The organism is Methylobacterium sp. WL19, from assembly GCF_008040005.1.
Lineage (GTDB): Bacteria > Pseudomonadota > Alphaproteobacteria > Rhizobiales > Beijerinckiaceae > Methylobacterium > Methylobacterium bullatum.
Map to the genome: position 1 here is coordinate 1 of NZ_VRVC01000012.1, position 56162 is coordinate 56162.

Here is a 56162-nt window from a genome sequence, read left to right on the forward strand (position 1 = left end):
CCCATGCATCTCGCCCCCTCCCTCCCGACGAACGGGGCTTCCTCGTGAGCGGTCCCGATCTGCGTCGCGCCGCCGCCGCCCGCGCCCTTGATCTCGTCGAGGACGGAATGCGGCTCGGCATCGGAACGGGCAGCACCGCCAACGTGTTCGTGGAGTTGCTCGGCGCGCGGGTGCGTGACGGGCTCAAGGTCACGGGCGTCCCGACTTCGGAGGCGACGCGCATCGCCGCCGAGCGCGTCGGCATCCCCCTGGCCACGCTCGAAGACCTGCCCGAACTCGACCTCACCATCGACGGTGCCGACGAGATCGATGCACGGATGCGCTTGGTGAAAGGCGGCGGCGGTGCGCTCCTGCGCGAGAAGATCGTGGCTTTCGCCAGCCGCCGCATGGTGGTGATCGCCGACGCGGCGAAATCGGTGACGACCCTCGGCGCGTTTCCGCTGCCGGTGGAGGTCAATCCGTTCGGGCTCGGCGCCACCCGCATCGCCGTGGCCCAGGCCATCGAGAGCGCCGGTTGCACGGGCGACCTCGTCCTGCGTGCCGGCCCCGGCGGCACGCCCTTCGTGACCGATGGCGGCCATCTCATCCTCGACGCCCATCTGAAGGCCATCGCCGATCCCGAACGCCTGTCCGCCGCGCTCTGGGCGGTGCCCGGCGTGGTCGAGCACGGTCTGTTCCTCGGCCTCGCCACCGGCGCTGTCCTGGCGGAGGCCCGTGACGGGCAGGCGCACGTCACCTGTCTCGGCGCGGTCTGACGCGCCTCCACCTTCCTTCGATATCCTGATCGACACGCCTTTCCGGAGCGTTCGCCATGTCCCGCCGCCTCTCTTCCGTCCTGACCGGCTCCATTCTCGCCGCACTGCTCGCCGCCTCGGTTCCGACGATCGTGCACGCCCAGGCGCAGAAGCCTACCGCGCCGGCCAAGCCCGGCGCCAAGCCCGCCGCGCCGTCGACGCCCGCCGCCCAGCAGCCGACCTACACGCCGAACCATCTGGCGCTGGCGCGTGAGGTCACCCTCAGCTCCGGTATCGCCCGATCGTTCGATTCGATTCTTCCGGCCTTCGGCCAGCAGATCAAGCAGGCGGCCATCACCCGTCCGGACTTGACCAAGGACCTCGATGAGGTTCTCACCTCTCTGGCGCCGGAGATGGAACTGCAGAAGCAGATGATGATCGAGACGGCCGCCAAGATCTACGCGAGCCGCCTGTCCGAGGCCGAGCTCACCGAGATCGTCGCCTTCTTCCATTCGGCAGCGGGCAAGCGCTACGTCGAGACCCAGCCGCAGGTGCTCGACGAGATCGTCCAGGCCATGCAGAACTGGACCCAGGGCGTGTCCGAATACATGATGGTCCGCGTGCGTGCCGAGATGGGTAAGCGCGGCCACGAACTCCAGTAATCGCCCGGTCCGCCCGTCTCCGATGTTCGCTCTCCCACCTCGATCGGAGACGGTCGCGCTTCTGCGCACCGCCGGTGCCGTCACGCTCGCCATCCTTCCGGTGGCGATGGCGCTCGCCAACCGGTCGAGCCCGACCGTCGTCGGCCTCGCCGCGTTGTTCTTCCTCGTCGCGGGGCTGATCGAGGATGCGCGCGCTACGACGCGGTTCGTGGCGAGGCCCCTCGCCACGCCGATCGGTCTTGCCGCCCTCGGCTTCGTCGTCTGGTCGCTGGCCAGCATCGCCTGGAGTCCGGCGCAGGATCTGTCCTGGCGCAACATCCAGGAATTCCTGCCGACAATCGCGGGGGCCTATCTCCTCGCCCGCCTCGCGCCCGGGAACATGCCGGCCTTCACGCCCCGGCTCGCCGCCTGGTCCATCGCGCTCGCCGGCCTGTACATCGTCGTGGCCCTGGCCGCCCACCTTCCTCTCCATCGGGCGATGGGCTCGCGGGTGGCGCTGTTCGTCTTCAACCGTCCCGCCCTGACGATCCTGCCCGTGATGGGTCCCCTGGCCTATCTCCTCCACCGGCGCGGGCAGGGAATCGCGGCACTCCTCGTGCTCGTGATCGGTACCGGCGCGATCCTGCGATCGATCAGCGGCGCCGCCGCCCTGGGGCTCGCAGCCGGCGCCGTCACGGCCCTCATCGCCGTCCTGACCCCGCGGCGGGTCGGGCTCGCCATTGTGGGGGCCATGCTGGGCCTCGCCCTCGTCCTTGCACCGGTGGAGGGGGATATCCTCCAGAAAGTGATGCCCGATGCGGTCCACGAACGGCTCGTGCAGAGCAGTTCGCGGGCACGGGTGGCCATCGCCCGCAGCTTCGGCGCGGCCGTGGCCCTCGATCCCTGGAGGGGTGCGGGTTTCGGGACCTCCGCGCGGTTCATCGAGACGCCTGTCGCCGCACGGATCGAGCCGGGACTGCGGCCGATGCTCGCGGTGGGCCACCCGCACAACATCTTCCTGCAGATCTGGGCCGAGCTCGGCATCGTCGGCGCCGGCCTTGCCAGCGCGATCCTGATGATGATGCTGGCGCTCATCGCCCGCATGCCCCGCGGCGAAGGCGTGGTGGCGCTCGGCCTCGTGGGCTCCTGCACGGCGGTGGCCTTCGTGGAGCACGGCGCCTGGCAGGGCTGGTGGATCGCGGCCCTCGGCGCCGCCGTCGCCTGGACACGCGAGGCCGGGATGGAACCCTACCGCTGCGACCGCTCGGATCGATCTCAGGCCGCTTCGGCTTCCACCCGGTTGCGGCCGGAGGATTTGGCGCGGTAGAGGGCGAGATCGGCACGTTTAAGCATATCCGCCGGGCCCTTGTCGTCGACATGGCGGCACGCCACCCCGATGGAGACGGTGACGTGGATCTCCCGCGTCTCCTGGTCGATCAGGAACGGGACGGCTTCGATGCGCTCGCGGATACGCTCGGCGATGACATGGGCGGCCTCCGGTTCCGCGTCGGGCAGGATGATGACGACCTCTTCGCCGCCATAGCGGGCGACGATGTCGACGACGCGGGTATGAAGGCGGATACGGTCGGCGAAGGCGCGGAGCACCTCGTCGCCCGCCTCGTGACCGTAGGTGTCGTTGATGGACTTGAACCGATCGATATCGAGCATCAGCATCGATACGGCACGGTGGCGCAAGGCGGCGTCGTCGAACAGCACCGCGAGATGGCTGTCGAGGTAGCGTCTATTGTGGAGCCCTGTGAGCCCGTCGGTGACGGCCATCTCCATCGAGGCCTGGACGGCGCCGCGCAGGGTGTCCGAGAAACGGCTGCGCCGCACTTGGGTGCGCACGCGGGCCACGAGTTCGTTCCGGTCCACCGGGCGCATGAGATAGTCGTGCACGCCGAATTCGAGGCCGCGGATCACCCGTGCTTTGTCGTTCTCCTCCGCGATCATCATCACCGGCATGGTGCGGGTACGGTCGAGGGACAGGACCTGGCTGCAGAGGCGCAGGCCGTCGAACCCCTGGAGGTCGAGGCTGACGAGAGTCAGTTCGAAATCCCCCTCGGTGGCGAGGACCATCGCGTCGTGCGGGTCCGCCACGACCGTGACCCGATGGTGCTGGTTCAAGGCCGCCGAAAGCCTTTCCGCCGAGTTCTTCCGGTCCTCGACCAGCAGGATCGACGCGTTCTGGCCGTCCCCGGCGGCGGCGAGGGCCAAGGGATCGCCGATGCCGAACTCCCGCGAGGCCAGCGCCCTGTCGCGAAGCTCATCGGTGACCGCCTTCAGCCGGACGAGGTTCCGCACCCGCGCGAACAGGGCGGTGTCGTCGATCGGTTTCGTCAGGAAGTCGTCGGCCCCCGCGTCGAGGCCGCGCAGCCGGTCCGACGGCTGATCGAGGGCCGTCACCATCACGACGGGGAGATGGGCGGTGGTCGGGTTGCGCTTGAGGCGCCGGCACACCTCGAAACCGTCCATGCCGGGCATCATCACGTCGAGCAGAACGAGGTCGCACAGGCCCTTCTCGCAGATCGAGATGGCATCCGGCCCGTTCATGGCCGCCAGAACGTCGAAATACTCGAGGGACAGCTTCGTCTCGAGCAGCTTCACGTTCGGAAAGAGATCATCGACGATCAAGATGCGGGCCGACATCGTTCCTCGCGGATTCTAACGGGTTCGACGGGGCGACCCTGTGGACGGTGGCCCTCATCAACGGGCTCCGTCGCCGAGGTAGAGGCGGACGGTGGCGAGAAACTTCGCCACGGAGATCGGTTTCGAGAGATAGGCCTCGCAGCCGCCTTCACGGATGCGCTCCTCGTCGCCCTTCATGGCGAAGGCCGTGATGGCGATGACGGGGATATGCTTGAGGTCGTCGTCTTCCTTCAGCCATTTGGTGACTTCGAGGCCGGAGACCTCGGGAAGCTGGATGTCCATCAGGATCAAGTCGGGCCTGTGGGCGCGGGCGAGTTCGATCGCCTCGATCCCGTTGGCCGTCTTGAGCGTCGCATAGCCGTGCCCCTCCAACAAATCGTTGAAGAGCTTCATGTTGAGTTCGTTGTCCTCGACGATGAGCACGGTCTTCGGCATGGCTCATTGTTCCCGGCAGGCTGGCGGCGCATTCTGGAAGGACCGACGTCCCGCTCGATGAGAACCTAAGGGATACATGTTGACGAAACGCAAATCCGACCGTCCCGAAGAATCCGCCGAGCACCTCGCCATCTCGGTGCTCGGATGGCTCGCGGAGGACGGCGACAGGCTGCTGCCCTTCATGGCCTCCTCCGGTCTGACACCCGACACGTTACGGGAAAGCGCCACCGATCCGGCCTTCCTCTCTGCGGTCCTCGACCATCTCATGGGCGACGAGGCGGTTCTGATCGCCTGCGCCACGGCCCTCGACGTGAAGCCCGAACAAATCGCCGCGGCGTGGCGCCGTCTCGGGCCGGCCGATCCGGATGCCGAGTTCGGGTGAGGACGAAGCTCGGCAACGTAAGGGTGTCCTCCGGGCCCTGCGAGCCGCCCCCGGCGACCGCCCTTCACGGGCTTTGAAAGGCGCCGGGTCTCACGGCTTGCACTCGGCCTCAGTTTTTGCGTCGGCCTTGTGGAGGTCGAGACGGCTGAGGTCGCCGGCGATGGTGAAGTCGCCGTAATTGAGGCTGAGCCCGCCGCTGACGCCGTTCTCGTAGAGGAGGAAGGTGAGGGTGTAGACCGGGGTGCGCTCACCCTGTCCGGGGGTGAAGTAGCTCAGGGTCACCGGCCAGCGCCGCATCGCCGCCATTTCCCCGTCCCGCAAGGGCTTGTCCCTGTCGGCACCGCCATCCTTAGCAGGCTCTTCGGCGGTGATCGGTTTGCCGATCACCGCGAGCGTGTCGAAGATCTTGCGGCCGTCGTCCGACCCGTCGAACACCCTGGCCGACATCGTCGTCTCGCCGGCCTGTGCCGCCTCGATCATGCGGCGCATGTGGAGAGTCGGGAACAGCACGGAGCCGTTCTCGGTGTACTGGTCGCGCTTGGGCTCCTTCAGCTTCACCTTCAGGGCGTCCGCGCCGCTCTCTGCCGTGCCATCCACCGAGGTCGATGCGCTGCCGTTGAGCACCGTGTTGGTCTTGAAGCGGAAACTGTGCCCGTCGCCGCCCTCGAAGGTGGTGTTGCGCAGATCGGAGAGGCGCTTGCCGGTCTCGCCGCTATCGAGTTCCGTCACCTGCCGGGTCTGCATCGTGTAGCCCTTGCAGGCATCTCCGCTGAAATCGAGGACGATGCGTCCCCGTGCGCTCTCGACCGCCCGTGCCCCCCGGCTTTCGGCCAGAGACAGATCGTAGACCGCGCGGTGGCCGGCCAATCGCATCGGCGCCGCCTCGGCGATGGCCGTAGAGGCGGCGATGGCGCCGAAGGCGATGGCGAGGGTGGAGCTTGGCAACCGCATGAGGTCTCCCGATGGACGCGCCGGTCGAAGCGAGAGGCGTGCCGATGCGCCGTCACAGATAGGGGGGCGATGCCGAAGCGGCAACGGCGGCGGTTTGCGTCGCCTCCTCGATGCCGGGAGCGTCTCGGAACCGCCCGTGCCGGATGAAGCGTAGCGAAGCGGTGATCGCGGCGCGGTTCAGGATCATCAGGTCGTGGGTGGTGTGGAGGGTGAGGTGATCGCTCATGCCGGAGACCCGCGTCCGCGCCACGCTCACGCGCCCGTCATTGGGGCGGGGCAGGATCAGGAAGGATTCGATCAGCCAGACCGAGCGGTCCGCCGCGATGACCCCAAGGGGAAAATCGACTTCGCCGAGGAGCGTGGTGAGGGCCTCCGAGCGGTGGGTGGTGAGTTGTGCGCCCGCCGGTCCGAAGAACAGCCGGTATGGCCTCATCCGATGCAGAAAGTCAGCCACTTCGCTGCCGCCGTTCGGCGGTCCCAGCATCACCACGCGGCCGAGATTGGCCGGGCGATACCGGGTGATGATCCCCCGCGCCACGAGCCCGCCCATGGAATGGGTGACGAAATGAAGGCGGCGGAGGCCGGACGCGAACGCCGTCACCTGGGGTGCCGCACCCTCGACGATCGTCTGGATCGTGGCCTTTCGCCCGGGGTAATCGAGATTGAGAGTGCGGTATCCCTCGGCGCGAAAGGCGCGCTCCATCCTCCCGAGGGAGGCCGAGCGCCGCGCGATGCCGTGAAGCAGTACGATGCCCTCGGCACCGTCCGTCTTCCTCGCGTCCGCGCTCCTGCCTTTGAGGTCGACTGGCGAAGCCGTCATCGGGTTGCTCCCCGCAGCACTGCGCCCGACACTCTCCGGGGCGGCGGTCGAGGTAGTGCCGGCGGTCGCCATGACGCAAGCGAGGAAACGCACGATGCCGGCCACACTCGCGTGAGCGACCGTACCGACGACCGTCGGCCGCTGGCCCGCCATCTCGCCCTCTTCGTTGCGCTCTATGCTGGATACGGAGCGCTCTCGCCATTCCTGCCGCTATTCCTCGAGCGGCGTGGGCTGCCGGCGCACGAGATCGCCTGGCTCATCGCCCTCGCGATCCTGGTGCGGATGGTGGCGGGACCGCTCGCCGGGTGGATCGCCGACCGGTGGGGCATCGTCCGCCCGGTCCTGGCCGGTGCGGCCGCGCTCGCGGGACTTGCCGCTTTCGGGCACCTCGCGGTGACGGGATTCGCGAACCTGCTCGCCGTCGGCCTTGCCTATGCCGTCCTCACCGCCCCCCTGGCGCCGTTCAGCGACGCCCTCGCCCTGGCCGCCTCGCAAAACGGTCGGCGCTTCGTCTACGGCTGGGTGAGGGGCGTTGGCTCGGCCGCCTTCATCCTCGCGACGAGCGTGGTCGGCTGGCTGGTGCCTGGGCTCGGGATTGAGGCCGCGATCCTGATCGGGGGCGGTCTCTTTGTCGCCGCCGGTCTCGCTGCGAATGGACTTGGGACGGGCAGACCGCCGGAGGTGGCGGCCAGACCAAGGCCGCGGCGGGGCGTCTCGGAGGTGCTGGCGAACCGGCGCTTCCGTCGCGTCGTGCTGGCGGCCTCCCTGGTCATGGGCGCGCATGCCATGCACGATGCCTTCGCGATGATCCTGTGGAGCCGGAATTCCATCCCGGCCGGGATCGCTGGCCTGCTCTGGTCGGAGGCGGTGGCGGCGGAGATCCTCGTCTTCCTCCTTGCCGGGCCGTGGATCCTGAGGCGGCTGGATCCGGGCCGGGCGATCGGGCTGGCAGCCGTCGCCGGGGCATTGCGATGGGGGATCAGTGCCGAGACCGTGGCACTTCCGGCGCTCGTTGCGATCCAGTGCTTGCACGGGCTCACCTTCGCGCTCCTGCATCTCGCCTGCCTGAAGGAGATCGAACGCTGCGTGCCGCCGGATCTCACCGCCACCGCGCTGACGCTCTACGGTCCCCTCGGCCTCGGCCTGTCATCAGCTTTGTTCACGCTTGCGTCCGGTCCGCTCTTCGCCGCTTACGGAGCGTCGGGCTTCTGGGGCATGAGCGGGGTCAGTCTCGCGGCCCTTCCGGTGGCGATCGGTCTGGGGCGCGGCGAGCGTTCGCGATCCGGCGAGAGAGTACGTACATAGAACATGGTTCCCGTGCAGAAGAGCCCATGCCCAGCGTCGCCGATATCCTGATCCCGCTCGCGCTCGACAACGCCTACAGCTACGCCGTGCCCGCCGGGCTGGTCCTGTCGCCGGGCGATGTCGTGCAGGTTCCGCTCGGGCCGCGTGAGACGGTGGGGGTGGTCTGGCAGGTGGCGGAGAGCCCCGGCGGCTCGAACCTGCGGCAGGTGACGGGCCGGGTCGAGGCGCCCCCTCTTTCCGATCCGTTGCGCGAACTCGTCGACTGGCTCGCTCGCTACACCCTGGCCCCGAAGGGCTCGGCACTGGCCATGGCCCTGCGCCTGCCCGACGAGGCGGCGCGCGGCGAGACCTCGCGGATCGGCGTGCGCGCTTCGGGCAAGACGCCCGCCCGGCCGACGCCGGCGCGGATGAAGGTCCTGGCGGTCACCGCCGATGGGACGATGCGCGGCAAGAGCGCGCTCGCCAAGGAGGCGGGCGTCTCGCTCAGCGTGGTCGATGGCCTCATCGATGACGGTGCCCTGGAGGCCGTGGCCCTGGCGCCGGAGCCGGTGGCGCTCCCGCCTGACCCGGACCACGAGCGCGTCCCCCTGTCGGAGGCGCAAGACCAGGCAGCCCGTAAACTCATCGGCCTCGCCTTTCCCGCGTCGGAGGATGCGAAGGCGCCCACAATCCTCCTCGAAGGCGTCACCGGCTCCGGGAAGACCGAGGTCTATTTCGAAGCCGTGGCCGAAGCCGTCCGGCACGGGCATCAGGCACTCATCCTGATGCCGGAGATCGCGCTCACGGCGCAGTTCCTCGACCGGTTCGCCGAGCGCTTCGGTGTCCGCCCGGCGACCTGGCATTCCGGCATCGGCTCGAAACGCCGCGAGCGCCTGCGCGCCGGTGTGGCGGCGGGCGAGGTCGCGGTCGTGGTCGGTGCCCGCTCGGCCCTGTTCCTGCCGTTCAGCGATCTCGGCCTCGTCGTGGTCGATGAGGAGCACGAGGCTGCCTACAAGCAGGAGGACGGGGTCCATTACCACGCCCGCGACATGGCGGTGGTGCGCGGCCGTCTCGAGAACTGCCCGGTGGTCCTCGCCTCGGCGACCCCCTCCATCGAGACCAAGGTCAATGCCGAGAAGGGGCGCTACGCCCATATCGTCCTGCCCGAGCGGTTCGGCGGGCGGCGGCTGCCGGACATCCATGCCATCGACATGCGCCTCGACAAGCCGGAGAAGGGCCGCTTCCTCGCCCCGCCCCTGGTCAACGCCGTGCGCGCCACCATCGAGGCCGGCGATCAGGCGCTGCTGTTCCTCAACCGCCGTGGCTATGCACCGCTCACCCTGTGCCGGGCCTGCGGCCACCGCTACCAGTGCCGCAACTGCTCGACTTGGCTGGTGGAGCATCGCTTCCGCCGGGCGCTGGTCTGCCACCAATGCGGCTATGCCGAGCGCCGGCCCGACGCCTGCACCGAATGCGGCACGTTCGACAACCTGACCCCCTGCGGTCCGGGGGTGGAGCGCATCGCCGAGGAGGTGGCCGAGCTGTTTCCCGACAAGCGCGTGATCGTCCTCTCCTCCGACTTTCCCGGCGGGGCCGAGCGCCTGCGCGCAGAGTTGCAGAGCGTGGCGGATGGGGAATGCGACATCGTCATCGGCACCCAGCTCGTCGCCAAGGGCCACAACTTCCCGCATCTGACCCTGGTCGGCGTGCTCGACGCCGATATCGGCCTGACCTCCGGCGATCCGCGTGCGGCCGAGCGGACCTTCCAGCTGCTCCAGCAGGTGACGGGCCGTGCCGGGCGTGGCGACAAGCCGGGCCGCGCCCTGGTCCAGACCTACCAGCCGGATCATCCGGTGATCGCGGCTCTGCTTTCGGGCGACGCTACCCGATTTTACGAGGAGGAGATCGCCTCGCGCGAGGCCGCCGGCCTGCCGCCGTTCGGGCGGCTCGCCGCCCTCATCGTGTCGGCAAACGAGCGCGAGGTGGCGGAAGCGCATGGACAGGCCCTGGCGCGGGCCGCCGAACCGCCGGAGGGCATCATGGTGCTTGGGCCGGCCGAGGCCCCTCTCGCTCTGATCCGAGGACGCTACCGGTTCCGGCTGCTGGTGAAGACTGAGCGGGCCGTCGATCTCCAGGCCTATCTGCGCGACTGGCTCGGGCGCGGGCCAAAGGTTCGCGGCAACGTGAAGGTCGCCATCGACGTGGACCCCCAGAGTTTCCTATAAGTCTGGTCCGACGTTCGCATGGTGCGTTCGACCCGACCAGGAGTGCTGCACGTGCTGACCTACACCAAGACACCGGACTCGAACGTGGCCGAAATCGTCGTCGACGGCCAGATCACCGATGAGGACATGAACACCGTCATCACCGCCATGCAGGCCGATCTCGACAAGGGCGGTAAGCTCAAGCTGCTGGAAGACGTGCGCGAGTTCAAGGGCATGGAGCCGGCGGCCTTCTTCAAGGATGTCCGCTTCGGCCTCGCCATGATGAAGGGCGTCAGTCACGTCGCCCTGGTCACGGACGCATCCTGGCTGCGCATGGTCGCCGACACGTTCGGCAAGGTCTCACCTGCCAAGATCAAGACCTTCGACCGCGCCCATATCGACGAGGCGCGGAGCTGGCTCGCCGCCGCTTAAAGAAATCTATTCGGCTTGGGCGGTGCGCGTGGTCTGACGCCGCGCCGTCCAGCGCCCCGAGCAGAGGGGCGAAACCTTCCAGGTGCCGCTGCCCGAACGGGCCTCGAGCCGGCCGGAGGCCGCGCCGCTTGCGCTGCCATTCGAGACATTGAGCCCCACCGTTCCATCGGTGCCCACGCGACCTGTCATCGTAGCCCGGTCCGCCGAGGAGATGAGTCGGACCTGCCCGTCCTGGACGGAGACCGAGTAGCTGTAACGGCTGTCGCAGATACCGCTTTCGGTCACGAGCTCGACGGACCATGCGCCATTGAAATTGCCGCCCTCGCGGCTGACGGCCGGTTGAAGATGAGCGGATGAGAGTCCGGCTCCGAGCGCCAGCACAGCCACGAGTTTCGACATGTTTCCCCCTGAGTTGAGACAATTCGCAGATTCCCATGGGCAGCCTTTCGGCGCTCTTGATAGGAACCATGCGTTTTGTGAGTTGATGGATTGTATAGATCTTTGATGCTCAGGGCAAATTTATGGCATCGGCCAAGGTAAGCTTCGCCGTTATGGTAGGCAGATGGTGGCGAATGCTAAGGCGAAATGGCGAATGGGGGCGTACAAATCAGGCGCGGTATGAATTGGCGTGCAAGCTATAGCCGAGCCGGTATCGCTTCGATATTGGCAATGCTTCGGTGTCGAGCGATGGCACCTCCGATCAACGCTCGTTTCAACGATCGAAATAGGCCTGCAACGCGTCGCGGTCCTGCGTGATCGGCAGCGTGAGGAGGGCCAGCACGCGGGCCTTGTCCGGCGACAGGTCGTCGGCGAAAACGGCGCCCTCCGCCTTCAGGGTGCTCCCGCCGCCGGGGAAGCCGTAGACGGGCAGGGCGCGGCCGTTCTCCAGTTTTGTGGCGATGACGATGGCGACACCCTGGGCGATGGCGCTCCTGATCGCGGCGAGGAGCGCGGCATTGACGTTGCCCATGCCGAGGGCGGCCACCACGATCCCTTCCGCGCCGCTCTCCACGGCATGGTGGACCTGACTGCCATCGGCACCGGCATACATCGCCACGATGGCGATCCTGGCGAGCCGATCGGGTAGCGGCAGGGTCTGCCGCCGCAAGGGCGCCCGGCGGATCACCACGCGATCCTCGTCGATGGAGCCGAGATAGCCAGCGTCGCCCGAATGGAAGGTTTCCACGTTGTGGGTGTGGGTCTTCCTCACGTCACGCGCCGCATTGATCGCGTGGTTGAGCGTCACCGTCACGCCAAGGGATGCGGCGGCGGGCGTGAGGATCTGGCGTACCGCATTGAGGAGGTTGCGGGCGCCGTCACTGTCGCGGTCAGAGGCGTTGCGCTGCGCACCGATGACCACGACCGGCTTGTCGCTGCGCAGCGTCAGATCGAGGAAATAGGCGGTGGTGTCGAGGGTGTCGGTCCCGTGCAGCACCACGACTCCGGCGATCTCGGGATCGGCGAGCAATCCCTCGACGGTCCGTGTCAGCGAGGGCCACAGGTCCGGACCTATCTCCGCGCTCGGAATGTTGGAGAACTCCGTCACGGTGATCCGCGCGAGCTTTTCCAGGCCCGGCGCGGCGGCGACGAGGTCGGCTCCGGACAAAGCCGGCACCGGTGCATGGGTCACCGGGTCGGTCTTCATCGCGATGGTGCCGCCTGTGGCGACGATGGCGACGGTGGGGAGAACGAGATCCGTCACCGTTCGCCTCAATCGTTCAGGGGCCGCGCCTCTTCGGGCAGCATGATCGGGATACCGTCACGGATCGGGTAGGCGAGCTTGGCCGAACGGCTCACCAGTTCTTGGCGGACGGAATCGTATTCCAGCGTCTGCTTGGTCAGTGGGCAGACCAGGAGTTCGAGGAGCTTTGGGTCGACGCGCGTGGCTTCCACGCCGGTCGGGATTTCGTCGGTCATCGTCATTGTCCTCGGGTCGCGGCTTCACTGCAGGGTCGGCTCGGACCCCGATCCGCGCACCAACTCCATCTCGGTCACCGCAATCAAGACCTCAGCGCGGGTCTTGAGGTCGGTCGCCTCCAGCATCGCCTGTTTTTCGCGCGAGCCGAACGGGCTCATCATGCAGAGCGCGTTGACGAGGGCCTCGTTGGGCGCCTCGTCTATGCCCGCCCAGTCGACCTTGAGGTCGTTCACCTCGACGAAGTCCTTCAGTGCCTTGAGGACGCCTTCGCGGTCTACTGCGTCTTCGCCCGCTCGCGGTTCGAAGTCGCTGAGGAAATCGTCGTAGGAGACCTGGCAGCGACGGTAACGGGTGGTGGTCGCGAGTTCGCCTTCGACGCGGAACCGTGCAATGCCAGTAAGCGAGATGAGGTAGCGCCCGTCGCCGGTCTCGGCGAATTGGGTGATCCGGCCGAGGCAACCGACGCGAAAGAGCTTGGGCGTCATTGGCGACGATCCGCTTTCCACGTCGGGCTGGATCATGCCGATGACGCGATCGGTCCTCAGGGCATCGTCCACCATGGCGAGGTAGCGCGGCTCGAAGATGTTCAGCGGCATCTGTCCACGGGGCAGGAGCAGCGCGCCGGGCAGGGGGAAGACCGGGATGACGCCGGGGCAGTCGCCCGGTCCCTTGTAGCCCGCATGGGTGCTCATCGCGTCTCTCCGCCCCGGCGTTGATGCGTCATGCGAAGACCAGCGTCGACAGTCGCCGCCGGCCCCGGATCGAAGCCTTGTCCATGAGGCCCCAGGCCTCGAAGAACGTCAGGAGCTGCTTGCGGGCCGCCCCGTCGTTCCAGGTCTTGTCCTGCCGCTCGATCTCGATCAGCTCGTCCACCGCCTCGTCGCGCTTCCCGAGACCGTTGAGGCCGAGAGCGAAATCGAACCGGGCCTGGAAATCGGCGGGATCGGCGGCGATGCGCTTCTGGAACACGCCGAGATCACCGAGGGAGGCCGCCTGTTCGGCGAGCTCCACCGCCGCGCGGATGCTCGCCAGAGCCGGGTCACCGGCCTTCTCTGGCGGCGCCATGTCGAGAATCTGGCGCGCGTTGGCGACCTCGCCGGAATCGAGTTGGATCTTCGCGAGGGCAGCCAGGGCCACGAGGTTCTCCGGCTCCTGCCCGAGGACGGCGGCATAGAGTTCGGACGCCCCTGCCATGTCGCCTTCGCCGAGGGCCGCTTCGGCTTCGGCCATCATCGCCTCCACCGGCGTCGGGCCGGCGGGACCTGCGAGCCTGGCAATGAATTCCTTGATCTCGCTTTCCGGCAGCGCCCCGACGAACCCGTCCACGGGACGTCCCTTGTCGATGGCGATGACGGCCGGGATCGATTGCAGACCGAGCTGCTGGCTGATCTGAGACCAGATCGCCGGATTCTCGTCGATATTCACCTTGGCGAGGATGACGGCGCCCTTGGCGGCGGTCACGGCCTTCTCCAGCAAAGGAGTCAGCTGCTTGCAGGGGCCGCACCATGTCGCCCAGAAATCCACCAGAACCGGCTGCTGCAGGGAGGCAGTGATGACCTCGTCGCGAAACGTCGCGGTGGTGACGTCCTTGATGAGGTTTGCGGGACCGCCGGCGGGGCTCGCCCCGGCGGTGGAAACGTCGTTCAGCATGCCATCCTCAACTCTCGCACTCGGATCGACGGAACGGATGCCGCCGGTGGCCGATCAGATTCGTCCAAGCCCTAGATGGGCGCCCCGGATCAACTGGACCAGAGCGGTACTCGGGCTATTCACACCATCCCGGCCTCTAAGCGCTTCGGCCGTCTCGCAGCACCACCGCCTCAGGGTTTCGGCGCGCCGGGGGGCGTTTTCGCGTCCGTGACGAAACGGGCCTCATAGCGTCCCTTGGCCGAGGTCGCCTCGCAGGTGATCGCGGTCTTGCCTTCCTGCGGGTTGCTGAAGCTGCACGACCCGACAGCCGCTAGCGGTCCGCGAACCACGCCCTCGTCGGTCTTCTCGCCGGGAACGACGAGATTGATCGGCTGCAGAGCGTCCGTTTCCTCCGTCCGCTCCTGTTGTGCCCCACTGCCGCTGAAGCTCAGGGAGCGGCCGTCCCAGGCGGAGAAGTCGAAACTCGTCCGGTTGCGGGACACGGTGTTCATCATCGTGTCCTTGCAGTTCTGGGTCACGTCCAATCCCGCCACGATCAGCTTCTCGCATGTGCCCTCGAGCTTGATCGCAGTCTGGGCGCCCGCAGGACTTGCCAAGGCGACAAGGACGGCGAGGGCGGGAAGGATGAGGGCGGATGGTGTCTTCATGGCGCTGATGTATGTCCGTCGTCGGATCTGTCGAGGGCAATGTCGCGAAGGTCGCGGCCTCATGTTCCGAAGCGTAACGCTCTGTCGTTGGGAGCGTCGAGATCGAGCTCTGGACCTTTCGGCACGATCCCCGTCGGATTCAGGCTCGGATGACTCCCGTAATAGTGCTGCTTGATGTGGATGAGGTTCACCGTGCCGGCGATGCCGGGCAGGGTGTAGAGGTCGCGCAGGTAGTGCGAGAGGTTCGGATAGTCGGCGATCCGGCGCAGGTTGCACTTGAAGTGCCCGACATAGACCGGATCGAACCGCACCAGAGTGGTGAACAGGCGGATGTCGGCCTCGGTCAGCGTCGCGCCGCACAGGTAGCGGGCCTTGCCCAACCGCTCGTCGAGGGAATCGAGTTCGGCGAACAGGGCGTCGAAGGCTTCCTCGTAGGCGTCCTGGGTCGTCGCGAAGCCGGCCTTGTACACCCCGTTGTTGACGGCATCGTAGACGCGGGCGTTCACCGCATCGATCTCGCCGCGCAGGGCTTCCGGATAGAGGTCGGGTCCGGTGCCGCCGAACGCGTCGTTCAACATGCGGATGATCTCGGACGATTCGTTCGAGACGATAGTGCGGCGCTGCTGGTCCCAGAGGACGGGGACGGTGACGCGACCGGTGAAGTCCGGCACTGCCTTCAGATAGACCTCGTAGAGTCGGTTCGCGCCGTTCACCGTGTCGGGTGTGGCGCCCGGTGAATCGCTAAAGACCCAGCCTTCCGATCCCATATGCGGATCGACCACCGAGACCGTGATCGCCTCCTCCAGCCCCTTCAGCGCGCGCACGATGAGGGCGCGGTGCGCCCAGGGGCAGGAAAGCGAGACGTAGAGGTGATAGCGGCCGGCCTCCCCGCAAAATCCGCCCTCGCCGGACGGGCCGGGCTCGCCGTCGGCGGTGACCCAGTTGCGGAACTTGGCATCCGTTCGCTTGAACCGGCCGCCGGTGTCCTTCGTGTCGTACCAGGTATCCTGCCAGGTGCCGTCGACCAGCAATCCCATCCGTCGTCTCCCACCAGACCCGCCGATAGCGAGATGAGCCATGTGTGGCTTGTCGGAAAGAGCAAAATAGCGGGAACAGGTCTGCATCCGCACGGTTTGCCGGCGATGAGTACCTTGCCCGACGCGCCCACGGCCGATCCGCTGATCCTTACCCTGGAGATGGACCCGGAGACTTTCTGGCATTTCGACGGGTTGAGACGGCGGCATTTCCCGCAGAAGCTCAACGTCATCCCGGCCCATGCCACCCTGTTCCACCACCTGCCGGGCCTGGAGGAGGAGGGGATCGCCGCGACCCTTTCCGAACTCACGGCGGAGCGCGAACCGGCGGAGGTCGCAGTCACCGAACTTCGCTTCATGGGCCGCGGCGTCGCCTTCGCCCTCGCCTCCGACGCCCTGTCCCGGCTTCGGGACGAGATCGCCCGGCGTTACGCGGATGTTCTGACCGCACAGGACCAGCAGGGATGGCGGCCCCACGTCACCGTCCAGAACAAGGTCGCGCCGGACGTCGCCCGCACCCTGCATCATACGCTGGAGCGTGATTTCGAACCGTTCAGCTTCACCTCGCCGGGGCTGATCCTCTGGCGCTACCTTGGCGGGCCGTGGCAACAGCGGGGACGCTTCGCCTTCGGGCGGCATCGATGATCGAGGGACGACGAACCGATGACGAAGACAGCAGCATGAAGGCGCCGCTCCCGACCTATCTCCAGCATCCGCTGTTCAGCCACGCCACGGCCCTGTGGCTCCGCCTGCGCCTCAACGAGGTCGGCCCCCTCGTGGCGCTGCTGGGCGTGAGCTTCCTCGGCTACGCCTTCTTCTTCCTCGCCGACGAGGTCGGGGAGGGCTCCACCGAAGCGCTCGACCGCAAGATCCTGCTTGCCCTGCGCAACCCCGCCGACCTGTCGGACCCGATCGGGCCTCGCTGGCTCGAGGAGACGATGCGCGACATCACGGGACTCGGCAGCGTCTTCACCATCACCTTCGTGACCCTGAGCGCGGTCGCCTATCTGGCGCTCACCCGGCGGCACCGCATCGCCGCCTTCGTGCTGGGCGCCATCGGCGGGGGATTGCTCGTCTCGACGGTGTTGAAGATGTTCTACCATCGGCCGCGGCCGGATCTCGTCCCCCACGGCATGGACGTGTTCACCGCGAGCTTCCCCAGCGGCCACGCGATGATGTCGGCCATCGCCTACCTCACCCTGGCGACATTGCTGGCCCGCGTGGACCAGAACCGTGCCGTGAAGGTCCTGATCCTCCTTCTCGGTGTCGGGATGACGCTCATCGTTGGGGTGAGCCGGATCTATCTCGGTGTGCACTGGCCGAGCGACGTGCTCGCCGGCTGGTGTATCGGCGCGGCCTGGGCCTCCCTGTGCTGGTTCATGGCGCTGATCCTTCAGCGAAGAGGCGAGGTCGAGTCCCCCGATCCTCCGCCGGGCTGACCTTGCCCGAAGGTTTTGTTGGCAGAGTGAGTCCGGCGGGCGGCGCGAGGGGAACGCTCTTCACGCGATCCCATCGTGAACTGCCCCTTGCCGCATTGCGGCCCATCGCTGCCCTGACCTATGGTCCCGCCGATGAAGCTCACCGTGCCCGAACCCGACCTGCCGTATCGGCCCTGCGTCGGCATCATGCTGATCGCTCCCCGGGGGAGCGTCTTCATCGGCCGTCGCCGTCAGGAGGCGGGGCCGGAGCATGTGCAAGGAGACCGCGCCTGGCAGATGCCGCAGGGTGGGATCGATGAGGGCGAAGATCCTCTCGCGGCGGCCTTGCGGGAACTGCACGAGGAAACCAACGTCTCGGCCGGTTCGGTCGTACTCCTCGGGGAGACACCCGGCTGGCTCGCCTACGATCTGCCGCCCGCCGTACTGAAACAGGCCTGGAAGGGCCGGTATCGCGGACAGACGCAGAAGTGGTTCGCTTTCGGTCTCGTCGGGGACGAGACCGAGATCGACGTGCTTTCACCCGGCGGCGGCTTGCACAAATCCGAGTTCGATGCCTGGCGTTGGGAAGAGATGGACGGGTTGGCCGACCTCATCGTGCCGTTCAAGCGGCCCGTCTACGAGGCCGTGGTCGCCCAGTTCGCAGTCCTTGCCGGGTGGAGCGAGCAGGCGCAGAGGGCTGCCCCATCGCGATGATGCGATTGTGGTGGATCCCCATTTCCCTGATTCTGTCGTGGTTCGTCTACACGCTGACGCCGTTCTGGATGCTCTATGATCTGGCCTCGGCGGTGCAGGCACGGGACGTCGGGTATGTCGAACGGCACGTCAACTTCCGCATCCTGCGCCAATCCATGATCCGTCAGATTTCGGCCGCCGCCTCTCAGCCGAGGGGCGAGGCCGGTGCCGAGGTCGAGCTCTCGCGGGATCGACAGAGGCTGATCGAAGCCGCGGCGGCCCTGGCCGAACCTCTGACCGAATCCCTTGTGACGGCACAGTCGGTCATCGATCTCCTCGATGACGGTATTCCGCAATCCCTCGATATCGGCCTCCGCGGCGGCGATGCCGAGCATAGGAGCGACGTTCCCGCCGGATTGAGGATCGACACGATTTCTCGGCTGATCCCGTACTACCTCTCCTCGGAGATGCGGGGATTCCGCACCCTCGTCATCGCCGTGCCTCCCGAAGCGTCGCGGTCGCAGCGGTTCCGCCTGCGCCTGCGCCTGCGGGGGTGGTCGTGGCGGCTGGTTGAGATCGAACTACCGAGCGACCTGCGTAACCGCATCGCCAGCAAGGTGGCCCGCGTCCGCAATCATCCGGACCAGGATGCAGTACCGCCGCCCACCCCGCCCTGAGCAACTTTACACCCGACGACCTGCGACACTCCGAAGACTTGAGCGGGGGATGACATCGGGCTCGCGATGCGCGGGAGCCCCTCCAAACCGTGGGGACCGCGCGCTGAAGGTCGCGCTGTACGACCCTCAATGCACCGTGTCGGGGAGCCGTCGGTTGGTGAAGCGGGCATTGCCGAGGCCGGTGCCAATGGTGAGGACGCCCCATCGCGCGACGCCCGTCATGTCCGACATGGCCGAGAGGCCCTGCACTACGGCGTCGTTGTGCATCAGCACCATGGTATCGTGATCCCCGATGGTGGGAATGGCTTCCACCAGTCGTTCGGCAAGGTTGAAACGACTGCTCTCCCAATCGCCGGGCAGGTTCTGGCCACCGCGTTCGATGGTCCCGTCGGAGGCGATGACGCCGGGGCACCCGACCCCAATGAAGGGCGCGAGTTTCAGGCGCGAGCGCTCCGCCCGCGAGATCAGGTCGTTCAGCATCGCGATCAGGCGGTCGACCGCCTCGTCGCGGCTCGGGGCCGGATCCTCGTCGCGGTGGCGCCAGAGCTCCGAACGCCAGATTTCTGCGCGCGACAGGTCGGCGGCTTTCTTCAGGTTGGTCGTAACGACTCCCGCCCGGATGTTGCTGCCCCCGATATCGACGGCGAGCAGGCTGTCGTAGCCGGAAAAGATCCAGGACGGCGCGAGGTGGACGGCCCCGATCAGCCCGGCCTCGTCCGGGTGGTGACGGATCGGTTCGAGGTTCAGGTTGAGACCGCCGGCACGGAGGATCACGCTGGCCCGGTCGATGGCGAGCCGTCCGGCGAGGCTGTCGCTGAAACCGCCCCCGACGACGATGCTCTGGGTATCGCGCCACCCTTTCTGACGCAGGAAGCGCCGTACGACGGTGGCGAGCTCCTGCGCGAATTCCTCGATTGCGCCGAAGACCACGCCGGCGGCGAGCGGGGTACCGTCGATCAACAGATCGTCGAGGCGCCGCTTGCTGAAATCGTGGCTCGGCTTCGTGCCGAGCGGGTCGGGACCGAGCTTGCGCAGCTTTTCGCGCCAATCCTCCACGAGATCGCGGAAGGCCTTCTTCGATACGCGATCACCGATGAAGCCCTCGCCGTTCTTCAACTCGATGTTGTAATCGTCGAGGGTGACCGAGGGCAGGTCGTTCGACGCGTGGGAGAGGCTCGATCCGCGCGTTGCCGTATCCGTGCCCATGCTCGATCGATCCTTTCAGAGTGAGGGAAATGCCGACCGTCGAGATCCGGCCGCACTGGCCCGCCGCGTGGAGTTCGGCATGGCCAGCGATGCAAGCGTTCTCGCCCCGCGAGTGTTCCGTCCGAGACGCGATCCAGCTTTTGCGAGCGTGGTCACTTCGCCTTGGCGGGGACGCCCTCGGCGGGGGGAGCCTTCGGCTGGCGGGCTTCCATGAGATCCTCCGCCTTCTCTTCGTCGGTATCGCCGCTCTGCTCGATCGCCTTCTCGGGGTTGGTGGCCAGCGCCTTGATGATCGCGACGAGGCGATCGCATTCGCCCTCGTACTTGTACGTCTCCAGGATGATCGCTGCGTCACGCAGGGTGCGCAGGTCGCGCACCGCCTGCTTGTTGGCGGTTTCGCGAAGCTCGGATTTGCCGGCGATGGCTTCCTCGAGCTTCGCCCCCTTCACGTCGCACGCGGCCTTGGCGTTTCCTGTCGTGTAGGCGCTGAGCGTCGTGGCGCAGAGGACGAGAGCGGTGGCGAGCAGGGTGCGCATGGGGGATGGGGCTCCGGAAGGAATGGGGCGCGGTTGCGCTCAGGCGTAGTGGGGGAAACGGCGCAGGAGGCCGTTGGCGAGGGCGATGAGCTGGCTCGGGCGATAGGGCTTCGGCACGAAGATTGATTCCGCCACCGCATCCGCCTGCGAGAGACTTCCGCGTCCTCCCGACGTGTAGATGACCGGGAGGTTCGGACGCAGGCGCCGCGCCCGCCGGGCAAGGGAGAGGCCATTGGTGTTGCGGGCCAAATCGATATCGGTGAAGAGCAGGTCGACGCGTTCCCGCGCCAGGATGTCTTCGGCCTCCTCGGCGTCGGCGGCGCTGAGGACGCGGTAGCCTTCGTCCATGAGGGCTTCGACGGCCAGTTCGCACACTATGGCTTCATCCTCCACCACCAGAACGGTTTCGGATCCGCGGACGGAGCCGAAGTTCGGCAACGCGAAGGCAGCGTAAGCGACAGGGATCATGACGCAACTCCAACTCACCCGGGGCGGGACGAGAAGCCCGACGCCGGATCGTCACACCAACGGGAGTGGCGGCCGCGATGTTCGGTCCCGTTCACTCGAATTGCGCGGACTTGGTAAGCAATGCCTTAACCCTACCGAACCGGCCTCGGTCGTCCCGGGACGGAACGGGGCGGCGGGAGCGCGCGCGCTGCCATGAGCCGGAGCCTGTCATGAGCCGGACCTGGCATCTCGGCTTCGGCCTCGTCCTCACGGCGCTGGCCGGCTACGTGGACGCCCTCGGGTTCATCCGGCTGGGCGGCCTCTACACCTCGTTCATGAGCGGCAACACGACCCAGTTCGCCGTGGCGATAGGGCATGACACGCCCCTCCTGGCGATCCTGCCGGCCCTTCTCATCTTCGCCTTCTTCCTGGGAAGCCTGTGTGGGGGCGGGCTCTCGGCCCTGACCCCGGCCCGGTGGAGCACTCCGGTGCTTCTCGGCTTCGAGACGGTCCTGGTATCCGGCGCCTATCTCACCGCGGTGGAGGACCCGAGCCCAGGCCACGCCTCGCTGCTTCTCGCCCTCGCCATGGGCGCGCAGAACGCCGCTCTCGCCCATGTCCAGGGGTTCCGGGCCGGCACCACCTTCGTCACGGGAGCGCTGTTCAGCACCGGGCAGAAGCTCGCTTCGGCGCTCGCGGGGCGCGGACCCCGTTTCGGCTGGGTCGGCGACGGCCTCGTCTGGCTCTCGCTGCTATGCGGTTCCCTGCTCGGGGCGGTCGCCTATGGCCGCCTGGCGTTGTATGCCCTCGCCATTCCCGCCGGCATCGCCGGTTGTCTCACCCTGGTCGCGACGGTCATGACGGTGCTGAAATCGGCGCCGGATTCCGCATCCGCGTCCTGAGAGGTTCTTAGCCGATGAGCGCCAGCGCTCCCTCACTCGTCGATCACGTCGTTCCGCTGGAGGCTGGCGCCCATGTCTCCGGGGCCGTCTGGCTGAAGGACGTCCTGGCCCTGGCGCTGGGCGACGGCGCCGTGATGCTGGTGGGCCCCCACGAGACGCGGCGCGTGGCGGCTCACCCGGATGCCGGCATCCTGGTGGCCTCGGGTGACGGACGGCGGATCGTGACGGGCGGCGACGACGGACGCATCGTGGCCGTCGCGGCCGATGGCGACATGACCGAGGTGGCCGCCGCCAAGGGCGGGGCCTGGATCGACGCCCTGGCGCTCCATTCCGATGGCGCCATCGCCTATGCGGCCGGCCGCAACGTCGTCGCCCGCGATGCCAAGGGCCGGGAGAAGGTCTTCGCCGCGCCCACCACGGCGCGGGGGCTCGCTTTTGCGCCCAAGGGCTACCGCCTCGCCGTGGCGCATTACAACGGCGCCACCCTCTGGTACCCGAATCTCGAGACCGCCCCCGATTTCGTGGAATGGAAGGGCTCGCATCTCGACGTCACGTGGTCGCCGGACGGCCGCTTCGTCGTGACGACGATGCAGGAGAACTCGCTCCACGGCTGGCGTCTCCAGCCCGACCGGGGCCACATGCGGATGTCGGGCTATCCCGGCAAGGTCCGCTCGGTGAGCTGGTCGGGGGACGGCAACTGGCTCGCCACCAGCGGCGCGGAAGCCGCCATCATCTGGCCGTTCGATTCGAAGGAAGGCCCCACCGGCAAGGCCCCGCGCGAATGCGGCATCCGCCCGGCCCGCGTCACGCGGGTGGCGTTCCACCCCAAGGCCCTGGTCCTCGCCATCGGCTACGAGGACGGCTGCATCCTGCTCGTGCGCTTCGCCGATGCCTCGGAACTGCTGGTCCGGCCTGCCACCAAGGGCGGAGCGGTCTCCGCCCTGGCCTGGGACGGGCGCGGCGGCCGGCTCGCCTTCGGCTGTGCCGGTGGCATGGCCGGCATCCTGACGCTGCCGGGTTGAGGCGGCGATGGCGCTCCTCGGCTTCGGACGCCGGCGCGAGCCGGCCGACGATACCGCGCGCCGCCGGGTCGAAGAGTGGGTCCGCGACCTCGTCGAGCCCGGGACCGTGGTGAAGGTCAACGAGATCCTGTGCCCAGACCCCTCCTGTCCCGGCCTGGAGACGATCGTCCTCGTCATGAGGCCGGGGCGGAAGACGCAGGCCGCGAAGGTGGCCAAACCCCTGGCCGAGGTGACGCGGGCGGAGGTGGAAGCCGCCTTGGCGGACCTCACCTGACCGTTCGGGAACCGCCACGGAGCGGCCCCTTCGTGCGCCATCCGACCGTTCGGGAACCGCCACGGAGCGGCCCCTTCGTGCGCCATCCGACCGTTCGGGAACCGCCACGGAGCGGCCCTTTCGTGCGCCTCCCGACCGTTCGGGAATCGCCACGGAACCGCCACGGAACCGCCCTTTCGTGCGCCATCCGACCGTTCGGGAACCGCCACGCGGCTCGGCCTTTTGTCTGACGACGTCATGAGGGATGAATCGTGCTGCGTGTGATCCGGACCCTTGGCCTCGCCCTTGGCATCCTCGGCGGCATCGTCGCCGCCCAGGGGCCCGAATTCGCGCAGCAATACGCGCAGCGGCTCGGGGGCACCCTCGACGAGTTGCGACGCTCCATCGCCGCCCTCGACGCGGACGCCGCCGCGAGCGGGACCAACCGGCAGGGGGCCGTCGAGCGCCTGCGCGGCAACGGCGACGCCCTGGTGGCCCGTCGCGGGGAAGCGGCCCGCGCCGATATCGAGCGCCTGCAGCGTCTCGACGCGCAGAAGCAGGCCCTCACCGAGGCGGGCGGCCCCATGGGCCGTTTCGCCGCGCTGCTGCGCGACCCCGACATGGCGCTGGCCCGCGCCACCTACCAGGATTACGTGCCCGCGGTCCCGGCGAGCGCCGACGGGATCATCGCCGGATTCCTCGGCTTCCTGGCGACCTGGGCAGGTTGGCGGGTGCTGACGGATGTCGGCCGGCGCCTGGTTCCGAGGCGGCGGCAACCGGAGGCCGCGTGAAGGCAGGCGGCGGAGGACGCACGGGTGTTGCACGACATCTACAGCGCGCACCGCCTCCCTGCACTACGACTCGACCGGTAGCGCACGGGCGGACTCGTGGCGCCGTCGAACGGCTGCAATCGCACCATGGCCCGCGCGCCCACCTCTCGACCGTCCATCGATCCGGCCCTCGACGCGGCGGCCCTGCTCCGGCGCGTGGGGTTCTTCGGCCTGTTCGTCCTGCTTCCCGTGGCGGCCCAGGTGGCCCGGCGCGCCACCGTGATCCTGGCGCCCATCGCCATCGCGCTCATCGTCATCGCCAGCGCCATCGACGGCAAGCAACGGCCGCTCCGGGTGACGGCGACCCGGATGCTGACGTCCACGGCCTTCCTGGCGGGGGGGCTGGTCATCCTCTGGTCGGCCCTGTCCCTGGTCTGGACGCCGTTCCTCGGACCGGCGACGGAGCGCCTTCTGAATCTCACGGCCACCATCCTGATGACCCTGGCCGCCTATCTCGCGCTGCCGGACCGCATGCGCTCGGCCAACCTCTACCTGCTGCCGCTGGGCGTCATCGCCGCGTCCATCGTCTCCATCGTGTTCGGGCTGTTCGGCGACACGCTCCTGCGCACCATGCCCGAGGACCAGAGTTCGGTGGATCGCGGGCTGACGGTCCTCGCCCTGCTGGTCTGGCCCTCCGTGGCGTGGCTGCGCTCGCGCGGGCGCGACCTGGAGGCCCTCGGCACCGCCATCCTCGTGGCCCTGGCCCTCTCGATCTCGCCGAACATCACCCAGATCCTGGCGCTTGCCGTCGGCGCGGTGGCTTTCGCCCTCACGACCTATCGCCCCCTCGTCGGCGTGCGCGCGGTTGCCCTCGTCTGCGGCGGCCTGCTGGTGAGCGCGCCGTTCCTGCCGTTCATCGCCCGGCCCATCGGCATCGTCGCTTTGGGGCCGACGGCGCCCAATGTCCTCACCATCAAGGCGTGGCAGAAAGTGGTGACCACCGAGCCGGTCCGCCTCGTGACCGGACACGGGTTCGAGACCGCCTCGCGCGGCCGGTTCGTGAACCTGCTGCCCGGCAACGCCCCCACCACGATGCTGTTCGAACTCTGGTACGAACTCGGGATCGTGGGCGCCTTCGCCGCGGCCTTCGCCCTCCACGCGGCGATCCGCCATAGCGGCCGCTTGGCCACCGCCACCGCCCCCGGCGCGATCGCACCCGGAGCGATGGCGGTCTTCGCCAGCGCCTTCACCATCGCCTGTATCGGCGTCGGCCTCACGGTGATCTGGTGGGTGACGACGCTGACCGTGACGGTGCTCGTCTTCATCGCCGTGGAGCGCGGGCAGTTCCGCACCCGTCGCCCGAAGGCCAGCCTGCTCAGACCTCGCGCCGTGAGCCCGCGTCCCGCCAACGACGATTGACGGAACCGGGCAGGCTCATCCGGACCTCACTCGTCCGCCGCCGCCTCGATGGCGGCCATGTCGTCGTCGGACAGGCCCATATGGTGGCCGATCTCGTGGACGAGGACATGGGTGACGAGATGGCCGAGGGTCTCCTCGTGCTCGGCCCAATAATCGAGCAGCGGCCTGCGGTAGAGCCAGACCCGGTTGTGCCACTGCCCGGTCGCCACCTCGCCACCCTGCGCCAGGCCGACGCCCCGGAACAGGCCGAGCAGGTCGAACTCGCTCTCGCACTCCATCTCGCGGAGCGTGGCGTCGTCTGGAAAATCCTCCACGTGGATCGTCACGCCCTCGCACAGGGCGAGGAACTCCGGCGGCAGGCGGGCGAGGGCATCGCGTGCCAGGATCTCCACGTCGTCGAGGGACGGCGCCTGGAGATCGGCCCAATTCCGGGCGGGAGCGTTCATCCGAGGACCGGGAGGACCCGCTCGCCCAGGAACGCGGCGAGATCGTTGGTGATGTGGTCGATATGCGGCTCCTTCACCGCCTCCTGCTCGAAGGCCTCGCGGAACGGATCGATGGTGCGGGGCACGACGAGGACCGTCGCCATTCCGAACTCGTGGGGCACGACGAGATTGCGGGCGATGTCCTCGAACAGGGCCGACCGGCGCGGATCGACATCGTGCCGAACGAGGAAGCGCTCGTAGGTGGAGCGCTCGGGTTTCGGGACGAAGTCGGCGGCGGCGATGTCGAACACGTCCTCGAAATGGTCGAGGATGCCGAGCTTGGCGGCCACGTTCTCGGCATGGCGCCGGGAGCCGTTGGTGAGGATCAGCTTGCGGCCGGGCAACTGCTCGATGGCGTCGCCCAGGGCCGCGTCGAGGCGGATCGTGGAATGGTCGATGTCGTGGGCGAAATCGAGGAAATGATAGGGGTCGACATTCTCCTCCACCATCAGCGCCTTCAGGGTGGTGCCGTAGCGGTGGTAGAAATGCTTCTGCAGCGCCCGTGCCGAGATCCCGTCCAGGCCGTAGAGCTGCATGACGTACAGGGTGATCCGCTCGTCGACCTGCGGCCAGACGAGGGCGTCGCTGGGATAGAGCGTGTTGTCGAGATCGAACACCCAGGTGTCGACGCTCGAGAAGCCACGGGAGCCCGCGCTGGAGAGATGGCTTTCGCCGGGAAGGAACAAGGTGGCTGAACGGGGTTCGAGGCGGCGGGAGCGGTGCAGGACCGGATGCGATCGACAACGGTTACGATGAAATTGCGCCCTGCGAAAGGAAGCTCGGCCATTCGCTCGGGGCAATCGCTCGAAGCGCCCGCCTCGGTTGTCGCGCTGGCCTCGATCGCCGGGGCGCGCCGGCGCGGGATCGGGCTTTCGCTTCGCTCGAGGCTTGCCGGGACGTGCGTCCTGACAAGGCCGCGCCGCGAAGCCGATGAAACGGTTTCGAGGGATCGCCCCGGCCAATCGATCCTTCCCCGTGACGAAGCCGCCGTTTCGCGTTTCCGTGCCGCATCGGCCGAATGACGGTGGTGGTTCGAAGGAAAGAGTAGGACTATCGCAACGTTGATCAGCGTAATGTACATCGCGAACGTCCATGACGCAGCGTCGATCGACGCCATCGGCAGGACGGATAACGTCGGCTTGCTTTCCTGGATGGTGCGACGTGCAAGATCGGGCACACGACCGAGGCGACGAGGAGCGGAATGATGCCATCGAGGCGGATTCCACGCATCCGAGCGATGGTGATCCGGAGCCACATCTCGACGCCGTGTGCCGCACCGCGTCGGCCCTGTTCCGCGTTCCCATCGTCCTCGTCCCCCTCGTCGATACCGAATTTCCCGCGCTGAAGGCGGGATCGGGTGCCGCGGGGGCGATGCCGGGTTGGTCCGATGCGTTCGCGGGGCAGGCCATCGGAGGCGAATCCGACGGGCCGGTGGTGATCCGCGATCTCCTCGCCGACCCTAGATTTGCCGACCATCCGCTGGTGACGGGTGGGCTCCGGGCCCGGTTCTACGCGGGCGTGCCCCTCACGCTCCGGTCCGGGCACAGGACCGGCACGATGTGCCTGATCGACACCGTCCCGCGTCCGGATTTCACCGACGAACACCTGGTCCAGCTCGAGGATCTCGCCCTCATCGTCACCGGGCACCTTCGCCTTCACCTAGCCAATGCGGAGCGCGAGGCGGAGCTGCGCGAGCGCCTGCGCGTCACGACCATCCTCACCCGCCGCGAAGCCCATCTCGAAGCGGCCCTGGCATCGCAGCGCATGGCCGAGGAGATCGCGGGTTTCGGACATTGGCGCATCGACGTGGCCGAAGCCTGCGTCGAATGGTCGGCGGGGATGGCGCGGATCCATGGCCGCGCGCCCGCCGATCTCGCGCGCATCCCCCTCGACGACCATCTGGCCTTCTACCATCCCCAGGACCGGGAGCGCGTCCGCTGGCATCTCGACGACACCGTGGCCGGGTCGGGGGCATTCGCGCGCGACACTTACGAGCATCGGTCGCGGATCGTCCGACCCGGTGGGGAATGCCGGGTCGTCGCCGAGCGTGGAATCGTCGAGCGTGACCCGGACGGGAGCATCCGGGCCATCTCCGGGATCTGCCTCGACGTCACCGAACTGGCCCGATCGGACCAGCACCTGCGCGAGACGACGGATCTCCTGCGCGTCACCCTGGAGAGCATCGACGAAGGCCTCGTCATGGTCGATGCGGACGACCGGGTCAGGGTCCATAACGAGCGCCTGAACCTGCTTCTCGACCTGCCCCGGGACATGCTCCACGACGGAGCCCCCTTCGACGACCTCCGCCGCCACATCGCCGAACGGGACGGTTCGCTGCCGGCGACCCTGGACAGGCGGGTCCGTGACGGGAACCGCGATCACGGCGAAGCCGGCGCCAGCGGCGAGCACCTGCAACGGGATGGGACCCTCCTCGAACTCTGCGGGGTGCCGCTGGCCGACGGCAGCACCGTCTATACCTTCGCCGACATCACCGCCCGGCACAGGGCCGAACGCTCGCTTCGCGAGAGCGAGGCGTCCTACCGCCTGCTCGCCGACTTCCTGCCCCAGATGGTCTGGATCACGAACGACCGCGGCGACACCACTTACTGCAACCGCCATTTCGGGCGCTACTTCGAGCGGCCGCTCTTCTCCCTCAAGGAGCGGGTCGAGGCCTGTCACCCGGACGATCGCAGCCGCATCCGCGGCGATGTCGGCGACCGCCACAAGGCATGGCAGGACTACGATTTCGAGGTTCGCATCCGCCGCGCCGATGGCGTCTACCGCTGGCACAAGGTCAGCAAGCGCCCGATCCGCCTCCTTGACGGCCAGCCCGGATGGCTCGCGACGGCCTTGGATATCGACGACATCATCACCGCCAGGATCGCGCTGGAACGCACCGGCGACCTGCTGCGCCTCGCCCAGGACGCGGCGGAGGCGGGGGTCTGGGAATGGGACGTGGCCTCGGGCTGGATCTGGCAGTCCCAGGAAAGCGCACGGATGCAGGGATTGCCCCTCGATGGGGCGGATCCGGCCGCCGGCCTCGTGATGACCATGACGGAGTGGGAGCAAAACCTTCCGTCCGAGGACCTGGTTCGGGTCCGGGCGGAGGCGAGCCGGGCCATCGCGACACGCACCAACCACAAGGTGGAATTTCGCGTCCTGCACCCGTCGACCGGCGAATGCCGCTGGTTCCAGGGATTCGGCCAGGCCGTCCTCGACCCGGAGACGGGCGAGGTCTGCCGCTTCGTCGGCATGAATCTCCACATCACGGCCAGCAAGGAGGTGGAGGAGGCGTTCAGAGCGAGCGACGCGCGCCTGCGCCTGAGCGAGGAACGGCTGGCCCTGGCCCTCGACAGCGGCAGGGACGGCCTATGGGACGCCGACCTCCAAACCGGCGAGGTCTGGTTCTCCGACCGGGCTCAGAGCATGCTCGGCTACGCGCCCGGCGAGTTCGGCCGGTCCTTCGCCTATGTCGGCTCCCTGATCCATCCGGACGACATCGACGGTTGCCGGCTGGCGGCCGTCGCGCATTTCCACGGCCAGCAGCCGGCCTTCGAGATCGAGCTCCGGGTCCGCACGAAGGCGGGGGGCTACATCTGGCTCCTCGCCCGCGGCAAGGTCGTGACCCGCGCCCCCGACGGCACGCCGATCCGCTTCGTCGGAACCCATATCGACATCACGGCCCGAAAGGAGGCAGACCAGCGGATCGCCCATCTCGCCTGCCACGACGCCCTCACCGGGCTGCCCAACCGGTCGATGTTCCACGAGCGCCTGGATCAGGCCCTCGGCTCGGTGCGGAACGGCGGTCGCCCGATGGCGGTGCTCTGTCTCGATCTCGACCGGTTCAAGGCGATCAACGACACGTTCGGACATCTGGCGGGCGACATCCTGTTGAAGCTCGTCGCCGAACGCCTGCGCGAGGTCCTGCGGCCGTGCGATGTCGTCTCCCGCCTCGGCGGCGACGAGTTCGGCATCATTCTGGTCAATCTCGGCGGGAAGGACGAGGCGGTGGAGGTCGCCCGCAGGGTGATCGACGCCATCGCGCTGCCGGTGAAGCTCAACGGCCACCTGGCCAATATCGGGATCAGCATCGGCATCGCCCATGCCCCCTCGGACGGACTCGAGGCCGATCCCCTCCTGAGGCATGCCGACCTCGCGCTCTACCGGGCGAAGGCCGCCGGTCGGAACACCGCCCGCGTCTACGAAGCCAGCATGGACGCGGCGATCGAGGAGCGCATCCAGCTCGAATTCGAGCTGCGCGAGGCCATCCTGGGCCGCGACCTGACCCTGCATTACCAGCCGGTGGTCGACCTCGCGACGGACAGCGTGAGCGGCGTCGAAGCGCTGATGCGCTGGCCCCATCCCACCCGTGGGATGATCCCACCCTCGACCGTCGTCGAGATCGCCGAGGAAACCGGCCTGATCGTCGAACTCGGGAACTGGGCCCTGCGCGAAGCCTGCCGCGAGGCCGCGTCCTGGACGCATTCCGCCCGGATCGCGGTCAACGTCTCGGCGATGCAGTTTCGCGAGCCGGGCCTCGAACAGTGCGTGATCATGGCCCTCTCGGCGTCGGGCCTCGCGGCGGACAGGCTCGAGCTCGAAATCACCGAGAGCGTCCTCATCCAGGACACCGAGGCGGTGATCGCCTGCCTGCACCGCCTGCGCTACCTCGGCGTCCGTATCGCCCTCGACGATTTCGGGACCGGCTACTCCTCCCTGAGCTACCTGCGGCAGTTCCCGTTCGACAAGATCAAGATCGATCGCTCCTTCATCCGTGAGATCGCCGACCCGGACACCGCCGCCATCGTGCGCGCCATCGTCGGGCTCGGCGAGAGACGCGGAACGACGATCACGGCGGAGGGCGTCGAGACACGGGCGCAGCTCGATCTCGTGCGGGCGGAGGGATGCAACGAGGTCCAGGGCTTCTTCTTCAGCAAGCCCGTTCCGGCACGGGACTTGTCCGGCGTCGTCGCCAGGCTGTCGCGCGCCGAGAGGGCGGCCTGACCGACGGGACGGCGCGGATTCAGCCGCCGAGGCTGTCGAGATAGCCGGGAGCGAGGCGCAGGCCGAGGGGCAGGGCCGAGACCGGGGGCGGGGTCCGGATGCATTCCTCGAGGAATCCCATCGTGTTCCCGATGATGGCCTCGGAGAAGGGCTTGGCGATCACCGCCACCGCGCCGGCGAAGTCGTCGTGGAAGCGGCTCGCATTCGCGGTCAGGAAGACCAGCATCATCGCGGGCTCGTCCGCCAGATCCTTCGCCACGTCTAGGCCGGAGGAGCCGCCCTTCAGCTGCAGGTCGATGAGGACGATGTCGGGCCGGGTCCGCCGGGCCACTGCGACGGCATCCCTCGCGGACACGGCCGTGCCGACCACCTCGTGCCCCGCCTCTTCGAGCAGGATCTCGAGCTGCATCACGATCAAGGCTTCGTCTTCGACGACGACGATCCGGAGAGGTTCGGTCACATCGACTCCCTGTGGCCCGTCCCGCCGCGGGGCAGGCGGATCTCGATCCGCGTCCCGGGATTGGCCGGGTGCCAGGCGATATCGGCATTCAGCTGGCGCACCAGACTCTCGATGAGGCGCTTGCCGAAGGTGCGGCCGCCGCCGACGTCCACCGGCATGCCGATCCCGTCATCGGCGATCGTGATGCGGATCTCCTCGCCCTCGGGCTTCACCGAGACCAAGAGCCGGCCGCCCGCGTCACGGGGGAAAGCGTGCTTGAGGGCGTTGGTCAGCAGCTCGTTCATCACGAGGGCGACCGGCGGCGCCTGTTCGACGGCGACCTCGACGGAGACGAGGTCGACATCGAGCTCGATCTCCTGCCGCCCGGAGCCGCGCACCAGATCGACGGCGAGTTCCTGAGCGAAGGCGGCGACATCGAAACGCTGGACGTCGTTGGACTGGTAGAGGCGCTTGTGCACGGTCCCAAGAGCCTCGACGCGGGCCAGCATGGACTTGAGCGAGGCCTTCGCATCCGGGTCGGTGATGGTCCGGGTCTGCAGGGTGAGCAGCGAGGCGATCATCTGGAGGTTGTTCTTCACCCGGTGGTCCACCTCGTGGACCAGCATGGTCTTGGCCGCCAGCGCCTCGGTGAGCTCCCGCGTGCGCTTTTCCACCTCGCGCTCGAAATGGATCTTCTCGTTGCGCGTCTGCATGAGCGCATCGATCCGGTCCGTCACGTCGAGCTGCGACGCGAAGAAATACACGGTCTCGCCCTCGTCGCTGCTCACGGGGCTGACATAGAGGGCGTTCCAGAACTGGCTGCCGTCCTTGCGATAATTGAGGATGTCGACGGCGACATCGCGCTTGGCCGCGATCGCGTCGCGGATCTGGCGCACCGCGTCGGGACTGGTCTCCTCGCCCTGGAGGAGGCGACAGTTCCGGCCCATGACCTCGGCGCGGCTGTAGCCGGTCATCCTGAGGAACGCGTCGTTGACGAAGACGATGGGATTGTCCGCCTGCCGCGGATCGGTGATCAGCATCGCCATGCGCGTCGCGCGGATGGCCGCCGCGAAAGGATCGCCCCTTCCGTGCTCGGCCCCCAATCGGTCGGTGAGGTGCCAGGCGTCGTCCGCTTCCATCATGCCTTCCCGTGTTGCCCGGCGCGGATCGCGGCCAGGGCGAAAGTCTTCGGCACCGACGAAGGCACCACACCGTCGCGAGGATCCGTATCGCTTCGCCATGACGGTGAGCCATGGCGTGCGAGTGATAGGCGGCGATGTCGTTGTGAGTTGATATCAACGACATAGGGAGGCTCATCCATTCGACAAGCTTTGGTGTGCCGCCGTGTTCCAGTCGTTCGAGATCGTTTTACGGAACGTGTGTCGGAGCACGCCCGCAGAACCGTTGCTGATCCATCACGTATCAGGCCGATCGGTGCGGCTTCGGCCGGCGATGATTGCCGGTCATTGCCCGGAACGGTAGAATGGCCAAGCTCGTTATCGCTCGGCTTGACGCTCCATCCCCCGGTGGCGATGCAGGTCGAACGCCAGGATCACGCCGCCATGTCGACATCTTGCCGGTTCGGATGGGTCAAGGGCGCGGCCGCGCTCGCCGTGGCCGCACAGCTGGCCGCCTGCGGCTCCATCCCCCGCGTGGCCTACACCGCGGACCAGGCCTCGGCGGCGGTTCCGGCCGGCATGGATCTCAGCGTGCGCGCCTATGCCGACGCGTCCGAGAGTACCTTCACGGAAATGGTCGCACGGCCGGAACGCTCGAAGCGCGCCTTCGCCTATCTCGCCCTGTCGGGCGGCGGCGGTGACGGAGCCTACGGCGCCGGCATCCTCAACGGCTGGTCGGAATCCGGCAAGCGGCCCGAATTCGCCCTCGTCTCCGGCGTCAGCACCGGCGCCCTGATCGCGCCCTTCGCCTTCCTCGGGTCGGCCTACGATTCGACCCTCACCGACATCTATACCAGCGGCGTCGCCTCGACCCTGGTGCAATCGCCGAGCGTGACCAACATCGTGTTCGGATCGGGCCTGTTCGGGGACGGACGTCTCCGCGACCTCGTGCGCCGCTACGTGACGTCCGATCTTCTCGCCGCCATCGCCGAGCAGCACGCCAAGGGCCGCCGCCTCCTCGTGGTGACGACGAACCTCGATTCCCAGCGCGCGGTCATCTGGAACATGGGCGCCATCGCCACCAATGGCGGGCCCAACGCCGTCGCGCTGTTCACGGATGTGCTCACGGCCTCCGCCAGCATCCCGGCGGTGTTCCCGCCCCAGCTCCTCGACGTGCAGGCGGAGGGCAGGGCGTTCCAGGAGATGCATGTGGACGGGTCGGTGGTGACGCCGGTCTTCACCCTCCCGCAATCGTTCCTGCTGCGGGACGGCCGCCTGCGCACGGCGGGCAAGGCCGATATCTACGTCATCATCAACGGGCGGCTGGAGCCGGAATTCGACGTGGCGCAGAACAACACCCTGTCCATCGTCGAGCGCTCGTTCACCACCGCGAGCCGGGCGCGCAGCCGCGCGACGTTGGCCGCCACCTACGCCTTCACCCGCGGCAACGGCATGGGCTTCAACCTGACCTATATCGACGAGTCCGCGCCCAACACCACGACGGCGAAAGGCTTCGACACCGCCTACATGCGCCAGCTCTACGAGAGCGGGCGTGAGACCGGCCGGGCCGGAACCTTCTGGCGCAAGAGCGTGCCCACGGCTCCCCTGGTGAAGGCGATCGCCGCCGGGGTCGCGCGGAACTGAGAGGCCGGCACCATCCCCCGGTGGGGTGGTGCCCTGCGCCGCCCGCCCTCGCGCTCGTTGCTGCACTGCGATAGGAGGAGGGTCATCCTCCCGTGTGGCCATCGGCCCGCATCTCCCCTGCGTTTGGCCGCTGACCCATGATCCAGATCGAAGACCTCACTTTCAGCGCCTGGGGCCGGCGCTTCTTCGACCGCGCGAGCGTGGCCGTCCCGCCCGGATCGAAGGTCGGGCTCGTCGGCCGCAACGGCGTCGGCAAGTCGACCTTGTTCAAGATCATCCTCGGCGAGTTCCAGCCCGATAGCGGCGAGATCCTCCTGCCGAAGAATGCCCGCGTCGCCTCCGTCGATCAGGAGCACCCGGCGACCCCCGTCACCCTCATCGACACGATTCTGGCGGCGGATATCGAGCGCGAGGCGCTGAACCTCGAACTCGAGACCGCCGAGCCCGAGCGCATGGGCGAGATCTACGGCCGGCTGATCGAGATCGACGCCGACCGGGCTCCCGCGCGGGCGGGCGAAATTCTCGCCGGCCTCGGCTTCTCGGTGGAGGACCTGACCCGGCCGATGTCGGAATTCTCCGGCGGCTGGCGCATGCGTGTGGCTTTGGCCGCCGCGCTCTTCGCCGAGCCGGACATGCTGCTCCTCGACGAGCCCACCAACTACCTCGATCTGGAGGGTGCCCTGTGGCTGGAGGCGCGGCTGAAGCGCTATCCGCATTCGGCGCTGATCATCAGCCACGACCGCGAGCTTCTGAACAACTCGGTGGACGCGATCCTTCACGTCGCCAACGGCAAGCTCGAACTCTATACCGGCGGCTACGACGATTTCGAGAAGCGCAGGGCCGAGAAGGCGCGGCTGCAGGCCTCCACCAAGATGAAGCAGGACGCCGAGCGCGCCCATCTGCAGAGCTTCGTCGACCGGTTCAAGGCGTCGGCCTCCAAGGCGGCGCAGGCCCAGTCACGCATGAAGCGTCTCGCCAAGATGGAGCCCATCTCCACCACCATCGAGGAGCATGTGGCCCCGTTCCACCTGCCTTCGCCCAAGCGCCCGCTGGCGCCGCCGCTGATGCATCTCACCGATGCCACCATCGGCTATGGCAATGACGAGCCGGTGCTGCGCGACCTTAACCTGACCCTCGACGTCGATGACCGGATCGGCCTTCTCGGCGTGAACGGCGCCGGCAAGTCGACCTTCGCCAAGATGGCGGCCGGCGCCCTGAAGGTGCGGGACGGGCGCATGGTGCGCGAGGGCCGGGTGCAGGTCGGCTGGTTCCACCAGCACCAGATCGAAGCCCTCGACCCGAAGGACACGCCCCTCGACATCATCCGCCGCGAGCGGCCGGACGACAGCGAATCCGGGCGTCGCGCCAAGCTCGCCAGCTTCGGCCTCGCCTTCGACAAGCAGGAGACCACGGTGGACGCGCTCTCGGGCGGCGAACGCGCCCGGCTCCTGCTCAACCTCGTGGCGATGCAGGCGCCCCACCTTCTCATCCTCGACGAGCCGACGAACCATCTCGATATCGACAGCCGCCGGGCCTTGCTCGACGCGCTGAACGATTACGGCGGCGCCGTCATCCTCATCACCCACGACCGATCGCTGATGGAACTCGTGGCCGACCGCCTCTGGCTCGCCGCCGACCGCACGGTGAAGCCCTTCGCCGGCGACATGGACGATTACGCCCGCTTCGTCCTCGACCGGTCGAAGACCGGTAAGACCGCGCCGGGGCAGGGCCGGGAGAAGAAGAACAAGCGCAAGGCGGCGTGAGGATAGATTCTGTCGCGTGCCCGCTTTTGTCTACATCCTGCGCTGTGCCGACGGTAGCTACTATGTCGGATCGGCGCGCGGCGAATCCCTCGACAAGCGACTTGGTGAGCATCACGCTGGCACGTTTCCCGGCTATACTAGCAGCCGCCGGCCCGTTGCTCTGGTCTATGCCGCTCAATTCGAATGGATCACCGATGCCATTGCGTTCGAGCGCAGGCTGAAAGGATGGAGCCGGGCGAAGAAGGAAGCCCTCATCGCCAGTGATTGGGATGCCTTGCAGAGATTGGCGAAACGTCCGCGCAATGAAGGGACTGCCGACCCGCCGACCTCATCCTGAGGTGCTTTCGCATCGCGAAAGCCTCGAAGGAGCCCTCCAGTCTGCCTTGCGATGACTGGAGGGCTCCTTCGAGGCCGCTCGCGCGGCACCTCAGGATGAGGTTCGTGGTAGGGCGTGAGGAGCGATTCTAGGGGAAACTCCTCCGGGATCGATCGTCCCTCACTCCCAGCTGCCGCCCCGCCACAATGAAGACGGGGGCGTTGCTTCCCACTCACTGCGTGCGGGAAGAGTGATTGTTCGTCGAGCTTACTTCCGCAGGATCTTCGTCACGAGGCGGCCGATCGGGTTGCTCGAATCGTAGTTGCGGTCGTCGCGGACGACGGGGCGGTTCTCGTTGCCGAGAAGCTTGGTGACGAGGCGTCCGATGAGGCTCATGGCTGTATCCCTTCAAACCGGTTATGCGCCGCATTACGGCGCAGCTTGACGGTCAACACGCCGGACGTCCTCCCGTTCCGGATGAACCCCCACATGACCCGCGCCCGTCCCGGCATCGCCCTTGCTCCTCTCGGGTGGAGAGAGGGGACACGATGACCGAGCGATTGCTCCATGCCGGCGCGAGCCTGGCGCTGCTCCTCGCCGTCGCGATCTTGTTCTCGACCAATCGCCGGGCGATCCGGCCCCGGACCGTCGTCTCGGCCCTCGCCCTGCAGATCGCGATTGGCGCCGTCGTGCTGTTCGTGCCCGTGGGGCGGCAGGCCCTCAATGCGGCGGCGACGCTGGTCCAGACGGTTCTGGCCTATGGCGACCGTGGGGTCCTGTTCCTGTTCGGCGGCCTCGTCGAGCCGCGCATGTTCGAGCTCTTCGGCGGCAGCGGCTTCATCCTGGCCCTGCGGGTGCTGCCGCAGATCCTCTACGTCTCGGCGCTGATCGCGATCCTGTATCATCTGAAGGTGATGCAGACGCTGGCCCGCCTCATCGGGGCCGGGCTTCAGCGGGTGCTCGGCACCTCGCCCATCGAGACCTTCTCGGCCGTCATCACCATCGTCATCGGCCAGAGCGAGATCGCGGTGGCCCTGCGGCCGTTCCTGATCCTGCTGACCGGGGCCGAATTGTTCGCCGTGATGTCGAGCGGGGCCGCGTCCACCGCCGGATCGATCCTGGCCGGCTACGCCGCGTTGGGCGTGCCGATGGAATATCTGCTGGCCGCCGGCGTCATGGCGATTCCCGGCGGGCTTCTCTACGCCAAGATCCTGATGCCCTCGACGGAGCCGACGCGGGTGACGACGATGCGGGTGGAATTCGCCGAGACGCGGGCGGTGAACCTCATCGAGGCGGCGGCCGACGGCACGCAGAAAGGCCTCGTCATCGCGGTGTCGGTGGGCGCCATGCTGATCGCCTTCACCGGGCTCATCGCCCTTCTCAACGGCATCGCCGGATGGGGCGGCGGACTCGTCGGTTATCCGTCTCTCAGCATCGAGGGCGTGCTCGGGCTCGCCTTCGCGCCGCTGGCCTGGCTCATGGGCGTGCCCTGGAGCGAGGCGGGTCTGGTCGGCGGCGCCATCGGGCAGAAGATCGCCTTCAACGAGTTCCTGGCCTATGCGCAACTCTCGCCGACACTGAAGGCCGGCACGCTCGATGCCCGGACGACGGCCATCCTGTGCTTCGCCCTGTGCGGCTTCGCCAATCTGGCTTCCATCGCGATCCAGCTCGCGAGTCTGGCGAGCCTCGTCCCCGAGAGGAGGTCCGAGATCGCACGCTATGGAATGCGCGCGATCCTGGCTGGTACCTTGTCGAACCTGACGAGTGCGACCATCGCCGGCCTGTTCATCGGCTGACGGCGGACCGTCACGCGGCGGCGCGCTTGGCCTTGGACGGCTTGGCCGCCGCCGGGGCGGCCTTGGCCGGAGCCGTCACCGGGAGTTCGATGTCGACCCCGAGGGTCGACATGTCCTGGCCCCGCTCCAGGCGGATCTGGACCTTGTCCCGCTCCACCGTGACGTGTTTGGCGATGACGGCGAGGATCTCCTCCCGCAGGAGCATCACCAGGTCGGAGCCGCCGGCCCCGGCCCGTTCATGGGCCAGGATCAGCTGGAGACGGTCGCGGGCCGTGGGGGCCGAGGCGCGTTTGCTGAAGAGGTTGCGCAGGCTCATGCCGCCCTCCGGGTGAACAGCTTGTTGAGGAGAGACTTCTTGTCGGACGGCACGGTCATCGGCACGGTATCGCCCTTCAGGCGGCGGACGGCGTCGATATAGGCCCGGGCCGGGGCGCTGAGCGGGTTGTTCATCGTCACCGGGCAGCCGACATTGGAGGCGCGCAGCACTTCCAGGCTCTCGGGGATGATGGCGAGCAGCGGGATCGAGAGGATCTCGAGCACGTCGTCGACCTTGAGCATGTCGCCGCGGTCGGCGCGGGCGGGGTCGTAGCGGGTGAGGATGAGGTGTTTCTCCATCACCTCGCCGCGCTCGGCCTTCAGCGTCTTGGAATCCAGAAGGCCGATGATCCGGTCGGAATCGCGCACCGAGGAGACTTCCGGGTTCGTGACGACGACGGCGAGGTCGGCGTGGCGCATGGCCAGGGTGGCTCCGCGCTCGATGCCGGCCGGGGAATCGCAGATCACCCAGTCGAACTTCTCGCGCAGCTCTTCCATCACCTTGGCGACGCCCTCGTCGGTGAGGGCGTCCTTGTCGCGGGTCTGCGAGGCGGGCAGCAGCGACAGGTTCTCGAGCCGCTTGTCGCGGATCAGCGCCTGGTTGAGCTTGGCATCGCCGTTGACCACGTTGATGAGGTCGTAGACCACGCGCCGCTCGGCGCCCATCACGAGGTCGAGGTTACGCAGGCCGACGTCGAAATCGACGACGGCGACGCTCTGTCCGGCCTGCGCGAGTGCCGCGCCGAGAGCCGCTGTGGTGGTCGTCTTGCCGACGCCGCCCTTGCCAGATGTAACGACCAGAACCTTGGCCATGCGTGTGTCTCCTTAATCCAAGGTTGCCATTTTGATGGAGCCGCTATCGAGCCAGATCTGCACGGGTTTCCCGCGCAGGGTCGTGCCCATGTCCTCGGCCGTGCGGACGAGGCGATCGATCCCGAGCAGTTCGGGCTCGAACTTGCGGCAGTAGATGCGGGCGCGGGGGTTGCGGGCGGCACCGGCGATGGCCCGGCCGCGAAGCGCCCCGTAGACGTGGATCGAGCCACCGGCGAGGATCTCGGCGCCGGAGGCCACCGAACCCATGACGGTGACGTCACCGGTGGGATGCGTGATCGACTGGCCGGACCGGACCGAGCCCTCGATCATGAGAGACGTGGTTTCCGGCTCGGCATCCTTCGGAATCTCGATGCCGAGGGTGGGCCGTCCGTTCACGAGGAGCGGGGGCAGGGCGAGACCGTCGAGCATCGTCGTTCCCGCCAGGGTCGCCGCCGCGCCCTCGATGCCGAGGATGCGGATGCGGCGGGCACCGAGATCGGCCAGGACCTTGCCGAGCACGTCCGGGTCCGACCCGAGCGCCGCGATGTCGAGGATGAGGGGGCGGCCGTCGAACAGGGTCGGCGACCGCTTCAGCGAGGCGTCCAGATCGGCGAACCAATCGGGAAGCGGAGCTTCCGGAGCCAGGACGAGTGCCTTGAAGGCACGGCCTCGTAGCGTCACGGATCGGCGGGATGGAGGGGCGTGTGTCACGGGCTCTCGCGATTCCTTACCGAACCATTGACGGTCCTTATGGTTACCGCTTGGTTAACGAGCCGGCTTTCTGTGATCCTGTGACCCTATAATCCTCCGATCCCGGGTTCCTATGTCGGCGCTACTCCAGCGCGGCGACCTTGATCGCATCCCCGTCCAGGCGGATCTGCGCCGGTTGGCCCCGGCGGTCCGGCCCCAGATCGTCGGCCGTCCGGTAGAGACCGTCGATGGCGAGCAGTTCCGGCTCGAACTTGCGGCAGGTGATGCGGGCATCGGGATTGCCGGAGGCGCCCGCGATGGCCCGCCCCCGCAGCGCTCCATAGATATGGATGGAGCCGCCGGCGATCACTTCCGCCCCGGAGGCCACCGATCCCATGATGGTGATGTCGCCTTCGAGATGCAGGATCGTCTGGCCCGACCGGACCGGCTGGTCGAGGATCAGCGAACGGGCGGCGCGCGGCGGCTCCGCGTGCGTCGGCGCGGGCGCATCCGGCGTGGCGACCTCGTCCACCGGCCGTCCGCCGGCCGGGGCGGGGGGCAGCCCCTCGCCGAGGCTGCCGGATTTGGCTCCCTCGATTCCCATCACGGTGACGTCGCGGGCCTTGAGCTCGGAGACCAGGGCGGTGAGGTCCGCGCGGTCGAGCCCGAGGCCGGACACGTCGAGGATCACCGGGCGCCCCACGAAGAAGGCGGGGGAGCGCCGGGACAGCGCGTCGAGGTCTTCGAGCCAGTCATGCACCGGTGCCGAGGGGGCCAGCACCAGGGCCATGAAGGAGCGGCCACGGAAACGGATCGGGGGACGGGAATTCGGCTGGGTCACGCGGTGGCGTTTCTGTTGTTCCGGAATCGACAAGGGACGTGTTGAGCCGACCATATCGGCAGATCGCCCGGAACGCTCCCCTCCCGGCATCGTCGCCCACGCCTGTTTCTCTCAGGACTCCGGCCAGCCGCCGTTTCCCCTTGCCATGCGTCCGGATCGAACATAAAGATATCTTTATGTCTCAAGAGAGCGCCAACGCTACGGTCGTCCTTCCTTTTTCCGATGCCCTCGGTGTGCTGCGCGCCACGGCGGAAGAGACGCGTCTGCGCATCCTCGCCCTGTTGATGCAGGGGGAATTGTCGGTCTCCGATCTCACCGACATCCTCGGCCAGTCGCAGCCGCGCATCTCTCGCCATCTCAAGCTTCTCGTCGAGGCCGGGCTGGTGGAGCGGCATCGCGAGGGGGCCTGGGCGTTCTTCCGGCTGATCGAGGCGAGGACGGGTCTGGTGGAGCCCCTCGTCGGGGGTCTCGACCGGTCGAGCCCGCCTTTGTCCGAGGATCGGGCCCGGTTGGAGGGCGTGCGGGCCCAGCGCGCGGATGCCGCGCAGAGCTTCTTCGCCCGCCTCGCCCCGAAATGGGACCAGCTCCGCTCGCTCCACGTGCCGGAGGCGATGGTGGAGGCGGCGGTGATCGACGCCCTCGGATCGCGGCCGGTGCGGAGCCTGATCGATCTCGGTACCGGCACGGGGCGGATGCTCGGGCTCCTCGCTCCCAGGGCCTCCCGCGCCACGGGGCTCGATTCGAGCCACGCCATGCTCTCCGTCGCCCGCGCCAATCTGGAGCGGGCCGGGCTGTCCGGCGTGGACCTGCGCCAGGGCGACATCCATGCGCCGCCCTTCGGCCGGGGCAGCTTCGACCTCGTGGTGGTGCATCAGGTGCTGCATTATCTCGACGATCCCGCTCGTGCGCTCCGCGAGGCGGCACGGCTCGTGGCGCCCGGAGGCCGGCTTCTCGTGGTGGATTTCGCGCCGCACGATCTCGAATTCCTGCGCGAGGAGCAGGCCCATCGCCGCCTCGGCTTCGCCGCCGAGCAGGTGACGGGCTGGCTCGCCGATGCCGGGCTCGGCATGGTGGCGACACGGCATCTCGCCCCGGCCGACGAGAGCGGGCACCAGCTCACCGTGACCCTCTGGCTCGCCGCCTCGGCGGCGGAGCCGACCCTCGCTTCCGAGGCGGAGCGCGCGGTGGCCTGACCGGCCGATGCCGAAACCCGTCTCGAATACACACGTCTGAACCGAAAGATCTTGAGGACGACCCGATGCCCACCGCTTCCCATCACCGCGCTAGCCGCGACGGCTACCGTCCGATCCAGGTCTCCATCGAGTTCTTCCCGCCGAAGACCGACGAGATGGAGAAGGTCCTGTGGTCGTCGATCGAGCGGCTCGCCCCGCTCCAGCCGAAATTCGTCTCGGTGACCTATGGGGCCGGCGGCTCCACCCGCGAGCGCACCCACAACACCGTGGCGCGGATGATCAAGGAGACGAGCCTCAAGCCCGCCGCCCATCTCACCTGCGTGGACGCCACCCGGGAAGAGATCGACGAGGTCGTGCAATCCTATTGGGATGCCGGGGTACGCCACATCGTGGCCCTGCGCGGTGACCCGCAGGACGGTGTCGGCACCGCCTACCGCCCGCATCCCGGCGGCTATGCCAGGACCAGCGATCTCGTGGCCGGCATCAAGCGGATCGGCGACTTCAAGGTCTCGGTCTCGGCCTATCCGGAGAAGCACCCCGAGGCGGCTACCCTCGACGCCGATATCGACGCCCTGAAGGCCAAGGTCGATGCGGGCGCCGACCAGGCGATCACGCAGTTCTTCTTCGAGAACGACGTCTATCTCCGCTACGTCGACAAGGTCCGCGCGGCCGGGATCGAGATCCCGATCATCCCCGGCATCCTGCCGGTGCAGAACTTCAAGCAATCCGCCAATTTCGCCCGCCGCACCGGCGCCTCGGTGCCGTATTGGCTGGCCGCCCGGTTCGAGGGGCTGGACAACGATGTCGATACCCGCCGCCTGATCGCGGCGGCGGTCGCGGCCGAGCAGGTGCTCGATCTGGTGGACGAAGGCGTCAACGACTTCCATTTCTACTCGATGAACCGCTCCGACCTCGTCTATGCGATCTGCCATCTCCTTGGCCTGCGTGCGCAGGCGCCGAAGGTGGCGGCGGCGAAGGCGGCCTGAAACAGGAACGCGCGCTCCAACCCTCGGACCTCATCCTGAGGTGCCCGCATAAGCGGGCCTCGAAGGAGGGATCCAGATCGCGCAACGAGACCTGGAGGCCTCCTTCGAGGCCTTCGCTACGCTCCGGCACCTCAGGATGAGGTGGATTGGTGGGACTTCGCGTCTCCAAGGATACGACATGACAGACCTCCGCCCCGTTGACGGAAAAGAGATCGAAACCGCCCTGCGCCAGCGGGCAGCGGAAAAAATCCTCGTCCTCGACGGGGCGATGGGTACCGTGATCCAGCGCCTCGGCTACGGCGAGGCGGATTTTCGCGGGGGGCGCTTCCTCGATCACGGACACGACCAGAAGGGCAACAACGACCTCCTGATCCTGACGCAGCCCGACGCGATCCGGCAGATCCACCTCGACTACTTCCTGGCCGGGGCCGACGTCTGCGAAACCAACACCTTCTCGGGCACCACCATCGCCCAGGCCGATTACGGCATGGAATCGATCGTCCACGAGCTGAATGCGCAAGGCGCGCGCCTCGCCCGCGAGGCCGCCGCTTTGGCCGAGAAGCAGGATGGGCGCCGCCGCTTCGTCGCCGGCGCCATCGGCCCGACGAACCGTACCCTGTCGATCTCGCCGGACGTGAACAATCCGGGCTACCGGGCGGTGACCTTCGATCAGGTCAAGACCGCCTACATGGAACAGGTGCGCGGCCTGATCGATGGCGGCGCCGAGCTGATCCTCATCGAAACCATCTTCGACACGCTCAACGCCAAGGCGGCGGTGGCGGCGGCCTGGGCGGTGTTCGAGGAGACCGGCACCACCCTGCCGATCATGATCTCGGGCACCATCACCGATCTCTCCGGTCGTACCCTCTCGGGCCAGACCCCGGAAGCGTTCTGGAACGCGCTGCGCCATGCCAGCCCGCTCACCATCGGGCTGAACTGCGCGCTCGGCGCCAAGGAGATGCGCGCTCACATCTCCGAACTCTCGCGCATCGCCGACACCCTGGTCTGCGCCTATCCGAATGCGGGTCTCCCCAACGAGTTCGGCCTTTATGACGAGAGCCCCGAAGCCATGGGCAGGCTGGTGGGCGAGTTCGCCACCTCCGGCCTCGTCAACATGGTCGGCGGCTGCTGCGGCACCACGCCGGACCATATCCGCGCCATCGCGCAGGCCGTGGAGGGCGTGAAGCCCCGCGCGATCCCGGAGGTGCCCCGCCTGATGCGCCTGTCGGGCCTCGAGCCCTTCACGCTGACGAAGGAGATTCCCTTCGTGAATGTGGGCGAGCGCACCAACGTCACCGGCTCGGCCAAATTCCGCAAGCTCGTCACCGCCGGCGACTACGCGGCCGCTCTCGACGTGGCCCGCGATCAGGTGGCGGCGGGCGCCAGCATCATCGACATCAACATGGACGAGGGCCTGCTCGATTCCGAGAAGGCGATGGTCGAGTTCCTTAACCTCGTGGCCGCCGAGCCGGACATCGCCCGCGTGCCGGTGATGATCGATTCCTCGAAATTCCACGTCATCGAGGCCGGGCTCAAATGCGTCCAGGGCAAGGCGATCGTGAACTCGATCTCCATGAAGGAGGGTGTCGAGAAGTTCATCAGTGACGCCAAGGTCTGCCGCTCCTACGGCGCGGCCGTGGTGGTAATGGCTTTCGACGAGCAGGGCCAGGCCGACTCTTACGAGCGCAAGGTCGAGATCTGCACCAAGGCCTACAAGGTTCTGACCGAGCAGGTCGGCTTCCCGCCGGAAGACATCATCTTCGATCCCAACGTCTTTGCCGTCGCCACCGGCATCGAGGAGCATAACGGCTACGGCGTCGCCTTCATCGAGGCGACCAAGACCATCCGCGAGACTCTGCCCCATGCCCATATCTCGGGCGGCATCTCGAATCTCAGCTTCGCCTTCCGGGGCAACGAGCCCGTGCGCGAGGCGATGCATGCGGTGTTCCTGTACCATGCGATCCAGGTCGGCATGGATATGGGCATCGTGAATGCCGGCCAGCTCGCGATCTACGCCGAGCTTCCGGCCGAGTTGCGCGAGCTGTGCGAGGACGTCGTCCTCAACCGGCGCGAGGATTCCACCGACCGGCTGCTCGATGCGGCCGCGCGCTTCAAGTCGGGTGGCGGCGTGCAGGCCAAGACGGCCGATCTGTCCTGGCGCGAGGCTCCGGTGGAGAAGCGCATCGAGCACGCCCTGGTCAACGGGATCACCGAGTACATCCTCGTCGACACCGAGGAGGCGCGCCTCGGCGTCGAACGTCCGCTCCACGTCATCGAGGGCCCCCTGATGGCCGGCATGAACGTGGTCGGCGACCTGTTCGGCTCGGGCAAGATGTTCCTGCCGCAGGTGGTGAAGTCCGCCCGCGTGATGAAACAGGCGGTGGCCTATCTCGAACCCTTCATGGAGGCGGAAAAGCTCGCCAATGGCGGCGACGGCAAGCGCCAGGCCGCCGGCAAGATCCTGATGGCGACGGTGAAGGGCGATGTCCACGACATCGGCAAGAACATCGTCGGCGTCGTGCTCGCCTGCAACAATTACGAGATCATCGACCTCGGCGTGATGGTGCCGGCGGCCAAGATCCTCGACGTGGCCAAGCGCGAGAATGTCGACATCGTCGGCCTGTCGGGCCTCATCACGCCCTCGCTGGACGAGATGGTTCACGTCGCGGCCGAGATGGAGCGCGAGGGTTTCGACGTGCCGCTCCTCATCGGTGGCGCCACGACCAGCCGTGTCCACACCGCCGTGAAGATCCACCCGTCCTACAACCGTGGCCAGACCGTCTACGTGACGGATGCCAGCCGCGCCGTGGGTGTGGTCTCGAGCCTGCTCTCGAAGGAGACGCGGGACACCACCATCGCCAACATCCGGGCCGAGTACCGCAAGGTCTCGGATGCCCATGCCCGCTCGGAACTCGACAAGCAGCGCCTGCCGCTCGCCAAAGCCCGCGCCAACCCGTTCAAGATCGACTGGTCGGGCTACCGTCCGACCAAGCCGAGCTTCACCGGCGTGCGGGTCTACTCCTCCTACGAGGTCGCCGACCTCGTGCCGTATATCGACTGGACGCCGTTCCTCCAGACCTACGAGTTCAAGGGCCGCTACCCGGCGATCTTCGAGGACCCGAACCAGGGTCCGGCGGCAAAGGCCCTGTTCGACGACGCGCAGGAGATGCTGAAGCAGATCGTCGACGAGCGCTGGTTCAACCCAAAGGCGATCATCGGCTTCTGGCCGGCAAATTCGGTGGGCGACGACATCGCGCTCTATACCGGCGAGAGCCGCTCCGAAAAACTCGCGACCTTCCACGGCCTGCGCCAGCAGCTGTCGAAGCGCGACGGGCGCGCCAATACCTGCCTGTCCGACTTCGTGGCACCGACGGAGACGGGCATCGGCGATTACGTCGGCGGCTTCGTGGTCACGGCGGGGCTGGAAGAGGTGCGGATCGCCGAGCGGTTCGAGCGGGCCAACGACGATTACCGCTCGATCCTGGTCAAGGCGCTCGCCGACCGCATCGCCGAGGCGCTGGCCGAGCGCATGCACGAGCGGGTGCGCAAGGAGTTCTGGGGCTATGCCCCCGACGAGACCTTCGCTCCCGAAGATCTCGTGCGCGAGGACTATGCCGGCATCCGCCCGGCGCCGGGCTATCCCTCCCAGCCCGACCACACCGAGAAGGTCACCCTGTTCGACCTGCTCAAGGCCGAGTCGCGCATCGGCGTGAAGCTCACCGAGAGCTATGCCATGTGGCCGGGCTCGTCGGTCTCGGGGCTCTACATCGCCCACCCGGACGCGCATTACTTCGGCGTCGCCAAGGTGGAGCGGGATCAGGTGGAGGATTATGCCCTGCGCAAGGGCATGGACCTCCGGGAGGTGGAGCGCTGGCTCGGGCCGATCCTCAACTACGACCCGGCACGCTATCTCGCGGCGGCGGCGGAGTAACGTACGCGATTCGGTGGAATGGAGCGCGGGTGTGTCCTGGCGAGGCTTGACCGTCGGACCGCCCGCGCTTCAATGCGATCCCTTGATCGATGGCTTGAGCGGAGCGCGACCACGTTGAACCGGACCACCGGAATCCTGGCCGTCGCGGTCACGCTCGCTCTCGGAGTCTCGGGCTGCACCGGTTTCTCCTACCTGTCGAAGAACTACGCCACCGTGGGCGTCCAGGTGGTGACCATCGGCTGCAAGGACCCGTATTCCGTCTACGACCAACGCCGCGTGAGCAAGATGCTCGTCGTCTCCGACGGTTTGCGGGAGATCACGGGCTGCGGCATCGACGAGCGCTACGACGGGCAGGGCGGCCCGGCGGAGACCCGCGCCAAGCGGTTGCGCGAGGCGGCGCGGGCCTTCCTCGACGAGACGGCCCGCGAGAATTGCAAGATCACCGGGGAAGCGATCTTCTCCGACCTGCAGACTGAGTTCTCCTACATCTGCAAGCCGACGCCGGAAGAGCGCGGCCTCAAGGTGCCCAGGCTCCCCGGTCGCGGCTGAAGAGCCCGGTCCGCCCGTCAGTCCCCGTTGGCTGAGGGCGGACGCGGAAAAGTCCGCTCCGCGGCATCGCCCGAGGCCGCGAGCAGGGCACGGGCGAGGTCGCGCGCCTCCCGCCGGTCGAGGGCGAGAATGGCGGTGAAGGGCGTCCCGGACAGATCCGCGAGGCCGAGTTCGAGCCGCACACCGTCCGGCAATGCGGCGACGGCGAGACTCCAGTCCCGTTCCTGCTGCCCGTTCATGTGCCCCACTCCCGTTCGGCTCGCGGCATCGGCCCGAGGATGGGCGGCGATCCACCGGACCACGCCGAGTCGCGATGCCGGAAACCGCGCATGGAATGACCGATTGCGGCGCGCAGGGCCAGAGGGGAAGCGCGGCCTGCGAAACTCTCTCGGACGCGGGCGATTGACGGGCGGCGGCGGAACGGTGTTTCTCCGCCCGCGAAACGGCCGGATCGCCGGCCGGGCAACCCTCGCCCAGGAACAAGGAAACGCCCACATGTCCGAGATCTGGTTCCGCACCGGAGAGGCCACCGTCCTCGCCGCCGATGGCCAGTACACCGACGCGATGCCGGAGGTGCTGATCGGCTCCACCCGCGGCCCGGTGGGTCAGGCCTTCGCCGGCATGATGGGGCAGGTCCAGGGCCATACCCGCATGTTCGTGGTGCGCGACCTGAACCAGCTCGTGCGCCCCTCCACCATGATGACCACCAAGGCGACGATCCACACGGCGGAATACGTCAACCTGTTGGGCGGCGTGGTTCAGGCCGCCACGGGCGACGCCATCGTCGATTGCGTGATCGAGGGCATCCTGCCGAAGGACGGGCTCGACGACCTGTGCATGATCATCATGATCTGGCTCGACCCGCGCTGCGCCGAGGATGCCAATCTCGACCAGAAGGATCTCTACCGCACCAATTACGAGGCCACGAAGCTCGCCATCGCCCGCGCCATCAAGGGCGAGCCGACCATCGACGAGCTCATCGCCAACCGCAAGACGGTGAAGCACTACGCACTCGAGGACATCATCGAGTACTGAGAGGCCGGAAAACCCAAGGGCGGAGGGATGCGCGGGCGTTCCTCCACCCGCCGACCATCCCTATCCGAAAAAAGCGGCCGGCACGGCGGGGATGGCCGCCCTCAGGCCGATACGGGTGCCAGGACCCGTGGCTGCATCCCGGCCGTTCCGGCGCCGCCGCGGGGCCGCGCGCCCGACACTTCGCGTAAGGAGTCCACCGTCTCGTCGGAGCTCGCGGCGACGAGATCGCGCCGCCGTTCCGCCGTCGGGATTGGCATGCGCACCATGATGATGGTGCCGAGGCCCTCCTCCGAACGGATGCGCAGCGAACCGCCATGCAGCTCCGCCATGGAGCGGGCGATGGCGAGACCCAGCCCGGACCCCTTATGGGTGCGCGTGAGATTCGTCTCCACCTGCTGGAAGGGCGAGCCGAGGCGGCGGAGCGCCGCCTTCGGGATGCCGATCCCGTTATCCTCGATGAAGATGTTGACCAGATCGCCGGAGGGGCGCGCCTTGACGACGATGCGCCCGTCGCCTCCGGGGGTGAACTTCACCGCGTTCTGAATGAGGTTCAGGAGGATCTGGTGCAGGGCGCGGCCATCGGCCAGCAGGGTCAGATCGCTGGCGACGTCGACCCCGATGGTCAGCGACTTCGCCTTTGCCGCCTCGGCCACGAGCTTCAGCGCATTCTGGACCGCGTCGTCGAGGGGAACCTCCCGGAGGGCCAGACGGACGCGGTGCGATTCGATGCGCGACATGTTGAGGATGTCGTCGATGACCGAGAGCAGGTAGTCGCCGCTGGAGCGGATGTCGCGGCAATACTCGGTGTAGCGCGGTGAGCCGAGCGTCCCGTAGACCCCGCTCTCCATCAACTCCGCGAAGCCCATGATGGCGTTGAGCGGCGTGCGCAGTTCGTGGCTCATGGTGGCGAGGAACTCTGACTTCGCCTGGTTGGCCGTCTCGGCCTGGGCCTTCTGGTCGAGGTAGCGCTCGGCGAGGTCCGCGAGCTGCTGGGTCTGGAGTTCCAGGGTCCGGCGCGAGCGCTTGAGGTCCTTGACCGTCTCGATGAGCTCCCGCTCCGAGGCGACGAGCTGTTCCTGCTGGCGCTTGAGGTTGGTGATGTCGGTGCCGACCGAGACGTACCCGCCGTCCTTGGTCCGCCGCTCGCTGATCTGGAGCCAGCGACCGTCGGTGAGCTCCGCCTCGAAGGTGCGGGCCGTGGCCGACGAGGCCTCGATCTCGCGCAATTCGCGGCGCACCGGCGGCAGGACGCCCCGGCCCATGATCTCGTGGTAGCGCTTGCCCGGAATCGCGTCGTCCGGGCTCAGGGCATGGAGGTGGCGGAACTTCGAATTGCACAGGACGAGGCGGTTGCTCGTGTCCCACAGGACGAAGGCTTCGGAGATCGCCTCCACCGCGTCGCGCAGGCGCATGTCGGCGGTGGCGTTGGATTCGGCGAGCTGGCGCTGCTCGGTGACGTCGAGGGCGATGCCGACGAGGTGACGGCCGCCATCGACCTGATCGGGGACGATCTCGGCGCGGGTGCGCAGCCAGATCCAGCCGCCATTGGCGCTGCGCATGCGGAACTCGTGATCGACGGTGGATTGGCTCGCAGCCAGCTGGCGAGCCAGGGCGTAGAGGTCGCCGTCATCGGGATGGACCAGGGCGTTCACGTCCCCGAAGGACAGGAACTCCCGCTCCCGGCGGTATCCGAGCAGGGCGTACATCGAATCCGACCAGTAGATCCGGCCGCGCGGGATATCCCAGTCCCACAATCCGCAGCGGCCACGACCGAGCGCCGTGTCGAGCCGCTGCTTGATCTGCTCGCAGAGCCTGTCCACCGCGTAGGCGCGCTGGGTCTGGAGCGCGTAGGCGATCCCGATCCCGATGATGACGAGGGCGGCGGCGCCGTAGAGAACCACCTGATGCCGCATCCGCATGGCCCAGGCGTCGAGGATCGGCGCGATGGGCTGGATCACGGCGATCTGGCCGCGGCCCTTGGGAAGCGTCCGCAGGGCCGCGAAGGCCTGCTCGCCATTGGCGAGGGTGAGGGCCATCACGCCGGCGCGCTCGCCCAGCGTGCTGAGCGCCTGCATCTCGCCGAGGCGGTCCGTGAGGGTCCCGCTCAGATCCGTCAGTGCCGGATGGGCGCCGAGGATGGTCTCGGATGCCGAGGTCACGAGGATCTGGCGTCCGGCCGGCATCAGGGACGCGGGAAGGAGCGTCTCCAGGCGCAAGCGGATCGCGGGGGAGGTCGCCTCCACATCCGCCAGGGCGCCGGTGACGAGACGCGTGAAGGTCTCGATGTCGGTGACCGTATCGCGCAGGATCTCGCTGCGCTCGCCGCGAAGCTGAAGCGCCGCGCCAGCCGCGAGGCAGACGAGAAACGTGGCCAGAAAGGCGGGCACCGCATAGCGGAGCCAGATCTCGGCACGGACGAACCGGGTATGGGCCGCAGTCTGAGGGCGGTGAATACCAAGAATCGTATCCGCACGTGCGGAGAGGGAAGCGGAATCCGCCTCCAGCATGACAAGCCCCCGCAGCTGTGGATGAGTCGTTCCTCGGCGTGGAGTGAGTCACGCTTCGAATCGTATCCAATTCAGCATTTCCACAGGCAACTTGTCCACGAAATTCTTGGGCGAGCGCTTGACTCTCGGCTCGGTGTGACAATCGGATTCGAAGAATCGATAGTTCGAATTTGACCTTATTTTAGAAAGCGTTAACCATTCTCGAGTGTCCGGCCGAGGATATCGGCCACGTCACGCGAAAGCCCCCCGGCGGAGGCGAATTCGCCAAGCGTGACCGTAGCTTGAGTCCGCCGTCCGGATTCCAACATTTTCCACGAACCGAACGCGGTGAGGAGCCGCGCGGCGAGCTGTGGATTCGTCCCGTCGATGGTCCGGATCGCGTCCGCCATCAATTTGAAGCCCGCTCCGTCGGGTCGGGCGAACTGGGTCGGGTTCGCCATGGCGAAGGTCCCGAGAAGCGCGCGTACCCGGTTCGGGTTGGTGATGGCGAAAGCCGGATGGCCCTGAAGCGCCGCGACGCGGGAGATGGTGCCATCCTCCGGGATCATCGCCTGCAGGGCGAACCATTTGTCGAGGACCAGCGGCTCGTCGGCGTAACGGACGCCGAAGGCACGGAGGGCCGCCTCCCTCGCTTCGCCGGGGATCGCGGCCAGGGTCGAGAGGGCCGCCAGCCGGTCGGTCATGGTGGCGGCCTCGGCGAATTGAGTGGTGGCGAGTTCGCCGCCTCGGACTTCGTCCGCCGCGGCGATGAGGTCGAGGGCGGCGTTGCGCAGGGCCCTGCGCCCGGCCGAGGCCGCATCGGGGCTGAAGGCCGCGCCCGTCGCGTCGGTCATGGCGGCGTGGAGGGAGTCCAGTCGTCGTCCGAGACCCTGCCCGATCTGGCGCCGCAGGGTCCGCCGGGCGCGGTGGACCGCATCGGGATCGACGTCGCCGCCGATTTCGTTGGCGACGTCGCCCTCGCTCGGCATAGCGAGGACGAGGGCGGCGAAAGCCGGATCGCTCAGGGCTTCGGCATCGAGGAAGGTGGCGAGAGCCTCGACGAAGGCCCGCGCGTCCGGTCCCGCATCCTCCGCCGGCGGGGCATCGGCCCTCGTCCGTTCGACGATGAGGCGCATGGCGACGCTCTGGGCCGCCTGCCAGCGGTTGAACGCGTCGGTGTCGCGGGCGAGCAGTCTCAGGCGGTCGGCATCGCTCGATGCCATCTCGATCCGGACCGGGGCGGAGAAGCCCCGCAACAGGGAGGGCACCGGCCTCTCGTCGACCCCTGAGAACACGATCTCGTCGCAGGCGCGGTCGAGGACGAACACACCTTCACCCACGCGCTCGCAGGCGGCGGCGATGGGGCCACCCTCGCCGACGAGGCCGAGGGCGATGGGGATGACGAGGGGCGGGCTGTCCTCGGCGCCGGCCAAGCGCTGGCGGAAGCGCAGGCAATAGGTCCGCGCCGCGGCGTCGTAATCCCCCTCGACGCTCACCACCGGCGTTCCGGGCCGCTCGTACCACCGCGCGAAATCCGACAGGTCGCGCCCGGTTTCGGCACTGAACGCGGCGAGGAAATCCTCCACCGTGGCGGCCCGCCCGTCATTGTCGGCGAAGTAGCGGTCCATCCCGGCGCGGAAGGCGGCGGCGCCGATCAGGCTGCGCAGCATGCGCACGATCTCCGCGCCCTTCTCGTAGACGGTGGCCGTGTAGAAGTTGTTGATCTCGGCATAGGCCCGGGGCCGGACCGGATGGGCCAGCGGCCCGGCATCCTCCGGGAACTGGCGGGCGCGCAGCGTCCTGACCTCGCCGATGCGATGGACCGCGCGCGAGCGCATGTCCGACGAGAATTCCTGGTCGCGGAAGACCGTGAGACCCTCCTTCAGGCAGAGCTGGAACCAGTCGCGGCAGGTGACGCGGTTGCCCGACCAATTGTGGAAATACTCATGGGCGATGATCCGCTCGATCGCCGCGTAATCGGCATCGGTGGCGGTGTCGGGCGAGGCGAGGACGTATTTGTCGTTGAAGATGTTGAGGCCCTTGTTCTCCATGGCGCCCATGTTGAAATCGGACACCGCCACGACGTTGAAGACGTCGAGATCGTAGGCGCGGCCGAACGCCTCCTCGTCCCAGGTCATGGAGCGGGCGATGGCGTCGAGGGCATAGGCGGCCCGGTCCGACTTGCCCGGCTCCACGTAGACGGCGAGGGAAGCGGGGCGGCCCTCCATCGTGGTGAACGGGCGGGACACCCGGTCGAGGCGGCCGCCGACGAGGGCGAAGAGATAAGCGGGCTTCGGGTGCGGATCGTGCCAGATCGCATAATGCCGGCCCTGCCCGGCAGGCCCGGCTTCCGTCAGGTTGCCGTTGCCGAGAAGGACCGGTGCTTCGTCGGCATCGGCCTCGATCCGGGTCGTATAGACCGACATCACGTCGGGCCGGTCGAGGAAGTAGGTGATCCGGCGGAAGCCGTCGGCCTCGCACTGGGTGCAGTAGACGCCGCTCGACCGGTAGAGGCCCATGAGCTTGGTGTTGGCGGTCGGGTCGACCCGCGTCTCGATCGTCAGCGTGAAGGGTTGTCGCGGCGGTTCATGCACCGTCAGCGCCGAGGCGGTGGCGGAATAGGCCGCCGGATCGAGGATTTCGCCGTCGAGCGACAGCCGCGTCAGCGTGAGATCGTCACCGTCCAGCACCAGGGGCGCGTCGGAGCGTCCGTCCGGGTTCGGGCGCAGGGCCAGGGTCGCGACGATCCTGGTCTCGCGGGGATGGAGCCGGACGTCGAGTTCCACCGTGTCGATGAGGTGGTCGCTCGGTCGGTAATCTTCGAGACGGATCAGGGTCGGGCTTTCGGTACGCATGCGGTCGGTCCTGATCGGGAGCGAGGATTGAGAACGGCTCCGTGTCGCCGGTCCGCCCGGCTTCCACCCTCGGGGCGTGAGGGGGCGGGAGCGTCGGGGGCATCGCGGCGTTGACGTCCGGCATAGCCGGGCCACATAGGCGGCATCAACCGGAGACGACCCAGCCCATGGAATACCTGCACACGATGGTCCGCGTGGCGGATCTCGACAAGGCGCTCGCTTTCTACGTGGACACGTTCGGCCTGCGCGAGACCCGCCGCGTGGAGAACGAGAAGGGCCGCTTCACCCTCGTCTTCCTCGCGGCCCCCGGCGATTACGACACGGCCCTGGAGACGAAGGCGCCCCAGGTGGAGCTCACCTACAACTGGGATCCGGAGACCTATTCCGGCGGGCGCAATTTCGGTCACCTCGCCTATCAGGTGGACGACATCTACGCCTTCTGCGCGCGCCTGCAGGACAAGGGCGTGACCATCAACCGGCCACCGCGCGACGGCTACATGGCCTTCGTGAAGTCGCCGGACGGGATCTCCATCGAGATCCTGCAGAAGGGCGAGGCTAAGGCCCCACAGGAGCCGTGGGCCTCCATGGAGAATACCGGCTCCTGGTAGGACGGCGCAATCGCGGGGCGCGTCCGCGCGCCCCGCGCACCGGGTCATGAACCTATGCGCCGCCCAATTCATTGGCCGGCGTGATGCCGAGTTCGGCGAGCTTGGCCGAGACGGCTTCGATCGGCCGTTTGAGCTTCAGGCTGATGATGGAGACCGGCACGCGCTCGCGCGCCAGCGTCCGGAGTTCGGATACGTTTTCGAGCGTCCAGGCCGAATCGCTCGTTGCCATGGTCACCTCCTCACGTTGGCGGGCCGCCGCGACGGGCGTGGCCCACCAGGTGAGCTAGGGCCGCCTGGATCGTCGAGCAAGCCGCCGAACAAAATCCCGCCATGGCGCCCGGATGGGCATCCGGCTCCTTGACCTCGGGCGCGATGGCGGCGCACATCCGCGCCGGATCAGTCGGCCGGGCGGCCGCTCCGGTGCGAACCGGGGAGGAAAGTCCGGGCTCCATGGAGAGACGGTGCCGGATAACGTCCGGCGGGGGCGACCCCAGGGACAGTGCCACAGAGAGCAGACCGCCCTGCTTCATGCAGGGTAAGGGTGAAAGGGTGCGGTAAGAGCGCACCGCGGACGCGGCAACGCGGACGGCACGGCAAACCCCACCGGGAGCAAAACCGAATAGGGGCGACACGCTCGGTCCGACAGGACGGGGCAAGCCCTCTCTCCAGGCTCGTCGCCCGGGTTGGTTGCTCGAGGCGTTCGGTAACGATCGTCCCAGAGGAATGGCCGCCACGTCCGGGAGTTCGCTCCCGGGCCCTACAGAACCCGGCTTAAAGGCCGGCTGATCCGCTTCCCGCCGGCACCCGGCGAGCGTCGTTCCACGCATCGAATAGGCTGCATAAAACCGACGAAACTTACCGTCGGTTAACCTTGCTGAGGTCTGATCGGTCTCGACGGAGCCCATGCGGGTCCGCGCGTTGACGGTGCTCAGAGGCTCATGTTACCCGGAATCACTTCGTCAGCGGCGATTTTGGGAACGGCGGACGCGCAGGGCGCTCGTCTGGGGCGAAGTGCGGGCCGCGTCCGCGACGTCCCGTCTTCCTTTGCCGTTCCGTCTCTTCCGGCCGCCTCGGAGCGGTCGATGCCCGCCGCAGGGACGCATGCGTCACATCCTTTCTTCCGTCGCCGTCCGGCGTCCTCGACCCGTTCCGCTTCGGCGCGCTTCGCCCCGGTCCGTCTCGCACGTCGCCATCGGCCGGTTCGCGGCATGACGGTCCTTCATGACGGCGCCCCCGACGGCCCGGCGGCGGCCCCGCCCCACATTCCCGTGCTGCTCGCGGAGGTGGTGGCCTCGCTCGGGCTGACCGGCGCGTCCCTGGCCGTCGACGGCACCTTCGGTGCGGGCGGTTACACCCGCGCGATGCTTCAGGCCGATCCGGGCGTTCGCGTGCTGGCCATCGACCGCGATCCCAACGCCATCGCCGGCGGCGCGGCCCTCGTGGCCGCCTCCGAAGGGCGCCTGACCCTGGTGCCGGGCCGGTTCGGCACGCTCGACGCCCTCGTCCGCGACCAGGGGGCCGAGACGGCCGACGCCGTCGTCCTCGATATCGGCGTCTCCTCGATGCAGATCGACCAGGCCGACCGCGGCTTCTCGTTCCGCAACGACGGCCCCCTCGACATGCGCATGGAGCGCGCCGGCCAGAGCGCCGCCGACCTCGTCAACGGCGCCGAGGAGGCGACGCTGGCCGACATCATCTACCATTACGGCGAGGAGCGCCGCTCGCGGGCGGTGGCCCGCGCCATCATCGAGGCGCGGCGGAAAGGCCCGATCGAGACCACGGCGGCGCTGGCCGAGGTCGTGTCGAGCGTGGTTTGGGCGGATCCCGCCAGCGGCATCCATCCGGCGACGCGGACCTTCCAGGGGCTGCGCATCGCCGTGAACGACGAACTCGGCGAACTCGTTCAGGCGCTTCATGCCGCCGAGCGGATCCTCCGGCCGGGCGGGCGCCTCGCCGTGGTCACCTTCCATTCCCTGGAGGACCGCATCGTCAAGCAGTTCTTCTCCGCGCGCAGCGGCCGGGCGGCCCAGGCCTCCCGCCACCTGCCGAGCGCCGATGCGCCGACCCCGCGCAGCTTCACCATGGTGACGAAGGGGCCGGTGACGGCATCGGATTCCGAGATCCATGCCAATCCGCGCTCGCGCTCGGCCAAGCTCCGGGCCGCCGAGCGC

Annotated in this window: 55 protein-coding genes and 1 other RNA gene; 29 read left to right on the plus strand and 27 right to left on the minus strand. The window is 67.8% G+C overall.

Annotated elements, in window-relative coordinates:
• Positions 1-44: 44 nt before the first annotated feature.
• Genes rpiA through FV220_RS04265 form a run of 3 tightly spaced genes read left to right on the plus strand, consistent with a single transcriptional unit; the run spans position 45 to position 2702 of the window.
• Complete coding sequence (rpiA, locus tag FV220_RS04255; RefSeq protein WP_147829856.1) at positions 45-755, plus strand: ribose-5-phosphate isomerase RpiA; 711 nt, start codon at positions 45-47, stop codon at positions 753-755.
• Positions 756-811: 56 nt separating this feature from the next.
• Complete coding sequence (locus tag FV220_RS04260) at positions 812-1396, plus strand: DUF2059 domain-containing protein (RefSeq protein WP_056140161.1); 585 nt, start codon at positions 812-814, stop codon at positions 1394-1396.
• A gap of 22 nt (positions 1397-1418) precedes the next feature.
• Complete coding sequence (locus FV220_RS04265; RefSeq protein ID WP_056140164.1) at positions 1419-2702, plus strand: O-antigen ligase family protein; 1284 nt, start codon at positions 1419-1421, stop codon at positions 2700-2702.
• Here the strand turns inward: FV220_RS04265 and FV220_RS04270 are convergent.
• Positions 2651-4024 (minus strand): PleD family two-component system response regulator, encoded by a 1374-nt coding sequence (locus FV220_RS04270; protein ID WP_018045230.1) that lies wholly within the window; start codon positions 4022-4024, stop codon positions 2651-2653. The two genes, FV220_RS04265 and FV220_RS04270, sit on opposite strands and share 52 nt — an antisense overlap.
• A 57-nt stretch (positions 4025-4081) precedes the next feature.
• Positions 4082-4459, minus strand: a complete 378-nt coding sequence (locus FV220_RS04275; protein ID WP_018045229.1) for a response regulator — start codon at positions 4457-4459, stop codon at positions 4082-4084.
• A gap of 76 nt (positions 4460-4535) precedes the next feature.
• On the opposite strand from FV220_RS04275, the gene FV220_RS04280 reads away from it, so the two are divergent.
• A complete protein-coding gene (locus tag FV220_RS04280) occupies positions 4536-4841 on the plus strand; it encodes a DUF3572 domain-containing protein (protein ID WP_018045228.1) in 306 nt (101 codons plus the stop codon).
• A gap of 90 nt (positions 4842-4931) precedes the next feature.
• Here FV220_RS04280 and FV220_RS04285 read toward each other — a convergent pair whose 3' ends face one another.
• Both FV220_RS04285 and FV220_RS04290 read right to left on the minus strand, forming a co-directional pair.
• Positions 4932-5792 carry a cell envelope integrity EipB family protein gene (locus FV220_RS04285; RefSeq protein ID WP_147829858.1) on the minus strand — a complete coding sequence of 287 codons (861 nt, stop codon included), beginning with the start codon at positions 5790-5792 and terminating at the stop codon, positions 4932-4934.
• A 52-nt stretch (positions 5793-5844) separates the two neighbouring features.
• Positions 5845-6612 carry an alpha/beta fold hydrolase gene (locus tag FV220_RS04290; RefSeq protein ID WP_238254048.1) on the minus strand — a complete coding sequence of 256 codons (768 nt, stop codon included), beginning with the start codon at positions 6610-6612 and terminating at the stop codon, positions 5845-5847.
• Positions 6613-6723: 111 nt separating this feature from the next.
• On the opposite strand from FV220_RS04290, the gene FV220_RS04295 reads away from it, so the two are divergent.
• Genes FV220_RS04295 through FV220_RS04305 form a run of 3 tightly spaced genes read left to right on the plus strand, consistent with a single transcriptional unit; the run spans position 6724 to position 10532 of the window.
• Complete coding sequence (locus tag FV220_RS04295; protein ID WP_147829862.1) at positions 6724-7917, plus strand: MFS transporter; 1194 nt, start codon at positions 6724-6726, stop codon at positions 7915-7917.
• 26 nt (positions 7918-7943) lie between these two features.
• The gene (locus FV220_RS04300; RefSeq protein ID WP_147829864.1) at positions 7944-10121 is read left to right on the plus strand and encodes a primosomal protein N'; all 2178 of its coding nucleotides are present in this window, start codon (positions 7944-7946) and stop codon (positions 10119-10121) included.
• Between the two features lie 51 nt (positions 10122-10172).
• Positions 10173-10532, plus strand: a complete 360-nt coding sequence (locus FV220_RS04305) for an STAS/SEC14 domain-containing protein (protein WP_026176180.1) — start codon at positions 10173-10175, stop codon at positions 10530-10532.
• A gap of 6 nt (positions 10533-10538) precedes the next feature.
• Here the strand turns inward: FV220_RS04305 and FV220_RS04310 are convergent, their stop codons facing one another.
• The 7 genes from FV220_RS04310 to FV220_RS04340 form a co-directional block, all read right to left on the minus strand.
• The gene (locus tag FV220_RS04310) at positions 10539-10931 is read right to left on the minus strand and encodes a hypothetical protein (protein ID WP_056140181.1); all 393 of its coding nucleotides are present in this window, start codon (positions 10929-10931) and stop codon (positions 10539-10541) included.
• Between the two features lie 313 nt (positions 10932-11244).
• Positions 11245-12234 (minus strand): asparaginase, encoded by a 990-nt coding sequence (locus FV220_RS04315; protein WP_147829866.1) that lies wholly within the window; start codon positions 12232-12234, stop codon positions 11245-11247.
• Positions 12235-12242: 8 nt separating this feature from the next.
• Entirely contained in the window at positions 12243-12449 is a 207-nt protein-coding gene (locus FV220_RS04320; RefSeq protein WP_056140807.1) for a Trm112 family protein, read from the minus strand.
• Between the two features lie 24 nt (positions 12450-12473).
• On the minus strand, positions 12474-13142 hold the full coding sequence (locus FV220_RS04325) for an LON peptidase substrate-binding domain-containing protein (RefSeq protein WP_056140186.1): 669 nt from the start codon (positions 13140-13142) through the stop codon (positions 12474-12476).
• 28 nt (positions 13143-13170) lie between these two features.
• Positions 13171-14100 carry a co-chaperone YbbN gene (locus FV220_RS04330; RefSeq protein WP_056254297.1) on the minus strand — a complete coding sequence of 310 codons (930 nt, stop codon included), beginning with the start codon at positions 14098-14100 and terminating at the stop codon, positions 13171-13173.
• A gap of 170 nt (positions 14101-14270) precedes the next feature.
• Positions 14271-14747, minus strand: a complete 477-nt coding sequence (locus FV220_RS04335; protein WP_018045217.1) for a hypothetical protein — start codon at positions 14745-14747, stop codon at positions 14271-14273.
• A 59-nt stretch (positions 14748-14806) separates the two neighbouring features.
• Positions 14807-15784, minus strand: coding sequence for a glutathione S-transferase family protein (locus tag FV220_RS04340; RefSeq protein WP_147829904.1), 978 nt, complete (start codon positions 15782-15784; stop codon positions 14807-14809).
• Between the two features lie 105 nt (positions 15785-15889).
• On the opposite strand from FV220_RS04340, the gene FV220_RS04345 reads away from it, so the two are divergent.
• The 4 genes from FV220_RS04345 to FV220_RS04360 all read left to right on the plus strand — a co-directional run bounded on the left by FV220_RS04345 (position 15890) and on the right by FV220_RS04360 (position 18569).
• Positions 15890-16426, plus strand: a complete 537-nt coding sequence (locus FV220_RS04345; protein WP_147829868.1) for a 2'-5' RNA ligase family protein — start codon at positions 15890-15892, stop codon at positions 16424-16426.
• A gap of 35 nt (positions 16427-16461) precedes the next feature.
• Positions 16462-17220 carry a phosphatase PAP2 family protein gene (locus tag FV220_RS04350; RefSeq protein WP_018045214.1) on the plus strand — a complete coding sequence of 253 codons (759 nt, stop codon included), beginning with the start codon at positions 16462-16464 and terminating at the stop codon, positions 17218-17220.
• 120 nt (positions 17221-17340) lie between these two features.
• Entirely contained in the window at positions 17341-17913 is a 573-nt protein-coding gene (locus FV220_RS04355) for an RNA pyrophosphohydrolase (protein WP_056140195.1), read from the plus strand.
• Positions 17913-18569 (plus strand): DUF2939 domain-containing protein, encoded by a 657-nt coding sequence (locus FV220_RS04360; protein ID WP_056140811.1) that lies wholly within the window; start codon positions 17913-17915, stop codon positions 18567-18569. The genes FV220_RS04355 and FV220_RS04360 overlap by 1 nt, the downstream gene beginning before the upstream one ends.
• 126 nt (positions 18570-18695) lie before the next feature.
• On the opposite strand, the gene FV220_RS04365 is transcribed toward FV220_RS04360, so the two are convergent.
• The 3 genes from FV220_RS04365 to FV220_RS04375 all read right to left on the minus strand — a co-directional run bounded on the left by FV220_RS04365 (position 18696) and on the right by FV220_RS04375 (position 20779).
• Positions 18696-19775, minus strand: a complete 1080-nt coding sequence (locus FV220_RS04365) for an ROK family protein (RefSeq protein ID WP_056140198.1) — start codon at positions 19773-19775, stop codon at positions 18696-18698.
• A gap of 152 nt (positions 19776-19927) precedes the next feature.
• Positions 19928-20311: a hypothetical protein gene (locus tag FV220_RS04370; RefSeq protein ID WP_056140200.1), complete on the minus strand. Its 384-nt coding sequence runs from the start codon at positions 20309-20311 to the stop codon at positions 19928-19930.
• Between the two features lie 39 nt (positions 20312-20350).
• On the minus strand, positions 20351-20779 hold the full coding sequence (locus FV220_RS04375) for a response regulator (RefSeq protein ID WP_147829872.1): 429 nt from the start codon (positions 20777-20779) through the stop codon (positions 20351-20353).
• Positions 20780-20988: 209 nt separating this feature from the next.
• Between FV220_RS04375 and FV220_RS04380 the strand changes: the two genes are divergently transcribed.
• The 5 genes from FV220_RS04380 (at position 20989) to FV220_RS04400 (ending at position 25124) form a co-directional block, all read left to right on the plus strand.
• On the plus strand, positions 20989-21660 hold the full coding sequence (locus FV220_RS04380; RefSeq protein ID WP_056140205.1) for a YoaK family protein: 672 nt from the start codon (positions 20989-20991) through the stop codon (positions 21658-21660).
• A gap of 14 nt (positions 21661-21674) precedes the next feature.
• Complete coding sequence (locus tag FV220_RS04385; RefSeq protein WP_056140208.1) at positions 21675-22682, plus strand: hypothetical protein; 1008 nt, start codon at positions 21675-21677, stop codon at positions 22680-22682.
• A gap of 7 nt (positions 22683-22689) precedes the next feature.
• Entirely contained in the window at positions 22690-22956 is a 267-nt protein-coding gene (locus tag FV220_RS04390; protein WP_147829874.1) for a hypothetical protein, read from the plus strand.
• A 251-nt stretch (positions 22957-23207) separates the two neighbouring features.
• Positions 23208-23726, plus strand: coding sequence for a DUF2937 family protein (locus FV220_RS04395; protein ID WP_147829876.1), 519 nt, complete (start codon positions 23208-23210; stop codon positions 23724-23726).
• 126 nt (positions 23727-23852) lie between these two features.
• Positions 23853-25124 (plus strand): peptide ABC transporter permease, encoded by a 1272-nt coding sequence (locus tag FV220_RS04400; protein ID WP_147829878.1) that lies wholly within the window; start codon positions 23853-23855, stop codon positions 25122-25124.
• Positions 25125-25150: 26 nt separating this feature from the next.
• Here FV220_RS04400 and FV220_RS04405 read toward each other — a convergent pair whose 3' ends face one another.
• Together FV220_RS04405 and FV220_RS04410 are read right to left on the minus strand one after the other, a co-directional pair.
• On the minus strand, positions 25151-25570 hold the full coding sequence (locus FV220_RS04405; protein ID WP_018045203.1) for a metallopeptidase family protein: 420 nt from the start codon (positions 25568-25570) through the stop codon (positions 25151-25153).
• Positions 25567-26295 (minus strand): pyrimidine 5'-nucleotidase, encoded by a 729-nt coding sequence (locus FV220_RS04410; RefSeq protein WP_018045202.1) that lies wholly within the window; start codon positions 26293-26295, stop codon positions 25567-25569. The genes FV220_RS04405 and FV220_RS04410 overlap by 4 nt, the downstream gene beginning before the upstream one ends.
• Before the next feature lie 475 nt (positions 26296-26770).
• Between FV220_RS04410 and FV220_RS04415 the strand changes: the two genes are divergently transcribed.
• The gene (locus FV220_RS04415; RefSeq protein WP_187273326.1) at positions 26771-30613 is read left to right on the plus strand and encodes an EAL domain-containing protein; all 3843 of its coding nucleotides are present in this window, start codon (positions 26771-26773) and stop codon (positions 30611-30613) included.
• Between the two features lie 19 nt (positions 30614-30632).
• Here the strand turns inward: FV220_RS04415 and FV220_RS04420 are convergent, their stop codons facing one another.
• Positions 30633-31073 (minus strand): response regulator, encoded by a 441-nt coding sequence (locus FV220_RS04420; RefSeq protein WP_147829882.1) that lies wholly within the window; start codon positions 31071-31073, stop codon positions 30633-30635.
• Positions 31070-32194, minus strand: a complete 1125-nt coding sequence (locus FV220_RS04425) for a histidine kinase dimerization/phosphoacceptor domain -containing protein (protein WP_056161590.1) — start codon at positions 32192-32194, stop codon at positions 31070-31072. The genes FV220_RS04420 and FV220_RS04425 overlap by 4 nt, the downstream gene beginning before the upstream one ends.
• 420 nt (positions 32195-32614) lie before the next feature.
• On the opposite strand from FV220_RS04425, the gene FV220_RS04430 reads away from it, so the two are divergent.
• The 3 genes from FV220_RS04430 to FV220_RS04440 all read left to right on the plus strand — a co-directional run bounded on the left by FV220_RS04430 (position 32615) and on the right by FV220_RS04440 (position 35914).
• Positions 32615-33814 (plus strand): patatin-like phospholipase family protein, encoded by a 1200-nt coding sequence (locus FV220_RS04430; protein ID WP_187273327.1) that lies wholly within the window; start codon positions 32615-32617, stop codon positions 33812-33814.
• 137 nt (positions 33815-33951) lie between these two features.
• Positions 33952-35577: an ABC-F family ATP-binding cassette domain-containing protein gene (locus FV220_RS04435; RefSeq protein WP_018045198.1), complete on the plus strand. Its 1626-nt coding sequence runs from the start codon at positions 33952-33954 to the stop codon at positions 35575-35577.
• A gap of 16 nt (positions 35578-35593) precedes the next feature.
• Positions 35594-35914 (plus strand): GIY-YIG nuclease family protein, encoded by a 321-nt coding sequence (locus FV220_RS04440; protein ID WP_147829884.1) that lies wholly within the window; start codon positions 35594-35596, stop codon positions 35912-35914.
• Between the two features lie 246 nt (positions 35915-36160).
• Here FV220_RS04440 and FV220_RS04445 read toward each other — a convergent pair whose 3' ends face one another.
• Positions 36161-36289: a hypothetical protein gene (locus tag FV220_RS04445; RefSeq protein WP_056140220.1), complete on the minus strand. Its 129-nt coding sequence runs from the start codon at positions 36287-36289 to the stop codon at positions 36161-36163.
• Between the two features lie 152 nt (positions 36290-36441).
• Here FV220_RS04445 and FV220_RS04450 point away from each other — a divergent pair, with 152 nt between their 5' ends.
• On the plus strand, positions 36442-37689 hold the full coding sequence (locus FV220_RS04450; RefSeq protein WP_147829886.1) for a nucleoside transporter C-terminal domain-containing protein: 1248 nt from the start codon (positions 36442-36444) through the stop codon (positions 37687-37689).
• Positions 37690-37699: 10 nt separating this feature from the next.
• On the opposite strand, the gene minE is transcribed toward FV220_RS04450, so the two are convergent.
• The 4 genes from minE to minC (FV220_RS04470) all read right to left on the minus strand — a co-directional run bounded on the left by minE (position 37700) and on the right by minC (FV220_RS04470) (position 40348).
• Entirely contained in the window at positions 37700-38005 is a 306-nt protein-coding gene (gene minE / locus FV220_RS04455) for a cell division topological specificity factor MinE (protein ID WP_018045195.1), read from the minus strand.
• Complete coding sequence (gene minD / locus FV220_RS04460) at positions 38002-38817, minus strand: septum site-determining protein MinD (RefSeq protein WP_018045194.1); 816 nt, start codon at positions 38815-38817, stop codon at positions 38002-38004. Before minD ends, minE begins: the two co-directional genes overlap by 4 nt.
• A 12-nt stretch (positions 38818-38829) precedes the next feature.
• The gene (gene minC / locus FV220_RS04465; protein WP_051074338.1) at positions 38830-39528 is read right to left on the minus strand and encodes a septum site-determining protein MinC; all 699 of its coding nucleotides are present in this window, start codon (positions 39526-39528) and stop codon (positions 38830-38832) included.
• 121 nt (positions 39529-39649) lie between these two features.
• The gene (gene minC, locus FV220_RS04470) at positions 39650-40348 is read right to left on the minus strand and encodes a septum site-determining protein MinC (protein WP_281406071.1); all 699 of its coding nucleotides are present in this window, start codon (positions 40346-40348) and stop codon (positions 39650-39652) included.
• 176 nt (positions 40349-40524) lie between these two features.
• On the opposite strand from minC (FV220_RS04470), the gene FV220_RS04475 reads away from it, so the two are divergent.
• From FV220_RS04475 to FV220_RS04490, 4 genes are all read left to right on the plus strand, one after another.
• Positions 40525-41541: a metalloregulator ArsR/SmtB family transcription factor gene (locus tag FV220_RS04475; RefSeq protein WP_147829890.1), complete on the plus strand. Its 1017-nt coding sequence runs from the start codon at positions 40525-40527 to the stop codon at positions 41539-41541.
• A 65-nt stretch (positions 41542-41606) separates the two neighbouring features.
• The gene (gene metF / locus FV220_RS04480; RefSeq protein WP_056140226.1) at positions 41607-42527 is read left to right on the plus strand and encodes a methylenetetrahydrofolate reductase [NAD(P)H]; all 921 of its coding nucleotides are present in this window, start codon (positions 41607-41609) and stop codon (positions 42525-42527) included.
• Between the two features lie 178 nt (positions 42528-42705).
• Positions 42706-46458: a methionine synthase gene (gene metH, locus FV220_RS04485; protein WP_147829892.1), complete on the plus strand. Its 3753-nt coding sequence runs from the start codon at positions 42706-42708 to the stop codon at positions 46456-46458.
• A 114-nt stretch (positions 46459-46572) separates the two neighbouring features.
• Entirely contained in the window at positions 46573-47007 is a 435-nt protein-coding gene (locus FV220_RS04490; protein WP_056140233.1) for a hypothetical protein, read from the plus strand.
• Between the two features lie 17 nt (positions 47008-47024).
• Here FV220_RS04490 and FV220_RS04495 read toward each other — a convergent pair whose 3' ends face one another.
• The gene (locus FV220_RS04495) at positions 47025-47246 is read right to left on the minus strand and encodes a hypothetical protein (RefSeq protein ID WP_147829894.1); all 222 of its coding nucleotides are present in this window, start codon (positions 47244-47246) and stop codon (positions 47025-47027) included.
• Between the two features lie 256 nt (positions 47247-47502).
• Between FV220_RS04495 and fae the strand changes: the two genes are divergently transcribed.
• On the plus strand, positions 47503-48042 hold the full coding sequence (gene fae, locus FV220_RS04500) for a formaldehyde-activating enzyme (RefSeq protein ID WP_147829896.1): 540 nt from the start codon (positions 47503-47505) through the stop codon (positions 48040-48042).
• Positions 48043-48143: 101 nt separating this feature from the next.
• Here the strand turns inward: fae and FV220_RS04505 are convergent, their stop codons facing one another.
• Both FV220_RS04505 and pepN read right to left on the minus strand, forming a co-directional pair.
• A complete protein-coding gene (locus tag FV220_RS04505) occupies positions 48144-50549 on the minus strand; it encodes an ATP-binding protein (RefSeq protein WP_147829898.1) in 2406 nt (801 codons plus the stop codon).
• Between the two features lie 191 nt (positions 50550-50740).
• Entirely contained in the window at positions 50741-53383 is a 2643-nt protein-coding gene (pepN, locus tag FV220_RS04510) for an aminopeptidase N (RefSeq protein ID WP_147829900.1), read from the minus strand.
• Positions 53384-53550: 167 nt separating this feature from the next.
• Here pepN and FV220_RS04515 point away from each other — a divergent pair, with 167 nt between their 5' ends.
• Positions 53551-53991 (plus strand): VOC family protein, encoded by a 441-nt coding sequence (locus FV220_RS04515; RefSeq protein WP_018045183.1) that lies wholly within the window; start codon positions 53551-53553, stop codon positions 53989-53991.
• 52 nt (positions 53992-54043) lie between these two features.
• Here FV220_RS04515 and FV220_RS25400 read toward each other — a convergent pair whose 3' ends face one another.
• Entirely contained in the window at positions 54044-54220 is a 177-nt protein-coding gene (locus FV220_RS25400; protein WP_018045182.1) for a hypothetical protein, read from the minus strand.
• Positions 54221-54387: 167 nt separating this feature from the next.
• Between FV220_RS25400 and rnpB the strand changes: the two genes are divergently transcribed.
• Positions 54388-54781: RNase P RNA component class A (gene rnpB, locus FV220_RS04520), an RNA gene on the plus strand.
• Between the two features lie 418 nt (positions 54782-55199).
• Positions 55200-56162, plus strand: a 963-nt coding sequence (gene rsmH, locus FV220_RS04525) for a 16S rRNA (cytosine(1402)-N(4))-methyltransferase RsmH (protein ID WP_147829902.1), incomplete at its 3' end; no start/stop codon positions are given.

What these genes read in the sequence shown, in the direction of transcription:
- minE (WP_018045195.1), bottom strand. Translation starts at nt 38,005, where the DNA reads ATGAGCCTGCGCAACCTCTTCAGCAAACGCGCCTCGGCCCCCACGGCC.
- metH (WP_147829892.1), top strand. Translation starts at nt 42,706, where the DNA reads ATGACAGACCTCCGCCCCGTTGACGGAAAAGAGATCGAAACCGCCCTG.
- FV220_RS04360 (WP_056140811.1), top strand. Translation starts at nt 17,913, where the DNA reads ATGCGATTGTGGTGGATCCCCATTTCCCTGATTCTGTCGTGGTTCGTC.
- FV220_RS04260 (WP_056140161.1), top strand. Translation starts at nt 812, where the DNA reads ATGTCCCGCCGCCTCTCTTCCGTCCTGACCGGCTCCATTCTCGCCGCA.
- FV220_RS04320 (WP_056140807.1), bottom strand. Translation starts at nt 12,449, where the DNA reads ATGACCGACGAAATCCCGACCGGCGTGGAAGCCACGCGCGTCGACCCA.
- FV220_RS04515 (WP_018045183.1), top strand. Translation starts at nt 53,551, where the DNA reads ATGGAATACCTGCACACGATGGTCCGCGTGGCGGATCTCGACAAGGCG.
- FV220_RS04365 (WP_056140198.1), bottom strand. Translation starts at nt 19,775, where the DNA reads ATGGGCACGGATACGGCAACGCGCGGATCGAGCCTCTCCCACGCGTCG.
- FV220_RS04405 (WP_018045203.1), bottom strand. Translation starts at nt 25,570, where the DNA reads ATGAACGCTCCCGCCCGGAATTGGGCCGATCTCCAGGCGCCGTCCCTC.
- FV220_RS04335 (WP_018045217.1), bottom strand. Translation starts at nt 14,747, where the DNA reads ATGAAGACACCATCCGCCCTCATCCTTCCCGCCCTCGCCGTCCTTGTC.
- FV220_RS04380 (WP_056140205.1), top strand. Translation starts at nt 20,989, where the DNA reads ATGAGCCGGACCTGGCATCTCGGCTTCGGCCTCGTCCTCACGGCGCTG.
- FV220_RS04400 (WP_147829878.1), top strand. Translation starts at nt 23,853, where the DNA reads ATGGCCCGCGCGCCCACCTCTCGACCGTCCATCGATCCGGCCCTCGAC.
- FV220_RS04425 (WP_056161590.1), bottom strand. Translation starts at nt 32,194, where the DNA reads ATGATGGAAGCGGACGACGCCTGGCACCTCACCGACCGATTGGGGGCC.
- FV220_RS04390 (WP_147829874.1), top strand. Translation starts at nt 22,690, where the DNA reads ATGGCGCTCCTCGGCTTCGGACGCCGGCGCGAGCCGGCCGACGATACC.
- FV220_RS04505 (WP_147829898.1), bottom strand. Translation starts at nt 50,549, where the DNA reads ATGCTGGAGGCGGATTCCGCTTCCCTCTCCGCACGTGCGGATACGATT.
- FV220_RS04340 (WP_147829904.1), bottom strand. Translation starts at nt 15,784, where the DNA reads ATGGGATTGCTGGTCGACGGCACCTGGCAGGATACCTGGTACGACACG.
- FV220_RS25400 (WP_018045182.1), bottom strand. Translation starts at nt 54,220, where the DNA reads ATGGCAACGAGCGATTCGGCCTGGACGCTCGAAAACGTATCCGAACTC.
- FV220_RS04330 (WP_056254297.1), bottom strand. Translation starts at nt 14,100, where the DNA reads ATGCTGAACGACGTTTCCACCGCCGGGGCGAGCCCCGCCGGCGGTCCC.
- FV220_RS04355 (WP_056140195.1), top strand. Translation starts at nt 17,341, where the DNA reads ATGGTCCCGCCGATGAAGCTCACCGTGCCCGAACCCGACCTGCCGTAT.
- FV220_RS04270 (WP_018045230.1), bottom strand. Translation starts at nt 4,024, where the DNA reads ATGTCGGCCCGCATCTTGATCGTCGATGATCTCTTTCCGAACGTGAAG.
- FV220_RS04300 (WP_147829864.1), top strand. Translation starts at nt 7,944, where the DNA reads ATGCCCAGCGTCGCCGATATCCTGATCCCGCTCGCGCTCGACAACGCC.
- FV220_RS04350 (WP_018045214.1), top strand. Translation starts at nt 16,462, where the DNA reads ATGAAGGCGCCGCTCCCGACCTATCTCCAGCATCCGCTGTTCAGCCAC.
- FV220_RS04445 (WP_056140220.1), bottom strand. Translation starts at nt 36,289, where the DNA reads ATGAGCCTCATCGGACGCCTCGTCACCAAGCTTCTCGGCAACGAGAAC.
- FV220_RS04375 (WP_147829872.1), bottom strand. Translation starts at nt 20,779, where the DNA reads ATGATCCCTGTCGCTTACGCTGCCTTCGCGTTGCCGAACTTCGGCTCC.
- FV220_RS04385 (WP_056140208.1), top strand. Translation starts at nt 21,675, where the DNA reads ATGAGCGCCAGCGCTCCCTCACTCGTCGATCACGTCGTTCCGCTGGAG.
- FV220_RS04275 (WP_018045229.1), bottom strand. Translation starts at nt 4,459, where the DNA reads ATGCCGAAGACCGTGCTCATCGTCGAGGACAACGAACTCAACATGAAG.
- metF (WP_056140226.1), top strand. Translation starts at nt 41,607, where the DNA reads ATGCCCACCGCTTCCCATCACCGCGCTAGCCGCGACGGCTACCGTCCG.
- FV220_RS04345 (WP_147829868.1), top strand. Translation starts at nt 15,890, where the DNA reads ATGAGTACCTTGCCCGACGCGCCCACGGCCGATCCGCTGATCCTTACC.
- FV220_RS04290 (WP_238254048.1), bottom strand. Translation starts at nt 6,612, where the DNA reads ATGACGGCTTCGCCAGTCGACCTCAAAGGCAGGAGCGCGGACGCGAGG.
- FV220_RS04370 (WP_056140200.1), bottom strand. Translation starts at nt 20,311, where the DNA reads ATGCGCACCCTGCTCGCCACCGCTCTCGTCCTCTGCGCCACGACGCTC.
- FV220_RS04435 (WP_018045198.1), top strand. Translation starts at nt 33,952, where the DNA reads ATGATCCAGATCGAAGACCTCACTTTCAGCGCCTGGGGCCGGCGCTTC.
- pepN (WP_147829900.1), bottom strand. Translation starts at nt 53,383, where the DNA reads ATGCGTACCGAAAGCCCGACCCTGATCCGTCTCGAAGATTACCGACCG.
- fae (WP_147829896.1), top strand. Translation starts at nt 47,503, where the DNA reads ATGTCCGAGATCTGGTTCCGCACCGGAGAGGCCACCGTCCTCGCCGCC.
- FV220_RS04430 (WP_187273327.1), top strand. Translation starts at nt 32,615, where the DNA reads ATGTCGACATCTTGCCGGTTCGGATGGGTCAAGGGCGCGGCCGCGCTC.
- FV220_RS04325 (WP_056140186.1), bottom strand. Translation starts at nt 13,142, where the DNA reads ATGAGCACCCATGCGGGCTACAAGGGACCGGGCGACTGCCCCGGCGTC.
- FV220_RS04495 (WP_147829894.1), bottom strand. Translation starts at nt 47,246, where the DNA reads ATGAACGGGCAGCAGGAACGGGACTGGAGTCTCGCCGTCGCCGCATTG.
- minD (WP_018045194.1), bottom strand. Translation starts at nt 38,817, where the DNA reads ATGGCCAAGGTTCTGGTCGTTACATCTGGCAAGGGCGGCGTCGGCAAG.
- FV220_RS04265 (WP_056140164.1), top strand. Translation starts at nt 1,419, where the DNA reads ATGTTCGCTCTCCCACCTCGATCGGAGACGGTCGCGCTTCTGCGCACC.
- FV220_RS04450 (WP_147829886.1), top strand. Translation starts at nt 36,442, where the DNA reads ATGACCGAGCGATTGCTCCATGCCGGCGCGAGCCTGGCGCTGCTCCTC.
- FV220_RS04285 (WP_147829858.1), bottom strand. Translation starts at nt 5,792, where the DNA reads ATGCGGTTGCCAAGCTCCACCCTCGCCATCGCCTTCGGCGCCATCGCC.
- FV220_RS04310 (WP_056140181.1), bottom strand. Translation starts at nt 10,931, where the DNA reads ATGTCGAAACTCGTGGCTGTGCTGGCGCTCGGAGCCGGACTCTCATCC.
- FV220_RS04475 (WP_147829890.1), top strand. Translation starts at nt 40,525, where the DNA reads ATGTCTCAAGAGAGCGCCAACGCTACGGTCGTCCTTCCTTTTTCCGAT.
- FV220_RS04280 (WP_018045228.1), top strand. Translation starts at nt 4,536, where the DNA reads ATGTTGACGAAACGCAAATCCGACCGTCCCGAAGAATCCGCCGAGCAC.